Origin of the sequence: Alcanivorax sp., from assembly GCF_019431375.1 — a bacterium.
In the GTDB taxonomy this organism is placed as follows: Bacteria; Pseudomonadota; Gammaproteobacteria; order Pseudomonadales; family Alcanivoracaceae; genus Alcanivorax; species Alcanivorax jadensis_A.
Genome location: NZ_CP080267.1, coordinates 3,877,006 through 3,934,529, shown reverse-complemented (window position 1 = coordinate 3,934,529; position 57,524 = coordinate 3,877,006). Strand labels below are relative to the sequence as shown.

Sequence of the window (57,524 nt, the reverse complement as noted above, 5' to 3'; positions counted from 1 at the left end):
TCGCAACGCAGCTTGCGCCGCTCCAGGGTGACCAGCCGGGCCTCGAACTCCACCGGTGTATTGATGGGCGTACCCGCCAGATAGCGAATATTGAGGGTACCGGTCATGCCGATCTGTTTCACGAAATCCTGGGTTTTGGCCATCAGCATATCCAGTGCCAGGGACAGCACACCACCATGTACCCGCCCGGGTGGTCCCTGAAAGGCCAGGCCAAAGGTGGCGCGGCCACGGACCCGGTCCCCATCCAGCCACAATTCCAGCGGTGGTGACATGGCGGAGGCCTTGCCGGTAAGGATTTCGAAATCCACCAGATCGGTGACATCATCGGCGGAGCCTTCTCCGGCCAGCAGCCTTTCCAGAATGCCGTTATAGTCCCGCTGGCCATACTGGGCCAGATCGTTGCGCAGCTGGCGGATGTGTTCAATATATTCGTGAAGCTTGTCGTCCGGCGCATCCAGACGCAGAACCTGCTCGGTCAACCCGACCAGTTCCTGGCCCAGCTGCCGGTGCAGTCGCGCCCGGGGCGAAGGTTCCGGTGTTTCCGCCACGAGAATGTCGCGGAAGTGATAACGTCGCTCGCTCATGACTACCCCAGACTCTTCGGTGTCAGCCAGATGCCTTCCGCGCTGACCGTCTGGGTGTCACCGTGCCAGATGCCGCCTTCCACAAAGATCTTGCGGCCTTCCTGGCCGGTGATCCGGGCCCGGCAATGGATGGTATCTTCGATGGGAGTGGCCGCCAGGTAGCGAATATTCAGGGTACCGGTTACACCCAACCGGAACGCCGCATGCAGGGCCCGGGACAGGGCCGCGTCCAACAGCCAGGCGATCACACCACCGTGCACCCGCCCTGGTGGCCCCTGATATTGCAGCCCCAGACGCAGGGCCCCTTCGATACCGTTCTGATCTTCCTGCAGCCACTCCACCTGGGGGGCAATGGGGTTGGAAGGCCCACCCACCGGGTCGTAGTCCATCATGTGAAAAATATCCTCGGTGGTGGCCGAGCCAGTAAACAGCTTGCGATTGGCCGCGCGGGTATCGCGCCGCTCCGGCTCCCCCACCGTTGCCACCAGCGCTTCCAGCTGATCCGCCCAGCCACTGAGCGTGTCGAGATCGCCCTCGGCCCGAATCAGCCGCTCCGCCAGAGTCTGCATGGCCGCACTGATACGACGTCGCTCAACAAAATCCGCCGGCACAGGCTCGTTGCTGTAGGCCTTTTGCAATTCGAAAGGCCCGAAGGTTTTTTCTGACACAGGAACACCAGTAGGTAGTGAATAGTTAATAGCAAAATCTAAACAAGCGTTTGATTCTGAGGGGAGCCGCTATTCAGCTCAAGCTCATAAAAGGACATAAAAAAGGCGGAAATAGCCAAGCCATTTCCGCCTTTCTTTTCAGCTTTTGATCCCAGCTGTTAACTGTTCACTATTAACTGTTAACTGCCTTTACCCCACCCACTTCCGTGCATTGGCAAACATCCGCAGCCAGGGGCCGTTTTCGTGGCCGCGCCAGTCGTCCGGAATCCAGCTGTTCTGCAGCACACGGAACACCCGCTCCGGGTGCGGCATCATGATGGTGACGCGCCCGTCGGTAGTGGTGAAACCGGTAACGCCCTGGGGCGAACCGTTGGGGTTCGCCGGATACTGTTCCGCCGGGTTGCCCTGGCCATCCACATAGCGCAGTGCCACCAGACGCTGCTCGATGTTGCGATTCAGGGCGTCATCACCCAGCTCTACACGGCCTTCGCCATGGGCGACCGCAATGGGAATGCGGGTACCGGCCATGTCCTTGAGCAGGATGGACGGGGAATCCTGGATTTCCACCAGGGAAGTGCGCGCCTCGAACTGCTCGGACAGGTTGCGCACAAAGCGCGGCCAGTGCTCGGCACCGGGGATCAGGTCCTTCAGGTGGGACAGCATCTGACAGCCGTTACACACGCCAAGCGCAAAGGTATCTTCGCGGAAGAAGAAACGATTGAAGGCTTCGCGCAGTTCCGGGTTGTAGAGCACGGTCTTGGCCCAGCCACCGCCGGCTCCCAGCACATCCCCGTAGGAGAAACCGCCACAGGCCACCAGGCCCTTGAAGTCATCCAGTTGTACCCGCCCGGCCAACAGGTCGCTCATGTGCACGTCGATGGCGGAGAAGCCAACTCGGTCGAACGCCGCTGCCATTTCGGTCTGGCCGTTGACGCCCTGCTCGCGCAGGATCGCCATCTTCGGCTTGGCGCCACTGTTAATGTAAGGCGCCGCCGGGTTCTCGGTCATGTCAAAGGTCAGGCGCACATTCAGGCCCGGATTATTGTTGTCCGGGATGGCCTCGAATTCCTGACGGGCGCAATCCGGGTTATCACGCAGGGACTGGATCTGGTAGCTGGTTTCCGCCCAGATGCGCTGCAATTCCCGGCGCGGGGTTTCCAGCAGGATGCCACCACCCAGACGCAGGCGAATCACATCGTCGCCGTCCGGCTGACCCAGGTGGTGAACGCACTGGCTGAGACCGGCTTCAGCGTAACGGGCCAGGATCTCCTGCCGGTGGGCCGGGCTGATCTGCAGCACCGCGCCCAGTTCTTCGGCAAACAATGCCGCCACCGCTTCCGGGTTATCACCGGCGATATGATCCAGGGTGATATCCAGGCCGGTGCGACCGGCAAAGGCCATTTCCACCAGGGTAGTAAACAGGCCGCCGTCGGAACGGTCGTGGTAGGCCAGCAGTTTGCGCTCGGCCAGCAGCTGCTGGGTGACCTCGAAGAAGGCGATCAGATCCTTGGCATCATCCAGGTCCGGCGGCACATCGCCCACCTTGCCGAACACCTGGGCCAGGGCGGAGCCCGCCAGGCGGTTCTGGCCACGGCCCAGATCCACCAGCAGCAGTTCACTGTCGACCCCGGTTTTCAGTTCCGGGGTCACGGTCAGATCAATGTCGGTAACACCGGAAAACGCGGAGATCACCAGGGACAGGGGCGCGGTAACGCTCTTGTCGATGCCCTTTTCGTTCCACACGGTGCGCATGGACAGGGAATCCTTGCCCACCGGAATGGCGATGCCCAGCTGCGGGCACAATTCCATGCCCACCGTTTTCACGGTATCGAACAGGGCCTGGTCCTCGCCCGGGTGACCGGCGGCGGCCATCCAGTTGGCGGACAGACGAATCTGGCCCAGGTCACCGATATGGGCGCTGGCAATGTTGGTGATGGATTCGGCCACGGCCATGCGACCGGAAGCCGCTGCGTCCACCAGGGCTACCGGGGTGCGTTCCCCCATGGCCATGGCTTCGCCCGTGCTTACATTGTCCTGATTGGGGTTGAAACCGGTGGCGGTCACCGCACAGTCGGCCACCGGCACCTGCCAGGGACCCACCATCTGGTCGCGATGAACCAGACCGGTGATGGATCGATCGCCGATGGTGATCAGGAAGCTTTTCGACGCCACCGTGGGCAGGCGCAGCACACGCTCGCCGGCTTCTTTCAGGTCGATGCCGTCGGTGGTGAAGGTCTGGCGCAGGAAATCTTCCCGGTCAAAGCTGCGCTGCATTTTCGGCGGCTTGCCGAACAGCAGGTCCATGGGCAGATCCACTGGCGCCTTGCCGAAGTGTTCGTCGCTGACCGTCAGATGCTCTTCACTGGTGGCTTCACCCAGCACCGCGTAGGGCGTGCGCTCGCGCTGACAGATGGCATCGAAGCGCTCGATATCCTCCGGCATCACTGCCAGCACGTAACGCTCCTGGGCTTCGTTACACCAGATCTCCACCGGGCTCATGCCGGGCTCGGAGCTGGGGATTTCACGCAGTTCCAGTTTCGCGCCCATGTCATGGTCGTGCACCAGTTCCGGCAGGGCGTTGGACAGGCCGCCGGCGCCCACATCATGGATGGAAACGATGGGGTTGTTGTCGCCTTCCGCCCAGCAGCGATCGATGACTTCCTGCACCCGGCGCTCGATTTCCGGGTTGTCCCGCTGCACGGAGGCAAAATCCAGGGTTTCGTCGGACTCACCGGAGGCCATGGAGCTGGCTGCGCCGCCGCCCAGGCCGATGAGCATGGCCGGGCCACCCAGCACGATGATCTTGGCGCCGGCGGGAATCGGGTTCTTTTCCACATGGCCGTCTCGGATATTGCCCAGGCCACCGGCGATCATGATCGGCTTGTGGTAACCACGCACTTCGTCGCCATTCACGCCCGGCGCCTGGATTTCCAGGGTGCGGAAGTAACCACACAGGTTGGGGCGACCGAATTCGTTATTGAAGGCAGCAGCACCGATGGGGCCTTCGATCATGATGTCCAGCGCCGAGGCAATGCGCCCGGGCTTGCCATAGGGCGTTTCCCAGGGCTGCTCGAAACCGGGGATATTCAGGTTGGACACGGAGAAGCCGTTCAGGCCCGCCTTGGGTTTGGAACCACGGCCGGTGGCGCCCTCGTCACGAATCTCACCGCCAGACCCAGTGGCCGCGCCCGGGTGGGGCGCGATGGCGGTGGGGTGGTTGTGGGTTTCCACCTTCATCAGCAGATGCACCGGCTCGTTGACGAACTGGTACTCGGCACTGCCTGGTGCCGGGAAGAAGCGATCCGCCACCGGCCCGGCCACGACTGAAGCGTTGTCCTTGTAGGCACTCAACACGCCTTCCGGGGCATGGTTATAGGTGTTGCGGATCATGCCGAACAGGCTCAGATCCTGGTCTTCGCCGTCGATGGTCCAGTCCGCGTTGAAGATCTTGTGGCGGCAGTGCTCCGAGTTGGCCTGGGCGAACATCATCAGTTCCGCATCGGAGGGGTTACGGCCCAGCGCCGTGAAACGCTCCACCAGGTAGTCGATTTCATCCTCGGCCAGGGCCAGGCCGAGCTCGCTGTTCGCCGTTTCCAGCGCTTCACGACCACCACCGATCACATCCACCGTAGTCAGCTCGCGGGGGGAGTGATGTGAGAACAGGGCCTCGGCCTCTTCCAGCTCCGCCAGCACCACTTCCACCATGCGATCGTGCAGGGCCGGCGCCAAGGCGGACCGGCTTTCTTCACAGGCAGCCTCGCCGGCCAGCCGGTATTCGATGCCCCGCTCTACCCGCTCCACCTGGGTAAGGCCGGCGTTATGGCAAATGTCCGTGGCCTTGGACGACCAGGGCGAAATGGTGCCCGGGCGCGGCACCACCACAAAGCGCTGCCCGTCCACGTCGTCCTCTTCCAGGCTGGGGCCGTACTGCAACAGCCCTTCCAGCACCTGTTGCTGCTCATTGCTGAGGGGCGACTTGATCGCCACAAAATGCACATAACGGGCAGAGATCGCAGAAATACCCGTCAGGGACTCCAGCAGTTTTTCCTTACGAAATGCGGACAGGGCCGGGCTTCCGGAGAGGATCAGCATAGTGCGCCTTATATGATTACCAGTGGGGGTAGAGGTGGTGCTTTAAATTCAGGGCCGCAATGATACGGGATTTGCCCGCCGCTCGCAGCCTCCTGAAACAGCCAATTTCACCCTTGTCAGCCCTGTCCTACGCCATGGGGTAATCGCCTACGCCACCCGTCCTATAAGCAATTTAATGCTCTTTTCCGGACTTGTCGCATTTGTGCATAAAACGCTCAATTGTTCGACAAAGCTTTACATAACAGCCATTTGCCACTGATAGAGTTGCGCCACTTTTACGTGATATAGATCACAGGCAGGGGATGGAACAATCCCTAACCGGTCGGCGGTAAGCAGTATCGACCTGTCTGGATAACCTGACAGAGGTACACCAAGGATGACGGTTTTCTTTCGACATACTAAGCATCTCCTGGCCTCGCTGGCCCTGTTCAGCGTTATTGGCATGATGCTCGCCATGCGTCCCGCCCCTACCTCCATCGAACGGGTAATGACCCGCGGTGAGCTGGTGGTCATGACCCGTCCGTCCAACACTACCTATTACCGGGACCAGCACGGTTACACCGGCATGGAATACGAACTGGCCAAGGGCTTTGCCGACAGCCTGGGCGTAGAGCTGCGCATGCTGGAATCCGACGACCCCTCCTATATCCGTTACGCCATTCGCAAAGGCACCGCTGACATGGCTGCGGCCGGCCTGGTGGCCACTGCGGAGCGCAGCGAGAGCCTGCACTTCACCACCGACTATCAGAAAGTGGATTCCCTGGTGGTGCGCCGTCTGGACACCCCGCGTATCCGTGACCTTGCCGACCTGGCCGGCAAGCAAGTTGCCGTGTCCGCCGGGTCCAGCCATGCGGAACTGCTGGTAAAGGCACAACTGGAAAATCCGGGCCTGGAATTCCAGGAAGTGGAAGACGCCAGTCCGGAACAGCTGCTGGCCCTGGTGGAAGACGGCCAGGTGGATTACACCCTGATTCACTCCAACAGCTACACCCTACAGCGCGCCCTGTGGCCGGAGCTGATTGCCGACTACACCGCCGCCACCGATATGCCGCTGGCCTGGGCATTCAGTCCCAAGGATGACCAGAGCCTGTACCTGGCCGCCCAGCGCTACCTGACCCAGGCCAAGGCCAATGGCACCACGGCCAAGCTGGAAGACCGTTTCTACGGTCATGTGGAACAGTTCAACCTGTATGCGGCGCGCAGCTTCATGCGCCATCTGGAAGAACGTTTGCCCCGCTACGAGGAGCTGTTCCGTCAGGCGGAAGACAACAGCGGTTTCGACTGGCGCCTGCTGGCCGCCCTGGCCTACCAGGAATCCCTGTGGGATCCCGGCGCCATCTCCCCCACCGGGGTGAAGGGCCTGATGATGCTCACCAACGACACCGCGCGCCAGATGGGTATCAGTGATCGCACCGACCCGGCCCAGAGCATCCTGGCCGGCGCCGACTACCTGCGCCATACCCACGAACGCATCCCGGCGCGCATTCCGGAGCCTAGCCGCACCTGGATGGCCCTGGCCGCCTACAACGTGGGCTTTGGTCACCTGGAAGACGCCCGTGTGCTGACCCAGAATCAGGGTGGCAACCCGGACAACTGGCAGGATGTGAAACAGCGCCTGCCGATGCTGGCCAACCCGGCCTACGCCGGCCAGCTGCGCTACGGCAATGCCCGCGGCGGCCAGGCAGTGATCTACGTGCGTCACATCCGCCGCTACTACGACCTGCTGGTATGGGCGGAAAACAGCCGTCGCCGTGACGGCACCCTGATCGCGCTGAATTAAAAGACAGTCACGAGAGGTGCGTAACGAGTAGCGAAACCCTGTCACGGTTTACTCCTCGAAACTCGCAACTCGCGACTTTGTCTCAGAACAAGCCTGGCTGCTTCACCTGCCGCGCCAACGCCAACGGCGCCAGCCCCGGCAAACGCTCCGCCAGCATGCCATGCCACAATGCCGTCAGCGCCAGCGCATCGCCATTGTCGGGCATGTGAATAAACAGGTAAGGACGCTCCCCCGCCGCTATCCAGTTCGCCACCCGTTCCACCCAGGGCGCAAGAAACGCCCGGTTGGCCTGCAGATCCGGATGCCCCACATAACGGACCACCGGCGCCGCCTTGACCGGCAGCACATGCACCGGCAACCGGGGCTTCTTGCGCTGAGCATCTTGTGTCGCCTCATCCTGCGCACTCGCGGCAAACAAGGCCCGGCTATCAAAACAGACACGGGCCAGATTACGCTCGCGCAGGCCGCGATTTAGCGCCCTTTCCGACTCGCCCTTGGCGAAGAAATCCCGGTGACGCACTTCCACCGTGCAATCGAACGGTGCCGGCAGCGCCTCCACAAATCGCCACAAGTCCTCCAGTCGCTCCGGCCCAAAGGCTGCGGGAAGCTGTAGCAAGAATGGCCCGAGCACATCTGCCAGCGGAGCCAGCACATCCAGAAATGCCCGCGCCTGCCCACCAACCCCCTGCAGCAGACAGTCATGAGTGATCTGCCGGGGAAACTTGAACAGAAACCGGAAATCCTCAGGCACCTGGGCCCGCCATTGTTCACATTGCTTGCGTGACGGGGTGGCGTAGAAGGAGGTATTGCCCTCGACACTATTGAAGACCCGACTATAGCGTTCCAGAGAACTCTCGCCGGCAGGCAGACGACCATTCCAGGCGGGGTGCTGCCACTGCGGGCAGCCAAGAAAATACGGCAGCGTCATGGGCAAACCCCGCCATAGAAGCCCTGCTCCTCAAGACAAAGACGCACCTTTTCCAGCAACGCGTTGCTGAGCTGGCGATAGTCCGGGTAAGGGGTTAGTAGCAAGCGGCGCTCCGTGTCCACGGAAACCCCAGGAGCACCGGCCAGCGAACAGGCATTGTGCTGCAAGCCGGCAAAACGCTGCAGATTGTCCCTGCCGCCAATCCAGTGCCAGCATTCCTCGTCGGACAGTGCCGGCACAAAACAGAGTGCGGAGTTCTGGAACAGACATTCATCCCGAAAATGCCGCCAGTCCTCCGCCACCGGGCTGGCCACCTTGGCGAGCAGGTTCACGATCTTGCGCCAGTGGTTGGAATTAGCCGCCACCAGTTCAGTAGCGTCAGGGCGTTGCTGTAACCGGGCAAGACCGTTCGGCCGATGTGGCAAGTAAAGAATCAGGGTCGGGCGGGCAGCCCCGAGATAATCAATGTCAGGCATCCCAACGCTCTCGTCGGCTCCAGAGTGTCGGTATTCTACCGGGCGGCGCGGAAAAGGGGCCAAAACGAAAAAAGGGTCTGCCACATCACTGCGACAAACCCTTTTCTCTGAATCTTGGTAGAACCGGGCGGATTCGAACCGCCGACCTCCGCCATGTCAAGGCGGCGCTCTAACCAACTGAGCTACGGTTCTATGGCGATCCCCAGGGTGATGCTCCAAAAGAGCGACGTGCCTGAAGAGGGTGGCAATTCTATGCAGCTTGGCCGCGCAGGGCAAGGGGCAATTTATTTGCGCCGACGCGACCCCCAGGCCGTTTCGATCTGCCGGGCACGGGTGATGGATTCCTCCACCAGTTCAGACTGGTGCTCGGCAAACTCGCGAATGATTTCCAGGGCCGAGCGAACATCACGCCGGAAGATGGTTTCCACCAGCGCCTTGAAGAACGACAGGCATTCCTTCACTTCGTCGGCTTCCAGGTGCAGAGCCATGAAGTAGGCCCGCTGCATGGCCGGCTGCATATTGATGAGGATATCTTCCACAAACACATTGCGGGCAAACGGATAGGCGTGCTCAAGGAACTGGAAGCTGAGTACAAAGAAAGTATCCAGATCGCGCTCTTCCGCTGCCACTTGCAGACCATGAACCAGCTCGATAAAGGCATCCAGATCCTCTTCGCGCACCACCTTGATGGCCTTGCGAATCACCAGCCCAAGCAACACCTGCATCACCTCGTAGAGGCTGCGTACATGGGCTTCAGACATTTCCTTCACCACCGCGCCCCGGCGCGGCAGGATATCGATCAGCTGGCGGCGCTGCAGGATCAGCAGTGCCTCGCGCACGGAGCCACGACTCACATCCAGTTCGCCAGCGACACGCAGCTCCTGAATGCGATCGCCGGCCAGCATGTCACCATGGATGATCTGCTTGGCCAGGTGCTGGGCTATCTGTTCGGAAAGGCTTTCTTTGGCTTTGAAGCTCACAGGCACTCCTTGAAGGGATCTGGTCAGCACTCAACAACCTTCGCCGCACCTGCCGGCAAGCCGTTTGGCTTCCATACAGGCGCTACACTGCTATGCTTGTTGAACAATCCCGAAATTCTTGTCCGACTATAGTACAAGGTTGACGAACGACCAATAGCTGACAACTAATTGCCTACAATGGCCAGCCATCGGGCGATCTTCAGAGGCCCTCGGATGTGTCCATGCTCTCAGTTTTAGCCGGGCACTCTGGATTTCACAGCCATTACTGGCCAGTATGAAAAGAAAAGGTGCCCTGGTGTTGTTAGGGCACGACGATAAAGAATCACCAGGTACACAGGATGTCCCCAGACCTGATTACACAATTACCCCGCGTGGATGCACTTTTTGATTACTATGCGGAGCGCTTTGGCAAGCAACAGACCCCCTACCGTAACCACGTCTACCGGCTCATCAATCTGGTAGCCGCACAAAGATCACTGGATGATCAGGAACGGGAAGCGCTGGAGATTGCCGCCTTCTTCCACGATGCCGGCATCTGGCTGGCTGGCACGTTTGACTACCTGCAGCCCTCCGCCCGTCTGGCAGAACACTACCTGGAAGAACAGCAACTGGGCCATCACCGTGCCCTGGTTCGCGCCATGATCCTGAACCACCACAAGATCAGCCGCTATCACGACGACCGGAACAATCTGGTGGAGGTGTTCCGACGCGCCGACTGGATCGATGTGAGCCTGGGCGTCATGCGTTTCGGCCTCCCCATGGCCCGGGTCCGGCTGATAAAACGGGCCTTCCCCAACGCCGGTTTCCACCGCCTGCTGCTCAAGCTCAGTGGCCAGCAACTGCTCAGCCAACCCTGGCGGCCATTGCCCATGCTGCGACGCTGATACCCACGAATTACTGTGCGCTGCATGCGCTGTAATGTGGATACGCGACAAATGTCCCGGCAAACCCGTTTGCTGCCACTATTTTGACCACAAAAAGTTACTCACAGCATCTGTGGATAACTTTGTGCATAGACTGTCAGGAACCGCCGCCAGCGCTGATGTTCTCTGCCCTTCCCCCAGAATGATGAAAAAATGGCCGTTTTATTAAAACCTTATAAAACAACAACTTAAAATCATTTACCGCAAATCAACAAGTTAGCCAAGAACATTCACACAAGGCATGAAAAACGGTTAAACGCTGTGCAAAACTTCTGCTCTCAATCGGGGCAAACAGCAAAATGCAAGCGTCCAATGCCGACTTTATTCAGCCGGCACAGCCACTTGCACAGAGAAAGGGAAAGGATGGGTATGAAGATCAGCGGCGCAGACTGAAGCTGATGCCCAGCACAACTACCGGCTCCACATCCAGGTCGTTATTGTCCCGCTCTTCTTCGCTATCGCAGCGAAACGCCGCTTTGTACTCGTCGCAGTCCAGCGCTTCGATGGCCCCCACCGCCGCACTGACGGTCCAGCGAGAATAGGGCTTCACCCATTGGTGACCGAGTTCCACGCCGACACCAAGACGCTCATAGTGACGTTCGCCGCCCAAATCTCCCGCCATCAGGCCGGTGTAGAAGCCATTCTCGGACATCAGGCCGCGCTCCATTTTATGGCGCCAACCAGCCACCCAGCGGGGCTCATCAGTGTCCAGGCCACCGGAATCCAGGTACAGGGCAGGCATGGCGTAAAAGCTGTTGTGCTCGGTGGCCCACTCCAGGTTCAACCCGGCCAGACCATTGAGATAGCCAAGACCGATAAGCAGATCGTCTGCCACAGCCGGCAAAGGCATGAGCATAAGGAAGGACAGTAGCCAGCGATGCATGGCGAACTCCGGTTATTGTTGTTATTCAGCCAGGGCTTTTCACGCCTGGTCAGGCCGCAAGCGGGCCGGGGAGCCTGTATTTTTCACAACCCCTCCGCGGATTACAAGCATGGAGAACCCCCGGCCAAGCGTCAGCGGAGCCAGGGGGCTCTGTTACAGCGGAATCTTGTCGATACTGTCGGCGGTGGTATCGATGGCGCCATCTACTTTTTCTAGCGCTTCATCGGCGGCATTGCCGGCCACCGGAATAATAGACAGTACCGCACCCACCACGGAGCCGGCAGCACCGACCAGTCGCATCGGGGTTGTTGCCAGCTTGGTCAGAAAACAGCCACTCAGGGTGGCAGTCAACAGGCCCACCACCGCCAGACGCATTACGGATTTCATAGTTACTCCTTATTATTCTTGAGAGTGTTATTCTCTTGTACCGAGACGACGTGAATCAGTATTGAAACTGCATCCCCAGTCGACGTCCCACTTCTTCATAGGCTTCCACCACGCCACCCAGGCCCTGGCGGAAACGGTCCTTGTCCAGTTTCTCGCGGGTGTCCTTGTCCCACAGCCGGCAGCCGTCCGGGCTGAATTCATCGCCCAGCAGTACCTCACCATTAAACACGCCGAATTCCAGTTTGTAATCCACCAACAGCATGCCGCCATCCAGGAACAGCTGTTTGAGCACCTCATTGACCTGGAAGGTCAGGGTCTTCATTTGCGCCACCTGCTCGTCGGTGGCCCAGCCAAAGCTGCGGATGTGGTAATCGTTGACCATGGGATCACCCAGATCATCGTTCTTAAGAAAGAATTCGAAGGTCGGCGGATTCAGCTCCAGCCCTTCTTCCACACCCAGGCGACGGCAGATGGAACCGGCGGCAATGTTGCGCACCACACACTCCACCGGAATCATGTCCAGCTTCTTCACCAGCGACTCCACTGGCGACAGCATCTTCTCGAAATGGCAGGGGATCCCCGCTGCCTTGAGCTTTTCCATGATGGCGGCATTGAACTGGTTGTTCACCGCTCCCTTACGCGCCAGCGCCTCTTTTTTCTTGCCATCAAAGGCCGAGGTGTCATCGCGGAACAGCATGATCAGTTTGTCCGCGTCATCAGTGGTGTACACAGACTTGGCTTTGCCGGCGTACAACTCGTCGCGTTTTTCCATGGAAAGGCCTTTACTCGGGTCAGTATTAATGTACTTGCAGCCAGCCAAACCCTTCCGTCTGGCTGGCAACGCCAATTCGTTCTCGCCCACGGGTCACCACCCGCTCAACGGCATCCAGTGCATGCCGGGACGTGTTGTTCTGTTCACTCAGGTGCGACAACACCAGATGCTGCAGGCGGTCCACATTGGCCTGGCGCAGCAGCGCCGCCGCCTGATCATTGCTCAGATGCCCCAACATACCACCCACGCGGCGTTTCAACGACGGCGGATAGGGGCCATGGACCAGCATCTGCGCATCATGGTTGCATTCCAGCACCAGCGCATCGCAATCCTGGTAGGCCTCAACCACATGGGGAGTAATCGCTCCCAGGTCGGTGAGCACACCCAGTGTCCGGCCCTGCCAGCTAAAGCGGTACTGGCACGGCTCCCGCGCATCATGGGGCACCAGTACCGGCAGAATCTGCAACGCCCCAATAGCAAAAGTGCGCCCGGGCCGCACTTCCTGCCAGTTGGCGCCGCTCAGGCTGGTGCGCTTGCCTTGCACAGCGCTGGCGGTGCCGAAGGAGCTATACACTGGGCAACCGGTCTTGCGGGCCAGCGCCCCGGCACTGCGGATATGATCGCCGTGCTCATGGGTCACCAGAATGGCGCTCAGCTGATCCGCTGCCAGCCCCAACCGGGCCAAGCGCTGCTCGGTTTCCTTGACGGTAAACCCGCAGTCGATCAACACCAGGGTATCGTCCGCTTCCACCAGGGTGGCGTTGCCCTTGCTGCCACTGCCCAGGGATGCCAGCTTCATAGACTTAATTCAGTTCTTCAAAAATGCGTTCGAGAATAGCCTGCCCCGGGGTCTTTTCCACCAGCGCGGAGCCTTCCTCATTCAACACTGCCACCTGGATACCATTGGTGGTATGGCTCAGTTTCAGCTGGGCGGTCTTGGCACCAAGGGTATAGCGCGCAGGGACTTTCAGGTAATAAATGCCCACTTCACGGTCCCGATCGCTTATCTTCAGATCCGTGTTAGCCAGAGCCTCTCCCACGTATTCCCAGGCCCAGGCAAAGCGGGTAGACATCATGATAATCGGGTAACCGTTGCCATCACGGGCCAGTATCGCTTTGGAAGACGCATCCTTGGGAGCCGGCTGCTGTGACTCCTCATCGTCAGCACTGCCCAGCACCACCAGCTGTGGCGGCTTGGGCACGGTAAAGCGTTTTTCGTCTTCACCACGGCCCACCAGGCGTTCTTCCTGGCGGGGCACAGAATAAAGCGGCTGCTCGCCGATGAATACGCCATCTTCCGGGACCTGAATAGGCTCCAGCACTTGCGCATTGCGGTAATTCAGGCTGCTGTCCGGTAACCAGCTACAACCGGATGCTGCGGATACCACCAGGGCGAGCATTAACGCCGCTTTCTTCATTTAACCTCCAGCAGGCCGCATTGGCGCATGGTCTCACGCAACCGCGGCTGAGCCGCTTCTGACAGCGGCACCAGCGGCAGGCGGATACCAAGGTCAATCAGGCCCATTTCATACAGTGCCCATTTCACCGGGATCGGATTGGCTTCAATAAACAGATCACGATGAAGGGGCTCAAGTTCCGCATTCAGTGCTCGGGCCTGATCCGCGTCACCCGCCAGGGCGGCTTCGCACATGGCGGCCATCTTGGCTGGCGCCACGTTGGCAGTTACCGAGATATCACCGTGGCCACCGGCCAGGATGAAATCCATGGCGGTAGCGTCATCGCCGGAATAGAGCATGAAATCATCGCCGCAACGCTCACGGATTTCCCGGGCCCGCTCCAGATTGCCGGTAGCTTCCTTGATGCCGATGATGTTGGGCACCTTGCTCAGCCGCTCCACGGTTTCCGGCAACAGATCACAGGCGGTACGGCCGGGCACATTGTAGAGAATTTGCGGAATATCCACCGCCCGGGCCACCGCCAGATAATGCTGGTAGAGGCCCTCCTGGGGCGGTTTGTTGTAGTAAGGCGTTACCAACAGGCAGGCATCGGCGCCGTCACGCTTGGCGTCACGGGTCAGGCGGATGGCTTCTTCAGTGTTGTTGGCGCCGGTACCGGCGATCACCGGGATACGGCCCTTGGCCACGGCCACCACCTCACGGATCACACTGTCGTGCTCTTCAAAACCCAGGGTGGCGGATTCGCCCGTGGTGCCCACCGCCACGATGGCGTGGGTGCCCTGCTCCACATGCCAGTCCACCAGGGCGCGCAAGCGCTCCCAGTCCACTGCTCCGTCTGAGCGCATGGGGGTTACCAGCGCTACAATGCTGCCACGGATCATGCCTGTCTCCTGTTTTGCGCCAATGGGGCGCAATCGCGATTATTCCGGTGCACCGGACCCTGTCGTCGGGTGAAGGGCGCTATGGTAAACCTCGAAAACGCTGGACGCCAGATGCCGGGCCTCTGCACCCGTGCAGAAAAAACCTGCAACCTCTAAACTCTCACCAAACAATACGGCAATGCCTGCGGAGCGCATCATGGAACAACTCATCGTTATCTCGGCCCTGGGTTCAGACCGCCCGGGCATTGTGGAATCCCTGTCCCGGGCAGTACTGGAACACAATGGCAATATCCTCGACTCTCGCATGACCGTGCTGGGTGGCGAGTTTGCCGTGCTGATGCTGGTGTCCGGCAGTGACGCCACCCTGGATCAGCTGGAAGCGGACCGGGACAATCTGGCCAGCGAACTGGACCTGCTGATCACCCTCAAGCGTACCCGTCCCCGCGACCTGCAGGCCCGCGCCCTGCCCTACGAGGTGGAAGTGGTGGCCATGGACAATCCGGGCATCGTCCACGAAATCGCCAATTTCTTTTCCCGACGCAGCATCAACATCGATGACCTGCACACCGGTACCTATGCCGCGCCCCATACCGGCACCCGCATGTTCAGCCTTCACCTGGTACTGAGCATGAACGCAGAACAATCGGTGGCCGAATTGCGTGACGCCTTCCTGGATTTCTGCGAAGCACGCAATCTGGACGCCACCATGACCCCGAAACGCTAGGGAACCACTGAGCGTTTCACTCATACGGCAAAACCATCCACACCATGAAAGAGAAGCGGACCCGATATGGCACATCCCAAAATTGGTAATCTGGCCCCCAACTTCAAACTACCCGATCAGGACGGCAACCTGGTTGAATTGAAATCCTTCAAGGGCAAGAACCCGGTGGTAATTTTCTTCTACCCCAAGGCACTCACCCCGGGTTGTACCACCCAGGCCTGTGGCATTCGCGATACCAAAGCCGAGCTGGAAAAACGTGGCGTGATCGTTTTCGGCATCAGCCCGGACCCGGTGGCACGCCTGCCCAAGTTTATCGACAAGCATGACCTGAACTTCACCCTGCTATCCGACGAGGATCACGCCATCGCAGAAAAATACGGTTGCTGGGGCATGAAAAAGTTCATGGGCAAGGAGTTCATGGGACTCATCCGCACTACCTTTATTGTCGGCAAGGACGGCAAGTTGGCAAAGGTGATGGACAAGTTCAAAACCAAGAGCCATCACGAAGATCTGCTGGCGGAGCTGGACGAACTGGGTATCTAGGAAACCCCTAAAAAAGGGGCGCAAAGGCGCCCCTGATCTAATCCGGTCATGGGGCCACCTGCTCCTTCCCCTCCGCATCAGGGTAATCCGCTTGCCTGGGCCAGGCATTGATCACCGCCTTGATCAGGGTCGCCAGGGGAATGGCAAAGAAGACACCCCACAGGCCCCACAGGCCACCGAACAGCAGGATGGCAGTAATGATCGCCACCGGGTGCAGGTTCACCGCCTCGGAGAACAATAGCGGCACCAGAATATTGCCATCAATAAACTGGATGACACCGTAAATCACCATCACCAGAGCAAAGTCCCCACTCCAGCCAAACTGTACATAGGCAGCTACAGCCACCGGCAGTGTCACCACGGTAGCACCGATGTAGGGCACCACCACGGACAGCCCCACCAGCACCGCCAACAGTACGGTGTAGTGCATGCCCAGCAACAGGAACGCGATGAAGGTGACGCTGCCCACCAACAATATCTCGATGGCCTTGCCGCGCACATAGTTGGCAATCTGGTCATCCATTTCATGCCAGACATGATCAAGAATCCGGCGACGCCGTGGCAAGAAGCGCATCATCCAGCTGGTAATCGCTTCCCTATCCTTGAGGAAAAAGAACACCAGCAACGGCAACAACACCAGAAAGACCATTACCTCCACCAGGTTGGGGATGGACGCCAGCGACAGTGTCAGCACCCCCTGACCGGCTTCTGCCACCTGTCGCTGGATTACCGCAACGATGGAATTGACCTGCTCCATGGAGATCACTTCCGGGTAATGTTCCGGCAACTGCCTCAGCCAGCTTTCTCCGTTCTTGAGCAAATGGGGTAACTGGTCCTGCACCAGTAGCAAGGTCTGGCGCCAGACCATGGGCAGCAATACCACCAGGGTGGCGATCAGCAAACCCAGGAACAGGGTGAACACCAGGTTTACTGCCAGCAGACGCCGCATGCCCTTGCGCTCCAGCCCGGCCACCAGTCCCTGCATCAGGTAGGCAATCACAATGGCGGCCAGCACCGGCGCCAGCATGCCACCGAAAAACAGGATCACCAGTCCGGCGGCCAGCAATACCACCAGCAGATACACCGCCTCCTCGTCGGAGAAGTACTTTTCGGACCAGTTCTTGAGGATACGTAACATCAGCTCTCCTGTTCGCCGCGGCGAATCACAAAGGCATAGTGGCCCTTATTTTCGTCCATGCGAACCAGCTCGTGGCAGGATTGTCTCAAATAGGCAGGAATGTCGTCGGCGGAAGCGGCGTCGGTGGCGATGACCTCCAGTAGTTGCCCCGGTTTCAGATGCCTCAGCGCCTGCCGGGTCTTCAGCAATGGCATGGGACATTGCAGGCTGGAGGCATCAATCTGCAGGTCGATAGGCTGATCGCTCATACGGGCGCTTCATTCGTCTCTAGTCTACCGGCATTATAGTCACAACCCGGCTATGGAATAAGGGCCGGCCTGTGTCGGCCAGCACAAATAATCACGGGAGCACCTACTTGAAGTTTTTGCTACGCACGCTCTTATTGATGAGTTGTTGCACCCTGGCAGCCACCAGCGCCAACGACGACTTGCCGGTTCTCGGTGACCCTACTGCCGCGCTTATGTCCGCCGACCAGGAATACCGGCTGGGCAGGAGCTGGCTGCGCGGCCTGCGTGGGCAGACCTCAATCATGTCCGATCCGCTGGTACAGGAGTATGTGGAAAGCCTGGTCTACCGCCTTGCCTCCTACAGCGATCTGAAAGAGCCCAATCTGGAAATCGTGGTCATCAACAGCCGCCAGATTAACGCCTTTGCGGTACCCGGCGGGGTGATCGGTCTTAACGCCGGGCTGTTCCTCAATGCCCGCGACGAAGACGAAGTAGGCGGCGTGGTGGCCCACGAAATTGCCCACGTGAGCCAGCGGCATTTCGCCCGCCGTTACCTGGATTCCAAGAAGATGAATACCGCGGTACTGGCCGCCATGCTCGCCAGTCTGGCGGTGGCCATTGCCGGCGATGGCGAAGCGGGTATGGCCGGCATCGCCGCCACCCAGGCCGGAGCCATCCAGGCGCAACTGGCCTATTCCCGCCAGAACGAACGGGAAGCGGACCGGGTGGGCATGCAGACTCTGGCCGCCGCCGGTATGGACCCGGATGCCATGCCACGGTTCTTTGAGCGTATGCACAATAACCAGCGCTTTGCCGGCGACCCTCCCGAATTTCTGCTCACTCACCCGGTGACCGAAAGTCGTATCGCCGACAGCCGCTCCCGGGCACGTTCCCTGCCCTCACCACGAATGAATTCCTCATTACATTTTCTTCTGGTGCAGGCCCGACTCCAAGCTGCCTTTATTCAGGGCGACAATCACGCCATCGACCACTTCCAGCGATACAGCAACGAACGTAATGCCCTGGCCTTGCAGGCAGCCCGTTACGGGCTGGCACTGAGTTATCTGCGTGCCGACCGCTTTGACCAGGCCAGAAAAATCATGCAAGCGCTGGCCGAGGAACACCCGGACCAGCTGTGGTTCCGGCTAGGGCTGGTGGAGGTGGCACTGGACGAAGGGGATTATGCTCGAGCCATCAGCCAGGCTGAGCGAGTACTGGATCTGTCTCCGGACAATTACCCCGCGTCCATTCTGATGAGCAAGGCATTGTTGCGAAGTGAACAACCGGCCAAGGCGCTTCCGGTACTCAAGCCTTTGCTCAGCCAGCGTCCCAACAACCCCTATATCTGGGATCTGGCTGCCGACGCCTATGGCAATAGCGGCGACAAGGTCCGAGCCCTGCATGCACGAGCTGAGAGCCAGTTCCTGCGTGGCAGAGACCAGCAGGCCATGCAACAGATGCAATACGCCCTGCGTGATGCCGAGAATGATTTTGCCCTTTACAGCAAGCTGACTGGCCGACTGCAAACCATGAAGGCGCTATCAGAAGAAGAATTCTGAGACGTCGGAGCATTTGACCGCCCCGTTGGAGCCTTGCTTGCAAGGCGAAGGATTCTATCAGCCCCGGTGCCCTCTGGAATCTTCGCTTTGCACGCAAAGCTCCAACGAAGCGAACACAGGCCAGGTCCAACAAAAAAAGGCGGCACACGGTGCCGCCTTATTTCATTGTCATACCCTTACGACTTCAGCGACTTGCCAAAGTCCAGCATGCGGTTAAGCGGCACCATGGCTTTTTCCGCCAGGTCCGGGTCCACAAAGATTTCCTGGCCCATGCCATTGTCGTCTTCCAGCACCGCCAGCATGTTCTGCAAACCGTTCATAGCCATCCACGGACAGTGGGCACAGCTGCGACAGGTGGCACCGGAACCGGCAGTGGGCGCTTCCAGGAACGTTTTTCCCGGCGCCAGTTGCTGCATCTTGTAGAAGATGCCCTTGTCGGTGGCGACGATGAAGGTATCGTTATCCATCTCGCAGGCAGCCTTGATCAGCTGCGAGGTGGAGCCCACCACATCCGCCATTTCCACCACCGGCGCCGGTGACTCCGGATGTACCAGAATGGCAGCGTCCGGGTAGGCCGCTTTCAGATCCTGCAGGCCCTTGGCCTTGAATTCCTCGTGCACGATACAGGCGCCGTCCCAGCACAGTACATCGGCACCGGCCTTGTCCCGCACATAGCTGCCCAGGTGCTTGTCCGGGGCCCAGAGAATCTTTTCGCCGTTGCGGTCCAGATGCTCGATCAGCTCCACCGCAATGGAAGAGGTCACCACCCAATCGGCCCGGGCCTTCACCGCCGCCGAGGTATTGGCATACACCACCACGGTGCGGTCCGGATGCTGATCGCAGAAATCGGCAAACTCGTCTTCCGGACAACCGATATCCAGGGAGCAGGTCGCTTCCAGGGTGGGCATGAAAACGCGTTTTTCCGGGCTGAGAATCTTGGCGGTCTCGCCCATGAACTTGACCCCGGCCACAATCAGGGTGGATGCCGGGTGTTCCTTGCCAAAGCGGGCCATTTCCAGGGAATCGGACACGCAGCCGCCGGTTTCTTCCGCCAAAGACTGGATTTCAGGATCGGTGTAATAGTGGGCCACCAGTACCGCGTCGCGCTGGCGTAACAATTCCTTAATGCGCTGACGGTAGGATGCACGTTGCTCCTCGCTGAGGGAGTCTTCGTGTTCCACCTTGGCCAGGTGGGCCTGTACCAGTGCTTGTGCCTCTGCTGTCATTGGCTTCACCGCCCGGGGTTTCCCCCTGATATCAATAACTTAGGTAACAACCAGGAAATCAGGGCGGGCATAATACCACAACGCGGCGCCGAAACGGCGCCACACAAATACCCTTGATAGTTAAAATGCGCCCGGACGGGCGGCTTTTCAAGATGCCGGGCGATAGTCGGGGCCGGCTGCCACCAGATGCACAGTACTGATGGCACGTTCCAGGAAGGCACCCTCGCAATAACAGAGGTAGTAATCCCACATACGGATAAAGCGCTCGTCAAAGCCCAACTCCCTGACTTTTGGCAAGGCCGCCAGGAAGCGTTCGCGCCAGTGGTGCAAGGTCAGGGCGTAATCGTGGCCGATGTCATGGAGTTCCGTGGCGACCATGCGGGTATGGTCTGCCAGGTGCTGGCACATCACCGAGACGCTGGGCAGGAAACCGCCGGGGAAAATGTAGCGCTTGATGAAATCCACCTGCTTCAAGGCGTGTTCATAGCGCTGATCCGGTACCGTGATGGCCTGCAAGACCATCTTGCCATCCGCTTTCAACCTCTCGCCAAGCACCTGGAAATAGCCGGGCAGGAACTCCGCCCCCACCGCTTCGATCATTTCTACGGACACCACCCGATCATACTGGCCGGTGAGCTCGCGATAATCCTCTTCCAGCACCGTCACCCTGTCTTCGAGACCTTCCTCCACGACACGCTCCCGGGCATGGCGAGCCTGTTCCCGGGAAATAGTGGTGGTGGTGACCTGTACACCATGATGCTTGGCCGCATGAATGGCGAGACCGCCCCAGCCAGTGCCGATTTCCAGCAGGGTCATGCCCGGGGCCAGTGACAAATACTGGCAGATCTTTTCCAGCTTGTAATCAGAGGCCTCTTCCAGCGACGCATCCGGGCGGGGAAACACCGCGCTGGAATACATCATGCTGCGATCCAGAAAAAGGCTAAAGAAATCATTGCCCAGATCGTAGTGGGCAGAGATGTTGCGACGGGATCCCTGCAGGGAATTACGGTTGTAGCGATGCAATACCTTCAGGGCCGGCTTTGACAACAATGCCATGCCACCTTCCAGGGCTTTCATGGCGTCTACGTTGGCAGCAAAGTAACGAATGACTGCCACCAGGTCCGGGCTATCCCAGCCTTTTTCCATGTAAGCTTCTGCCGCGCCCAGGGCACCGCCACTCATCATCATGGTATAGGTGCGCCAATCACGCAGGCGAATGATCGCTGCATCACCATGTGAAGAATTGCCGCCGATAATGACCCGATTGCCATCGGGTTCATGAATACGGAGAGCGCCGTGAGGCAGCGCATTAAGTCGCGCCAGCACCAGTTTGCGAGCCACTGTCTGTGGCCAGCTAATAGTCACACTGTGCGCCAGTCGATTTGTTGTGGCTTTTTCGCCAGACAGCATGCGGTCAATCTCCGTACCGATTGTTACTGTTTTTGCCGGGGTGAGTATGAAATCTCGCCCCTTTGCGCCATAGCCGGAATGCCTGCCAGTAAATGGCACGCAACGTGGCCAGTCCCTGAGCGCCAAACCGGAAGACCACCGTTCTCATTGTGCGACTGCTGGCTTCCTGCAAATTCAGCTGTAAACCTGCCACGAAAACGACTTGATCTTCCTTTCTGTCTTCCAAGACTAGGCGCAAACCGGGTAAAGCCACGTGAAGATCCCAATGATAGTCCAACGCCATGGGCAGAAACGGGGACACATGGAAAGCCTTTGGGTGACTGACCTGCCAGCCCCCTTGTTCGTTTTTTTGCAGGTTCAGTGGATAGAAATGACGCTCACGCCAGGGAGTGTTTTGTACTTCTGCCAACATGCTATCCGGCTGATCGCTGTCTTCGGGAAAATGCAGATACAGCACCAGCGGATTGAACAACGTCCCCAGGGTGCGCCACTGGCCCAGCATCACCACCCTGCCCCCGGACCATTCCAGACCCAGTGCTGCCGCCTTCTCACGGACCTTGCCTTCCAGGTTATCCTGTCTGGCGTCCACAAAATCACTGTCACGGAACACCACCGGCCGCCAGCGACGACCCCAGCCAGGATGCTTTGCCAACATGGCATCCACCTCCGCCAGATCACACCAGACCAACCACAGCGGGTAGTGGAACCCATGGCGGAATGGCACCAGGCGCTGGTGCCATACCTTGCCCCTTGCTATCGCCTGGGTAATCACGGGGCAGACTCCGGGGACAATGCCCGCACCACATCCAGGGCCGACACCACACCATCCTCATGGAAGCCATTGCGACACCAGGCACCGGCATACCAGGTGCGTCGTTCACCATTGCCCGTCAGCAGGGTTTCCCGTGCCGCCACTGTGTCTGGAGTGAACAGAGGATGGGCAAAGTGATAACGGGCGATGATTTTCTCCGGGTCAATTCTGTCCGTGGCGTTGAGTGTCACGCAGAAAGTTTCCGGCGCCTGAATACCCTGCAGAATATTCATGTCATAGGTCACCTGTACGCGCTCCTGATCATCATCGAACAACAGCGCATTCCAGCTCGACCAGACTCTCTGCTGCCTGGGCAACAGACGGATATCTGTATGTAGCACCACCTCGTTATCCTGATAACCGAGCCGTGACAGACAATCGCCTTCGCGGCTGTCCGGGTCGGCAAGCAAGGCCAGGGCCTGATCGCTGTGGCAGGCAAGAATCACCTGATCAAACGCTTGCTGCTCGCCGTTCACCGTGAGGGTGACACCCTGCTCATGGCGGCGTACTGCACTGACCGCTGAACGGGTATGAAAACGGGCTGAACACTGCTCCACCAGAGGAGCCACATATTGGTTGGAGCCCCCGGGCACCACATACCACTGGGGCCGGTTGGTCAGCGACAGCAAGCCATGATTCTGAAAAAAGCGGATAAAGAATTTCGCCGGAAACACTTCCATCTGCTCCAGGGAACAGGACCAGATGGCCCCGCCCATGGCGAGAATATAATCGCGGCAGAAACGCTCCCCGTAACCGTGACGGCGCAGGTATTCCCCCAGGGGCATTTCCCCCGCTTCACTGTCCAACAAGCCGGGCGCATGGCGATTGAAACGCAGAATATCGCCGATAAAACGCCAGTGAGACGGACTCAGCAGGTTGCGCTTCTGGGCAAAAATACCGCCCAGGCCGTCACCGCAATACTCCAGCCCGTTGCGCTGGTCACTAACCGCAAAACCCATGGCGGTGGGCTTACCCTGCAGGCCCAGTTCATCCAGCAGGCGCAGATAGTTGGGGTAGGTGCGATCATTGAAAACGATAAAGCCCACATCGATGGCGTAATCACCGTGCTCACGGCTCACCGGTACGGTGCAGGTGTGGCCACCGAGATAGTCGTTAGCCTCGAAGACGTCCACCCGATGATGTCGGGACAGATACCAGGCGGCGGTGAGGCCACTGATACCGGCGCCGACGATGGCAATACGCTGACTCATGCCTGTTCCTTTTTGCTGATGGGACTGTGGTTGCTGTGGTCGTACTGGGCCTTGGCGGCCTTGAACGCCTCGGTGACCCGCTCGCGCACACCGGCATGGGGTACCACCGGGGGCGGATAGTCGGGCGCCAGTAAAGGTTGTTTCCAGGGTTCGTGGACGGTCTTGTTATCCAGCTCGCGCAATTCCGGCACCCAGCGGGCGATAAACTGCCCCTGGGCATCGAATCGCTGGCTTTGGCGCACGGGATTGAAGACCCGGAAATACGGCACCGCATCGGTACCGGAAGAGGCACTCCACTGCCAGCCACCATTGTTGGCAGCAAAGTCCCCGTCGATCAGGTGCTGCATGAAGAAGCGCTCCCCCAGCCGCCAGTCCAGCCACAGATGCTTGCTGAGGAACATGGCCGTGACCATGCGCAGACGGTTGTGCATCCAGCCGGTGGCCACCAGCTGGCGCATGGCCGCATCCACCAGCGGGTAGCCGGTGCGCCCTTCGCACCAGGCCTGGAACAGGGACGGGTCCCGGGACCACTGCAGCAGCTCGGTTTCCGGCCGGAACGCCCCACCGCGACTGACCCGGGGAAAACGGGCCATGATCTGGCGATAGAAATCCCGCCAGGCCAGCTCGCCAATCCAGCAGGCGGCCCCGTCCCGGGCTCCCGCATCGGCCATGGCCAGCGTGGCCACCCGATAACAGCTGGCCGGCGACAGGGTCCCGGCAGACAGGGCCGCGGACAGGGCACTGGTAGCAGGCTCGGCGGGAAAATCCCGGTGCTTGCGGTAACCGGCCAGGTGATGCTCGGCAAAGTGGTCCAGCTGTTCCAGTGCCGCGGCCTCCCCGGGTTGCCAGTGGCGGGTCAGGCTGTCGGGTATGGTCAGTGTCTTCAGCGCCGCTTCCACCGCGGCCTTGCCCACAAAGCGCCCCTTGCCGTGGCCATCTACCGACAACGCCGGCACCGGCTGAAAGTGGCTGTCGAGCCACACATCCCAGCGTTTCTTGTAGGCACTGAAAACCGTATAGGGGGTACCCTTGCCGGTGTTCAGAGTGCGCGGTGGGACCAGCACGCTGTCATCAAAGCCAGTGATGGCCACCCCCTGCGGCTCCAGCGCCCGAGCCACAGCCCTGTCCCGATCCAATTCGTTCAGCGGATACTCGCGGCTGCAGAAAATGCGCTCAATATCGTGCTCCCTGACAAAATCCGCGAGCATTGCTGGCACGGCGGCGAAATCACCAGCATCCAGCACATGCAGGTCCACGCCCCGCTCCGCCAGGGCATCACCCAGTTCCAGCAGACTTTGCAGCACATACCAGCGACGCAACGGTGCCACTTCGTGGGTGTCCCACTGCTGCTCGCATAGGCAATACACGGCCATTACCGGTTCATCCCGCTCCAGCGCCTGCTGCAGGGCACGATGCGAATGGACTCGCAGATCGTTGCGATACCAGACCAGATTCATGGCTTGCCTCCGTTGTCATCTACCGTTGCCACACTGGCCGCTCGATCTATCTCTTCCAATGCCAGCAATTGTTCCGCCACCGCCTGACGGTCCCCTGTCAGTCGGGTGACGCCAGCCGGCGGCGCGTCCACCACCCTGCCCCAGCAGGCGGCAGGCCAGGGCAACGACGGTTGCGACCAGAGACGCTGGCGCTGACTGGCGCTGGGCCAGTGATCGATCACCCAGAGCACGCCACAGGGCTGCCGGTCGGCCAGCAGCGCTGCCAGGGCATCCATGTCCACGTCCCGCTGCAGGCACCACAGGGGCCGCTGCAGCACCATGGCCAGCTCCAGGGCCGGCAGGGCATCGCCCACCGGCACCAGCAACCAGCCAAATTCACGGCGCCTGGGGGACAGGGACAGGGCCCGCGCCGACCATTTCTGGGTCAGCACCGCTTCCAGCAGGGCCAGATGGGCAGACAGGGAGGCACTGCCGACAAGCTGCTCACGCAGGGGGGCGGTGAGTTCACGGATTACCTGACCATGGCTGTAGTCCGCCAGAAGGCGGTTGATCAGTTGCTCCAGACGGCGCACGTTCATGGCCTCCAGAGCCCGCAGGGCATCTTGCCGCGCCTGGGCCCAGGGCATGCCGCTATCAGCTGCCAGCAGCGGCTCCTGCTCTCCTGACAGCAAGGATGCCACCTGGCTGATGGGCACACCCTTTTCCACCCAGTGAACAATGCGCCGAATCTGTTCCACCTCGGCGGTGCGGTAGCGACGATGCCCCTTGGCGGTACGCTGCGGCTTCAGCAAACCATAGCGACGTTCCCAGGCACGCAGGGTCACCGGGTTGACGCCACACTGTTCACTGACCTGCTGAATGGTCAGCACATCGTTCATACCCGGTTCCTCAGCCCCAGGTCATCCGGATAGGGAGACAGGTAGCCCTGCTTTTCCAGGTACGGCTGCGGCACCTTGCGCATACCGCCGCGCAGCAGGGTCATGGGCACGATCAGCGGCACCTCCTCGCGCAGATAGGCCTCGATCTGTTCGTTGATCAGGGCCCGGTCGGTGTCGCTGAGCCCCTCGCGCAGAAAGCCCGCCAGATGCTGCAGGGTATTCACGTGGGCGCCGCGGGATACCCGCTTCTTCATGGCGGCCATCAGACCGTGAATGTATTCCTCGGCGATCTCTTCCAGCGGCCGGGTTTTCAGATCACTGAGCAGCGGGCCCAGCTGGCGGTAGGTTTTCTGGCAGTGGGCCAGCAGCTGGAATTTGTGCCGGCTGTGAAAGTCGATCAACCGCTGCGCCGTCAGCCCCTGCTCGCGGAGCTGGCACCAGTCATCGTAGAGGAACACCCGCTCGATAAAGTTTTCCCGCAGGGTGTCGTCATTGAGTCTCCCCTCTTCTTCCAGGGGCATAAGCGGATAGTGGGTCTGCAGCGCTGCGGCAAAGAGGCCGCTGGCCTCACGGTGTTGTACATGACCATCATCGTTATAGACGCGAATTCGCTCCATACCGCAACTGGGGGACTTGGCCATCAGGATATAGCCGCGCAGCGGCGCCAGGGAGGGCATAGCCCGGTCGATGAAATCCTGCATCAGGTCGGTATGGTCACGAAGACCGTCGGTGGTGATCAACCGAAGCGCGCCGCCTTGCTCGGTGAGATGCATGGCCTTGCGAGGCGCACTGAGCCCAGCCCCCATTTCCGGGCACAGGGAACGAAACTCGAAATAGCGGGACAAAACGCCCGTGCAGTAGCGGGAATGCTTGTGCCCCTTGTCGTGGCGCACTTCCAGACCCAGCAAACAGGCGCTGATGCCAACCGGAATTTTTACGGAGCTGATCATGTGCCACCTCATACCTGTACAAAGAATTATATTTGTACAAGTTTAGGCCGGAGTACAGTCAACACGCCGTGAAGCCTGTGATGATCTTGTCTTGCGGTACCACAACCCGTAGGTGCAATCCGGGGCGGGGCTATCTATACTGCCCGAAAAACTGACCAAATGGACAGTATTATGCGTATTCTTGTGTGCGGCGGCCGGGATTTTTCCGACCAGGCATTACTAACCCGTAGCCTGGAACGGCTATTGCGGGACAATACCTTCAGCCTGCTGATCCACGGCAATGCCAGTGGCGCCGATCGTCTGGCCAGCCAGTGGGCCCATGACAGCGGTGTGGACCAGGTCAGCTATCCGGCCAACTGGGTCGCCCACGGTCGTGCGGCCGGTCCCATGCGCAACCGTCGCATGCTCCATCATGGTCGGCCCCAGGCAGTTGTGGCCTTCCCCGGCGGTCGCGGCACCGCCAATATGATTCAACTGGCTGAGGATGCCGGCCTGCCCGTCTGGCAGCCGGCCCTGGATGGCGAAGACGGCCTGCCCACGGCCCAGGGGCTGGTGGCCCGCTGAAGGCCAGAAATCTGTTTCACCACAGAGGGCACAGAGTTCACTGAGGAAAGTGCATAACCTCGGTGTCCTCTGTGACCTCTGTGGTGAAAATCGGGTTTTGCCGAGACCAAGACGTGTCGACGGGAGAACAAAAGAAGGGAATCGGGACAGGGCTGAAACGAAAAAGGGCCCGCCGTAGGCGAGCCCTTTTAAATTTGGTGGGTCGTGCTGGATTCGAACCAGCGACCAATTGGTTAAAAGCCAACTGCTCTACCAACTGAGCTAACGACCCGCTCCCGAAGGAGGCGCAAATAATACGGATTTATTTCCGGGTGACAAGGGGAAAACCGATTTTTTTTCCCCTTTACTGATAGTTTGTTGGATCTTTGACCAATGCCTCGTCAAAGCCCTGCTTGCGCAGACGGCAGCTGTCGCATTTGCCACAGGCATTGCCATTCTCGTCAGCCTGGTAGCAGGACACCGTCAGACCATAATCCAGGCCCAGGGCAGTCCCCTGTTGGATGATCTGCGCCTTGCTCAAGTGCATCAGCGGAGTCTCCACGGTAATCGGGCTGCCTTCCACGCCGGCCTTGGTGGCCAGGTTGGCCATGGTCTGGAATGCTTCAATAAAAGCCGGACGACAATCCGGATACCCGGAATAATCCACCGCGTTGACGCCGATGTAGATGGCTTGCGCCTCTACCACTTCCGCCAGGCCCAGGGCCAGAGACAGAAAAACGGTATTGCGGGCGGGCACATAGGTGACCGGAATACCATCCCCCCCCTCTTCCGGTACAGCAATGGAATGGTCGGTGAGCGCGGAGCCGCCGATATTGCCCATTCCCAGCTCAATCACCCGGTGGCTGAGTGCGCCCAGGGCAGCGGAGACCCGCTCGGCCGCATCCAGCTCGGAACGGGTGCGTTGCCCGTAGTCGAAGGCGATGGTATGGCACTGATAGCCCTGATCCCGTGCGATGGCCAGGCAGGTGGCCGAATCCAGGCCACCGGACAGCAATACCACGGCTTTTTTCATTGATGGCTCTCCTTCAACCTGTTCACTAGCGCCCGCGGGCGTCATTCCAGAGTAGTTTGTGCAGTTGCAGCTGGAATCGCACCGGCAGCCGGTCTGCCACGATCCAGTCCGCGAGGTCCCCGGGCGCCAGCTGCCCCTGCACCGGGGAAAACAACACGTCGCTGACACGCTGGTGCAGCTGGTGCTGGTCCAGCATGAAGCGGGCCCAGTCGTAATCCTTGCGGTCGGCCAGCACGAACTTGACCTGATGGTGGGGCTGGAGCAGGGGAATGTTCTCCAGCCGATTGTTGTGCTGCTCGCCGGAGCCAGGGGCTTTCAGGTCCATGACCACGGAGACTCGCGGGTCCACGCCAGCAATATCCATGGCACCACCGGTTTCCAGGCTGACATCAAAACCCTGATCACACAGGGCGGTCAGCAACGGCAGGCAGTTGGGTTGGGCCAGGGGCTCGCCGCCGGTGACGGTCACGTAGTGGGCCTGGTAACCGGCCACCTGCTCAAGAATCGTCTCGAGAGACCATTTCTCTCCACCGGAAAAAGCGTACTCGGTATCGCACCACACGCAACGCTGCGGGCAGCCGGTCAGGCGAACGAATACCGTGGGCCGGCCCACGGTTCGTGCCTCGCCCTGGAGGGAATAGAAAATTTCGGTCAGACGGAGGTCCACAACATCTCCTGAGCACCCGGGAGGGGGAAATGCGGCGGATTCTATCACCTTTGCCGGCGTCTGTGCCGCCGGCAAAAGACGGATAGAGGGGTATTACTTATTCAGCTGCTCAAGCAGCGTCTTCGCCTGGCTGGCTTCAGAGCTGTCAGGATACTGCTTGATCAGCTTGTGCAGGTTGACCTTGGCCTGGGAGACCTGCTCATCGCGGGCCTGCATTACCGCCAAGGTATAAAGGCTGGTAGGCGCCTTGCTGTGCTCCGGGTAGTCATCCACCACCGCCTGGAACTGGGCCTGGGCCTTCTCCGGCTTCGGGGTCTTCAGGTTGCTGTAGACCTTGCCCAGCCAGAAGTGGGCGTGGGCACGAAACTGCCCGTTGGGGAAATCGTTCAGGTAACCCTCGAAGGCTTCTGCCGCCGCATCAAAGTCACGCTTGATTAGCTTGTCCTTGGCGGCACTGTAGGCGTCACGGTCTGCTTCGGGGTCATTATCGGCCGCACTGGCGGCACTGTCGTCCGGCTGCTCGGTCTTACCCTGTTCAGCCAGCGTATTGATTCGGGTATCCAGGTCCAGATAACGCTCACGTTCGGCGTCCTTCATGACCCGTAATTCATGACGTAATTCTTCAATCTGACCCTGTAAATCCTGGATCTGCTCTTCAAACTGTTGTTGCTGCTGCATCAGTAGCAACAAACCATCCTGACTCACCGGAGCTGCTGCGCTGCTGCCAGCGGAACGGGCCTGGGCCAGGCTTCTCTCTTCAACGGCCAGCGGCCCAGTGTTCTGTGCTTGCGCACAGAACACCAGGGAGCCGAGCACTACGCCTGCAAGCAGGCGCGTTCTCTTTACTGCTTTCATGCCTTACGGACGGCCGGCAGTGTAGTTGATTTCCACACGACGGTTTTTGGCCCAGTCCATTTCGCTGTGACCGAATGCCGCCGGCTTCTCTTCACCGTAGGAAACGATTTCCAGCTGGGAAGAAGACACGCCCTGAACACGCAGGAACTTCTCTACCGCCTTGGAACGACGCTCGGACAGAGCCACGTTGTATTCGCGGGTACCGCGCTCGTCAGCGTGACCTTCCAGGCGCACTTTGGCGTTGGAGTTGTTCTTCAGGTAATTGGCGTGGGCACGCAGGGTTTCGAAAGCAGCCGCCGGAACGGTGTTGCTGTCGAATGCGAAGTAGATCACCCGGCTGTCGGTGGTGCCATCGTAGTTGGACGGATGGTTGTAGAAGTTGTCAGCTGTCAGCGGAATGCTGCTGGTGTCCGGCTTGGCCGGAGTAGACGGCTCAACCGGAGTGACCGGAGAGGTGTCGGTCTGCTGGGACATATCGTCGGTAGCAGAGCTGTCATCTTCTGTCGGGGTGCTGGAACAGGCTGCCAGGGCAGCTGCCAACATCAGGGCAAACAGCGGGTTAAGAAATGAACGCATGCGAAAAGCTCCTATAATTTCCTAGTATTGGACTCCGAGAATCACTCAGAGGAACGGCGACCAGGCCGGTTCTCTGACTTCCCCTTCCTTCGACGGCAGCTTCACTTTGACTCTGCCATCGATGGATACGGCTTCCAGAACCCCCGTCCCCCGATCTTGCGTCCCGTAAATTACCATACTTCCATTGGGCGCAACACTGGGCGATTCATCCATGTCTGTACGGGTCACAATATTGAATGTGCCCCGCTGGAGGTCCTGCACCCCGACGTTAAAATTTCCATTTCGCCGGTGTACATAAACAAGATAACGGCCGTCGGGTGTGACATCCGGGCGGGCATTATACGCACCCTGGAACGACACTCGCCGGACCGACTTATCATTTATGTTCAGTTTGTAAATCTGTGGCCCGCCGGAACGGCTGGAAGTGAACACCAGGTGCTCCCCATCCGGCAGCCAGCGAGGCTCCGTATCAATACCATAATGCTGGGTCAGTCGTGTTAACTGCTTGGTGGCGATATCCAGCATGTAAATCTCCGGGTTGCCGTCCCGCGACAGAGTCAGAGCCAGCTTCTGACCATCCGGCGACCAATCCGGTGCGCCGTTGATACCCCTGAAACTGGACACCTTTTCCCGGTTGGTGGTTGCCAGGTCATGGGTATAGATGCCCGGCATGCCATCATCCTCGAAGGAAACATAAGCAACTTTCCTGCCATCCGGAGACCAGGTTGGGCTCATGATCGGCTCTTTACTGCGCAGGATAGTGGTAACCCGGTGCCCGTCGGCGTCGGCATATTGCAGCTGGTAAGGGTTCTTGTCACTACGATTATGCGTGACATAGAGAATTTTGGTGGAAAACGCACCAGGGATACCGGTGAGTTGCTCATAGATCCGGTCACTGATGGCATGGGCCACGTCCCGGAGCTGGGATACCGGCGGCCGATAGGTTTCCGACATCAGCTTCACTTGCCGGTTCACATCGAACAGGGCATAGCTGACCTCATAGCCTCCACTTTCCTGGGCTTTCATACTGCCGGTGATGATGTATTCCACCCCCAGCACCCGGAAGTCCCGGTAGATGACTTCGTTTTCGTTGCGCGGCCGGCTGAGCATATCTTCCGCCGGCAACGGCTTGAACTGGCCACTGCGATGCAGATCCGCCTGCACAATCTGTGACACATCCTCGGGCGCATTCTGCGCCCCCTCAAAGGGCACGACGGCGATGGGAACCGCATCAACACGGCCTTCGGTTACCCGTATCAGCAATTCCGCCCGGGCCATCGCAGCGCCGAACACCAGGATGGCCGCCAAGCCGATCCGCCACATTTTCTTTGCCCAAAACTCTGACTTCATTGTGCAACTCCAGGATCAAATTCGATCACCAGTGAGCGAAACTGTTTATCAAACAGGGGGCCATCTGGCACCGGTAAGGGGCTTGCCAACTTGACCGCATTCATGACCGATTCATCAAAATCCGGGTAGCCGCTGCTTTTTACCACCGACACGTTGATGACCTCACCGCCAGGAATCATCTGTATACGAACCCGCGTCTTGATGTCATCCCGGTTCCGGTAATTCCCGGGAATGCGCCAACGCTGTCCCACCTGAGCGGAAATGGCATCGGTAAAACTGGCCACCTCCACATCCGACTGATCTGCATTGCTGGACGCTTCCTGCGACTCCTGCGGTGATGGCTCCGTCGGCTTTGCCATTTCCAGCTCTTCCTCGGCCAGCATTTCCTCCAGACTCGGTTCCGCAATCTCGGGGATGACCGGTTTGGGATCCGGCTTGGGCTCCGGTTTCGGTGCCGGCTTTTTCGCGGGCTCCGGTTTCGGCTTGGGTTTGGGTTTAGGCTCAGGCTTGGGTTCGGGCTTCGGCTTGGGCTCCGGTTTGGGTTTCGGCTTTGGCTTGGGTTTCGGTTCCGGTTTCGGCGCGGGCTTTTGCTCCGGCTTCGGCTTGCTCACCGGCGCCTTCTTCTGTTTCGACGTCTCCACCATGGTTGCTTTCACATGGGGAGGAATCACCGGCGCCTTGTGCAATGACGGATCCGTACTCCAACTGAACACCAGCAGCCCAAACACCAGCAGGTGAATGAGGACGGTAAAAAGCAGCGCGGCGCCACGATCACTCATTGCTGCCCTGCGGTTCCGTAACCAGACCCAGTTGGGTAATACCGGCTCCCTGCAAGGCAGCCATCAACTGGACCACCTTGGCATAGGCCACCTGGCTGTCCCCTTCCACCAGAAACAGGGTGGACGGTTTCTGCTTGTGAATACGCAACGCATGCCCCTGTACCGTTTCCAGGCTGGCAGACTTGCGGCTGTCGCTGCCCACATCAATGTAGTAGCTGCCGTCAGCGGTCACCGAAATGATCACCGGCTCATCCTTGTTGGTATCAATGGGCTCACTGTTGCTGTCGGGCAGGTCCACATTGATACCCTGGGTCATCATTGGCGCCGTGGCCATGAAAATCACCAGCAACACCAGCATCACATCGATGTAGGGCACCACGTTCATCTCGGCAACGAGCTTGCGCGGCACCCTTATCTTCACGCCGCTCATGGCTTACCCCTCGCGTCCGTGAACCTGACGGTGAAGCACCGAGGAGAACTCCTCGGCGAACATTTCGTTTTCAGTGAGCAAGGCATCGCTCTGCGCAGAGAAACGGTTGTAGGCCATCACTGCCGGAATCGCCGCAAACAAGCCGATGGCCGTGGCAATCAACGCCTCCGCAATGCCCGGCGCCACCACGCTGAGAGTCGCCTGCTTGACGTTGGCCAGGGCCATGAAGGAATTCATGATGCCCCACACTGTGCCGAACAGACCCACATAAGGACTGGTGGAACCTACCGTTGCAAGAAAAGGAAGGTGCTTGGTCAAGCGGGTCTGTTCACGCTGCAGGGCCACACGCATGGCCCGCTGGCTGCCATCCATCACGGCCTCGGCGCCACGGGTGCTCTTGGAGAGCCGCACAAACTCCTGGAAGCCGGCGCGAAAGATGGACTCCGGCCCCGCATCCACGTCCGGATCCTTACGGCTCTGGTTGTACAGTGAGGCCAAATCGTCGCTGGACCAGAATTTCTCTTCGAAGGCACGTCCCGCCTTGTGAGCCCGCCCCATTACCCGGAAACGGCTGACAATCATGTACCAGGACGTCAACGACGCCACTATCAACAGCACCATGACCAGCTGCACCACAATGGTGGCGTTACTGATCAGACTGACGACAGACATACTCGATGCCTCAACCATTGAGCCCTTCTCCTTCGCTGGCGGCTTTGAATTTGTTGTACAGGCCCGCCGGTATCCCGGTGGGCCTGAGAGTATCAGCACGGACGCAGGCCACCTTTATCTCCGCCTGACACAGCAGCGTGTCGCCTCGGCGTACCTGCTGGTCGAAAAACAACGTGGCCTTGCCCAGCTGCTTGAGCCGGGCGGTTACTGCCAGCGCATCGTCGATGCGGGCCGGCTGATGGTATTGCACATTGGCCGAATGGACCACGAACTGGAAGTTCTCATCCGCCAACACATAATGCTGATAGCCCAGGGTGCGCATAAATTCAGTGCGCGCCCTTTCCATGAATTTCAGGTAATTCACGTAATAGACGATGCCACCGGCATCGGTGTCCTCGATGTAGACGCGTACCGGCAGGGTAAATTCCCCGTTTCGCGGCTTTTTTTCAATCATTAAACAAATCACCGTCTTTTCGCGGCCGCTGCAGGCCGAAATGACGCCAGGCATGGTTGGTGGTGGCACGTCCCCGCGGGGTACGTTGAATAAAACCCTGCTGGATCAGATAAGGCTCCACCACCTCTTCCAGGGTGCCGGCATCTTCATTAAGGGCGGCTGCCAGGGACTCGAGCCCCACCGGGCCACCATCAAATTTATGCATGATCATGTCGAGCAGACGCCGGTCGGTGCCGTCAAGGCCGCAGCTATCCACTTCCAGCATATCCAGCGCCCGCTGGGCCATGGCTTCGGTAATCCGCCCTTCGCCCTTCACTTCCGCGTAGTCACGCACCCGGCGCAACAAGCGGTTGGCGATACGGGGAGTACCGCGAGCGCGGCGCGCCACTTCCAGAGCGCCGGCATCATCAATGGGAATGGCAAGAATGTCGCAGGCACGAATCACAATCCCGGAGAGATCCTCCACCGAGTAGAATTCCAGCCGCTGAACAATACCGAAGCGGTCACGCAAGGGCGCAGTAAGCAGGCCTGCCCGTGTGGTAGCCCCCACCAGGGTGAAGGGAGGCAAATCCAGCTTGATGGAGCGGGCCGCCGGCCCCTCGCCGATCATGATATCAAGCTGGTAGTCCTCCATGGCCGGATAGAGGATTTCCTCCACCACCGGTGACAGGCGGTGGATTTCATCCACGAACAGCACATCGCCCTCTTCCAGGTTGGTGAGGATGGCGGCCAGATCACCGGCTTTTTCCAGCACCGGCCCGGAGGTGGACTTGAGTTCGCAGCCCATTTCCCGGGCAATGATGTGTGCCAGGGTAGTCTTGCCCAGGCCGGGGGGGCCAAAAATCAGGGTATGGTCGAGGGCTTCATTACGGCCACGGGCGGCATCAATGAAGATTTCCATCCGCTCGCGGACTTTTGGCTGGCCTTTGTAGTCAGCCAGACTGGCCGGACGGATCGCCCGGTCGTACTGTTCTTCATGGCTGCCTACCGCAGCCGGGGAAATCAAACGATCGTTTTCCATGTTGGCTCAGGACGCAAGTTGCAAGTTGCAAGTTTCAACGCGATCAGGTGCCGTGCCAAACAAAAAAGGTCTTTGCCCGCGTTTTACTGCCGATTTCGCTATGCAAGCATAGCTTCCTACAAAAAGAAAAACCTTTCTTTGCTGCAACACCATTTGCGACCCATAGCGTGTATTCGCGCCCTCTGAAACGAAGTCGCCAGACCCAATCCGCTCGCGTTGCATCTTGAAACTTGCCTCTTGCAACCCCAATCAGCGCGCCAGGCTTTTCAGCGCCTGCCGGATTAGTTGCTCGCTGCTGGCACCCTCTTCCGCCACCTTGCCAACGGCAGCGGCGGCATCCTTGTTGCGATAACCCAGTGCCTCCAGGGCGGCAATGGCGTCAGAACGGGCATCGTCAGGCTGTGCCAGTGACACCTGACCCGGCAGGGAGATGGGACCACCATCAATCTTGTCGAGCCGGTCCCGCATTTCGATGACCAGTCGTTCGGCGGTTTTCTTGCCGATACCCGGCACCTTCACCAGCGAGGTGGTGTCCTGATCGTGAATGCACTGGGCCAGGCGGTCTGCCTCGATACCGGAAAGAATCGCCAGGGCCATTTTCGGGCCGACGCCGTTGACCTTAATTAGCGCCCGAAACAGCTCGCGCTCATAGCGATCCGCAAAGCCATACAATAACTGGGCATCTTCACGCACCACGAAATGGGTATGCAGGGTCAGCGGCTCGCCTGTCTCCGGCAGGCCGTAAAACACTGTCATGGGGGCTTCCACTTCGTAGCCCACCCCGTTCACATCCAACAGCAGCACCGGGGGGCGCTTCTCGAGCAGGGTTCCGCGCAGTTGTCCTATCATTGCTGTGTTATCACCGTCTTTTACCGTATTCGTCCATTTCTTACCGCCGTGGCGCCGCCCATGCGAGCCAGGGACACGCGCATGTGGGCATGACACAGGGCAATGGCCAGAGCGTCGGCCGCGTCTTCCTGGGGCCGTTTTTCCAGGCCGAGCAGGTATTTGACCATTTCCGCCACCTGCCCCTTTTCGGCGCCACCTCGCCCTACCACCGCCTGCTTTACCTGACGGGCAGAGTATTCAAACACCGGCAGGGAGGCCTGCATCACTGCCGCAATGGCAGCCCCCCTGGCCTGACCCAGTTTCAGGGCGGAATCCGCGTTGCGAGCCATGAACACCTTTTCAATACTCACTTCCGCCGGACCGTATTCCAGCACCACCTGATGGATACCGGTGAAGATCTCGCCCAGGCGAGGGGGGATTTCCTTGTGGGTCGTGGCAATGGTGCCAAAAGCCACCGCCCGGCTGCGGTTACCCACCTGCTCCACCAACCCGTAGCCGGTGCGCCGGGAGCCGGGGTCGATCCCCAGTAGTAATGCCATAAGCCACTGACCCGAAGATAAAAAGCTGGCTCAGTTGTACCTGACCGCTGTCCATATGTCCAGTTGAAGCAGCTTCTAGCTTCTAGCTTCTAGCTTCTAGCTTCTAGCTTCTAGCAGGATTGTGGCCCGGCCCGAAGGATGCGCAAGCCAAATAGCAAAAAACCCCGACTCTGCGGGGTTTTTGCTTTCCTCGAAGCTAGCAGCTCACAGCTAGTAGCTATTCCTCTTCTTCCGCCGGCCAGCTGGCGTTGGTGTAGACGTTCTGCACGTCGTCCAGATCTTCCAGCATGTCGATCATCTTCTGCACGGTTTCCGCGGTGTCCGCATCCATCTCCGCTTCCGTGGAGGGGTGCATGGTCACTTCCGCGTCGGCGAATTCCAGACCGGCTTCGCGCAGGGCATCGATCACGTCACCGAACTGCTTGTCCGGGGTGGTGATGACCAGGAAGCTGCCGTCATCGTTTTCTTCCACGTCCTCGGCACCGGCTTCCAGGGCCACTTCCATCAGCCGTTCTTCGTCCACCCCGGGCTCGAAAAAGATCTCACCACGCTTGCTGAACAGGAAGGCCACGGAGCCGCTGGTGCCCAGGTTACCGGCAAACTTGGAGAATGCATGACGCACCTCGGCTACGGTTCTGTTCACGTTGTCGGTCATGGTTTCCACCAGTACCGCCACGCCACCCTTGCCGTAGCCTTCGTAGGTGATCTCTTCCATGTTGCCATCGTCATCACCGCCGGCACCGCGCTTGATGGCCCGGTCGATGGTGTCGCGGGTCATGTTCTGACCCAGCGCCTTGTCCACCGCTGCCCGCAGGCGCGGGTTGTCCGCCGGTTCACCGCCGCCCATTCTGGCCGCCACGGTGATTTCGCGAATCAGTTTGGTAAAGATCTTACCGCGCTTGGCATCCTGGGCCGCCTTGCGATGCTTGATGTTGGCCCATTTACTATGTCCTGCCATGGTGTCTCCCGTAGTTGCTACGAACAGACCGGCGCGAGCAGGTCGCGCCGCCGGTTGTTATTGAATTAGCTGTCTTCCTTGCGAACCTGCACACCCACTTCACGCAGCTGCTTGCTGTCCACCGGTGACGGTGCATTGGTCATCATGCAGGAGGCGGTCTGGGTTTTCGGGAAGGCGATCACGTCGCGGATAGAGTCACAGCCGGTCATCAGCATAACCATGCGATCCAGACCGAAGGCCAGGCCACCATGTGGCGGCGCGCCATATTTCAGGCCATCAAGCAGGAAGCCGAACTTTTCGTCAGCCTCTTCCTCGGAAATGCCCAGCGCCTCGAACACGGTGCGTTGCATGGCCGGGTTGTGGATACGGATGGAACCGCCACCCAGCTCGGTGCCGTTGAGCACCATGTCATAGGCACGGGACAGCGCCCCTTCCGGGTTGCTCTTCAGCTCTTCCGGGCTGCAGCTGGGCATGGTGAAGGGGTGATGCAGCGCGTAGTACTGGCCGTCATCCTCTTCAAACATGGGGAAGTCCACCACCCACAACGGCGCCCAGTCGCCCTCGACCAGGTTCAGGTCGTGACCCACCTTCACGCGCAGCGCACCCAGCGCTTCGTTGACAATCTTGGCCTTGTCAGCACCGAAGAAGATCAGGTCGCCGGTCTCGGCGCCGGTGCGCTCAAGAATGCCCTGGATGGCGTCTTCGGTTAGGAATTTAAGGATCGGCGACTGCAAACCCTCAGCACCGGCAGCCAGATCGTTGACCTTGATATAGGCCAGACCCTTGGCACCGTAGATGCTGACAAACTTGGTATAGCCGTCGATATCCTTGCGCGACAGGCTGCAACCCCCCGGTACTTTCATGGCCGCCACACGCCCTTTCGGATCGTTGGCCGGGCCGGAGAACACCTTGAAGTCCACACCGGCCAGCAGGTCAGCGATGTCGATCAGTTCCAGCGGGATACGCAGGTCCGGCTTGTCGGAACCAAAACGCTGCATGGCTTCCGAGAACGGCATGCGCGGAAAGTCCGGCAGCTCCACATCGAGCAGTTCCTTGAACACCGAGCGCACCATGCGCTCGGTGATGCCCATGATGTCCTCTTCCTCCACGAAGGAGGCTTCCAGGTCGATCTGGGTGAATTCCGGCTGACGATCGGCGCGCAGATCCTCGTCGCGGAAGCACTTGGCGATCTGGTAGTAACGATCGAAGCCGGCCACCATCAGCAGCTGCTTGAACAGCTGCGGCGACTGCGGCAGCGCGAAGAAACTGCCGGGGTGGGTACGGCTGGGCACCAGGTAATCCCGGGCGCCTTCCGGGGTTGCCCGAGTCAGAATGGGGGTTTCCACATCCATGAACCCTTCGCCTTCCAGGAAGGCGCGGACCACGTGGGTCAGGCGCGAACGGAACTGGAAGTTGCGCAGCACTTCCGGGCGACGCAGGTCCATATAACGGTACTTGAGACGCACCTCTTCACCGGCGCCGCCATGCGCATCCAGCTCGAACGGCGGGGTTTGTGCCTCATTGAGGATGGTCAGTTCCTTGCCCAGCACTTCGATATCGCCGGTGGACATCTTGCTGTTGCGCACCGCTTCATCGCGCATGCGCACCAGCCCGGTCAGGCGCACTACGTACTCGCTGCGAACCTTGTCGGCCAGCGCAAAGGCTTCCACGGTGTCCGGATCGAACACCACCTGCACCAGACCATTACGGTCGCGCAGGTCCAGGAAAATCACCCCACCGTGGTCACGGCGGCGACTGACCCAACCGCAAAGCTCAACTGTTTCTCCATCGTGGGAGGCTCGCAAATCACCGCAATAATGGCTTCGCATGCTTAACTTCCGCTTGTATTTCTGAGGGCGCTACCCGGAGCCGACCGCATCTGTCGGCAGCGCTGGTCCCCGGGTCGCTGAAAAAGGCGCCACAGTATAGCGATTCCACCGCCTGCGAGCCATGCCGGGGGGCGATTCCCTGCCAAACAGGCCACATCCGCCCTTTTTTTGTTGAAAGTCCGTAAAAAATAGTGGTTTGACGGCTTGTGCAGTGAAAATTCATGGCATATAACAGATGCGAACCAATTCAGTGGCCCTCTGAGTTTGCGCAGTCCAGGGGCGTACCTGACAGGGAAGCAAGACCGGTTCCCCGCCGTTCGGCGGAGACACACATTCTCAGGAAGACACAAAACAAGGGGTAAGTAATCCATGGCTGCAAAGAAAAAGACAGCTGCCAAAGCCACCAGCGCTACTGCGGCTCGCAAGGTTAAAACCATCACCGAACCGATGAACAAGACCCAGATCGTTAACCAGATCAGCGATACCACCGGCCTGACCAAGAAAGACGTCAACGCCGTATTCGATGAGCTGGCCGACATCATGGAAGGTCATCTGAAGAAACGCGGTGCTGGTCAGTTCACCCTGCCGGGCCTGATGAAGATCGTCACCCAGAAAAAACCCGCCACCAAAGCACGCAAGGGCATTAACCCGTTTACTGGCGAAGAAACCACTTTCGCCGCCAAGCCGGCCCGCACCATGGTAAAAGTGCGTCCGCTGAAAAAGCTCAAGGACATGGCATCCTGATGCCACTTGCCACCGCCGGGTTTCGGCCCGGCGGTTGACCTTCTCTCTCCTCCTCCTCTGGCCCCTGGCCATCCCAGCCTCTATAATCCGCGCCCACTGATAGCACGCTGACTGACCCTGGTTGTTTTCTGGCCAACCACAGCCACCCCGAGGCGCCAGCATTCAGCCCCTGTAAAAAATCAAGGAGCGCGCCCATGGCAGAGCGTAAAGACAAGAAAAAGGTGATCGGCGAGCCGATGACCGATGAACAGATCAAGGTTTTCCTGGATTTCTCCAGCGAAGAAGGGGTGAACGCCGACTTCCACGTGCTCGAGAAAGCCTACCGGGCCCTGCGGGCCGAAGATTTCGGGCGTTTCATCGGGTTCTTCCTGGAACAGGGCCGGGATCTCAATGCCCGGGACCCCCAAGGCCGTACCCTGCTGGCTCATATCGACAGCCACCCGAAGTGCAGCGACTACGCCCAGTTGCTGCGTGATGCCGGCGGCACCCGCTAGGATTTACCCCGCGCCGCCTGACCTTCTGTCGGGCGGCAACCTTCCAGATACATTTCCCAAGAAAAATACATACCCTCAGGAACTTGTCCACCGTCCAAGCCCATGGCATTGTTAATGCCATTACAAGGGCTATCGGGGCCCGGCGACCATGTCGCCTCTAAAAACGGGGTATAGGGAAAGCCAGAAACGGCTTTTCTGTCGTTATTGTAGCATCTGTCTGCAGCAGGCATTTCGCGACAATAATGGCCACAAGTTGTATTTCATACCCTGATAAAACACACAACAACAACAAGAGCTGTAAACCATCATGACAGCATATCCTCAACGGTTCTGGCATTCCCTGTGTCTGATCGCGCTTTGTGCATTGAGCTTGCAACTCCATGCGGCACGCGACGACGACTACGATGACGAAATGGACGAAGTGACCGCAGAAGAACTGCAAATGCAGGAAATCCCGGTGGATGAGCGCATCTTCCAGGAAAAGTGGAACGAAGTCCCCTACAAGAAAAGCTACTTCACCTACACCGACGCTCAAATCCGCGAGAAGTGGGATTATTTGATGCGCGGCCTGAAAGTGCCTTATCCCTCCGCGGACTACATGCGTACCCAGTTCAAGAAATACCCGTTCATGTCAGAAGACATCCAGAACTGGGATGGCAAGGATTACGATGGTCTGGAACGCCGCTACCTGGCGGTCTGGAGAATGTTCTTTGCCGGCGATTTCCAGCAAGCCCGCGAAGAAGGCCTGAAGCTGGGCGCCATCGGCAAGATTCCCTCTCTGTTCTCACAGCTCATGTACGCCATCTATCTGGCTGATCGTCAGAGCACCAAGTACATGATGCTTCAGGATGTGGCCAACCAGGCCCAGGAATACTTCGACGACATGAAGGAAGCGGAGGATGACCCAGAGGTAGCCCCGATTGTGGCGACTGTGAAACTGGGTTACGCCTATGCCATTGCCCGGATCGCCGAAGAATCTCCGGTACCCATCGTGGTGGCACGCCGCTATATCGGCAAGATCAAGAGCAGTGCCGAGGAAGTGGTTGAGGTGATGCCAGAGCAGCCGCTGGCACATGCTTTCCGTGCCGGCGTCGATGCCGGCATCATGCGTCGGGTAGGCAAGTTTACCGGTCGCATGACGTATGGGGCACGCACCACCACCGTGGAAGAATCCTTCGCCGAGGCCATGGAGATGGCTGGCGATATTCCCATCGTCAACTACGAATACGCCAATGCGTTGATTTACATGAACCGCAAGCGCGACCTCAACGAGGCAATCAGCTACCTGGAAAAGGCCATGAAGATCCGCCCGGAGTTCTCCATGGACGCACTGGACGTAATGTATTCCTACAAGCGCCTGCAGGAAGTACGGCTGTATGCCCTGAACTTCCGCAGCTTCCGAAAGTTTGAAAAGCTGCGCCGCAAGTTCAGCAAGCAGACCGACCGCAATCTGACCAGTATCATCAGCGATCCGCTGAGCATGGACATGCTCAATAACCCGGAAAAGTATGTACTGCCCGAGCGCGGCTGATGTCACTGTATGAAGACAAGCTGTTCCCGGTATTACTGGACTGGGCAACCCGTCCGGTTTACCGGGACCGCGAGCGAATCGTCGGTCAGGCCCTCGGACGCGTTCTGGAACTGGGTGTCGGCACCGGCAGCAACTTTCCTTTCTACAGCGATGCGGCCACCGAAATCCACGGCATCGAGCCGGCCCAGGCACTACTGGAACTGGCACGGGAAGCGGCCAGCCAATGCCCGCACCCGGACCGGTTTGTGCTCCGCACCGGTGACGCCCAACAACTGCCCTACCCGGACCAACACTTCGATACGGTGGTTGCCTGCCTGGTGTTCTGCACTATTCCCGACCCGGAGCGGGCGGCAGCAGAAGCCTTCCGGGTACTCAAACCCGGGGGCACTCTACTGGCGCTGGAACATGTGCTCAGTGATCGACGCTGGGTGCAGCACCTGCAAAAAGGCATGAACCCGGCCTGGAAGCACCTGGCCTGCGGCTGCCAGCTCACCCGTGACACTGCCCGCATCTTCCGCCAGGCCGGTTTCCGCCTGCACAAGGCCAGCCACCGCCGCCACCCGAAACTGCCCGCCTTTGCCGGGGAGTTGCTTGACGGGGCGCTGCTGCGGCCTTGAAATCAGCTGCGAGCTTCAAGCTGCAACACGGGATGGCATAGAGCCAACCGATAGACCAATACCTTCGCGCTTAACCCATGGCGATATAGAAAAATACGGGCGCGGCGTCGGCTCGCTTCGGCTAGCACCTCCCTGATTCGCGTTGTAGCTTCAAGCTTGTAGCTGCCTAACCGGGACAATCTGCCGCACCCACCCACCCAGCTTTGCCTTTACAATACCCCCATGGATACCCGCCCCCCCCTGTTGAACTGGCGTCTGCGCCTGATCTGGCTGCGCAGTCTGCTGGTGTTGATCATTACCCTTGCTCTTATGGTGCTGCAAAGCCAGGGGCATAGTGGCTATCGCCTGAATGAACTGGGCTGGCTGGCGGCCCTGCTGCTACCCAGCCTGATCACTCTTCTCTCCCACCGGGTGGTTCGCCAACGCCATGCCCCGTTGCTGACGCTGGAACTGACCCTGGATACGATCCTGTTCACCGGCCTGATCCAGGGTTTTGGCGGTGCCGGCAATCCCCTGTCATTCTACCTGCTGGTACCCGCACTGCTGGCCTCGCTGACCCTGCCGCTGAAAAACGGGATACTGGTAGCCGTACTGGCTCTGGGCGGCTATATGGTATCCATGAGCTGGTATCAGATGCCCGCCATGGACAGCCCGCTGCACGCACTAAGCCACCAGCTCAGCGGCCTTCACGGCATCGGCATGGCCGCCGTTTTTATTGCCCTGCTTATCATGCTGACCCTGTTGGGTCAGGTGATTCAGCGCCTGATGCGCCAACAGCAGCGCCAGCAGGAGCAGGCCATTGATCTGGCCGGTCGCCGCGAGCACATGTACCAGATTGCTGCCACCCTGGCCGACCAGGCCCATGAACTGAATACGCCACTCGGCACCCTGGTGATGCTGGCAGACAACATTCTGCATGCGCCCCAACTCCCCGACACGCTTCGCGATGAAGTCACCCAGATGGAAAAACTGGCAAGAAATGTGGCGCAGCGCCTGAAGCAGGGCAACAACACCTTGCTGCCGGAATCCCTGCCTTTCAGTGAGCTGCTGAGCAAATTGCAACAACACCTTCGGCATCTGGCACCCACCCTGTCCATCACCCATCAACTGGATGCAGACCCTACAGTGGCCAACCCGGAAGGCTGGTTTCGGGTACTTTGCAATCTGGGTTATAACGCCATGGATGCCGGGGCCACCCGATTGGCGATTACCTTGAGTGAGCGGGGGCAGGACTACCGTTTACAGGTCAGCGATGACGGCCCCGCCCATGCGGCATCGGCCCGGGAAGGAATGGGCATCGGCCTGACCCTGGTCAGCACCACGCTGGAACAGATGGGTGCACAGCTGGAAATGGAATCAGGAGCCCGCTGGACCCAGGCACGCATCGACTGGCCACGGGAGTCCTCAAGATGAGTGAACGCCAACTGCTGCTGGTGGAAGACGATGAACAGCTGGCCCGGCAGACCGCCCGCGCTCTGGAACACCGAGGCAATAAAGTAGCCGTCGGCCACAATGCGGAACAGGCCCTGGCCCTGCTCGCTCACCTGACCAGCCTGGAAGGAGCGATCCTCGACCAGAACCTGGGCAACGACAACGGCCTGGATCTAATCGCCCCCATCCTCGAACATTTCCCGCATTGCAGCGTCATCCTGCTCACCGGCTATGGCAGTATTACTGCCGCAGTGGCCGCCACCCACCGCGGTGCCCGCAACTATCTCACCAAACCCGCCAGCCCTGATGACATCCTGCGGGCACTGGATGCCGACCCAACCAACCCGACCCTGCCGTTACCCGCCACACCACCCTCCCTGCAACGGCTGGAGTGGGAGCATATCCAGCGCACCCTGGATGCCCACGATGGCAACATCTCCCGTGCCGCCGACGCCCTGGGCATCCATCGACGTACCCTGCAACGACGCCTGAAAAAACGCCCCACCGCCAGTGACTACCAGCGCGACAAGCACTTTCGCAAAGACTGACTGTCACAACTTGCCTTACACTGTGGAATGACCGCACGTTACCGTACCGGGTAAAAAAAGAGCCAATCGCCCGGTTGCCGGAAACAACAGAAGGGATGCAGGACTTGAGGTTACATCAGCAGACAACATGGCTGGCCACACTACTGCTGATGCTACTCGCCATCCCGGTTTTCGCTGATGATGCCCCGCAACTGCGCCTCACCGGCGATGCCAGCGAGGCGGTAAGCCGTAACATCCGTGCCCTGGTGGACCTGTCGCGCTACCCCTGCGAGCCGCCCACGGCCCAATATGGTTTGATCCGCCGGCAGATTCTCGCCGACAGCCAGCAAGCGTTGCAGGCCATGGGCTACTACGAAAGCACCCTGTCCTTGAACACGGACCATGAAGACGGCTGTGTCAGGGTAACTGTGGATGTGCAAACCGGCCCCGCCGTCATCCTGCAACGCGCCGACATTCGCATTACCGGCGATGCTGCCAACGATGACGCCTTCAACCAGCTGGTGGCGAATGCCCAACTGGCCATCGGCAAACGCTTGCAGCACGACCAATACTCCACCCTGAAAAAAAATCTGCAGCAGCACCTGATCAGCCGTGGCTACGTGCAGGGAAAACTGACCCAACATAAACTCAGCGTAGACACCCGCAAACGTCAGGCAATCATGACATTGCATGTGGACAGCGGCCCCCGCTACGACTTCGGTGCCGTCACCCTTACCGGCAGTGAATTGAGAGACAAGCTGGTCAATGCCTATGTGAGCTTTTCCCAGGGTGAGCCCTTCAACAGCAAACAGCTGCTGGAAACCCAACAGGCCTTTCTCGGTGCCGGCTATTTCAGCGCCGTGCGCGTGCAGAAAGGCACCCCGGATGACAGCACCCGCACCATTCCTGTCAGCATCAACCTGACGGACAAAAATCGATGGTCACTGCTTGCCGGTGTCGGTGCCAGCACCGATACCGGGCCACGGGTGCGTCTGGGGGTGGAAAATCGTCGGGTTAACCGGGCCGGCCACCGCTTTCGGGCGGAAACGGAGGTGTCCCAGGTGCAGCAAGGCGCCGGTGCCAGCTATCAGATCCCGCTGAAAGATCCCCAGCGCGAACGGCTGGATTTCCACAGCAGCTACGTGAATGAGGCCACCGACAGCAAAGACAACGAGCGCTGGACCACCGGTGCCGATTATATCGTTGAGCTACAAAATCGCTGGGTCACCACCACCTCGCTGACCTACCTGCGCGAGACTTACGAGATCGCCGAGGAAGTGGATCAGGCCGAGTTGATCATTCCCGGCTTCCAGCTCAGCCGCGTCAAGGCCAACGACCCCATCTACCCCTCCTTCGGCTGGCGCTTGAGCAGCAAGGTCCGTTTTGCCAACCGCAACCTGTCTTCCACCGCATCCTTCCTGCAACTTACCGGCAACGCCAAGATTCTATTCCCTTTGCTCGGCGGGCGGGTGCTGGTGCGCGGTGACCTGGGTTACACGGAAGTGACCAATGTGCGAGAACTACCCGCTTCTATCCGTTTCTTTGCCGGCGGTGATTCCAGTGTTCGCGGCTTCGCCTACGAATCCCTGGGCCCACAGGCCGACAATGATGAGGTCATCGGTGGTCGCCATCTGGCCACCGGCAGCCTGGAGTACGATCATCCGATCACCGAGAAATGGCACCTGGCGGTATTCACCGATGGCGGCAATGCGTTCAATGACATCAATGATTTCGAGATCCGGCGTAGCGCCGGTTTCGGCATCCGCTGGCGCTCCCCACTTGGACCGATTCGCCTGGATTTGGCTCGGGCCGTGGACGAACACCGCGACTGGCGTTTGCACCTGAGCATGGGGCCAGACCTGTGATCCGGCGAGCCCTCAAGCGTCTCAGCATCGGTCTGCTCGGGCTGTTGTTCAGCCTGATACTGATTGTGGTGCTGACCACCTGGCTGCTGCTGGGCACCGCCACCGGCAACCGCTGGCTGCTCAGTCAGGTCAGCGAGCTGATCCCCGGTGAGCTGCAGGTGGAGAACTGGCGAGGCAGTCTGTTGGACCGGGTCACCATTACCGGGATGCGCTATCAGCTGGACGATCTGTCAGTGAGCCTGGACCAACTGGAAGCAGAACTGGTGCCCGCCTCTCTCACCCGTGGATGGCTGGAATTCACCTCTTTATCGCTGGGTAATCTGAGCCTGTCCCTGCCCCCCGGTCAGGAAACTGACGACTCACCCGCAGCCAGCCTGCCGGGCAGCCTGGCACTCCCCCTGGGTGTGCGCATCGACACCCTGACCCTGGCCTCACTGCGGGTTAACGGCAACCAGGTGGTCAGTGAACTGGATGCCCGGCAACTGGCAGCCTGGCGCCGCTTTCAACTGGCCAGCCTGACCACCCGCACGGTGGCCGACATCAGCGTGGAAGCCACCGCCCAGGGCAGCCTTGCCGCCCCCATCGAGATTCAGGGGCAGGCCCGCTGGCAGATGCCGCTGGCACAGAACGATACCGTTACCGCGGATCACTTGGCGGGCCAGCTGGAGCTCAGTGGTCACCTGTCAGCCCTGCAACTACGTCACCAACTGGACGCCCCCCTGCAGATTCACAGTCAGGGCCAATGGCGGCTCGGGGAGCCGCAACGGCCACTAGCCCTGGAGCATCAGTGGCCGGCCCAGCCGTTACCTCTGACGCTGCCACAACCCCTGTCACTGGGTGGCGGCACGCTGACCACTCGGGGTCCGCTGGCAGCTCTGGAAATAGTCGGCCAAAGCAGTCTGACCAGCGGCGACAAGACCGTGAACCTGTCCCTGAAAAGCCAACTGATCGACGGCGGCCTGGCAGTGCAGCAGATACAGCTTGATGATGGCGAGCAGCAACTGGAAGGCCACGGTGAACTGCTGTTCAGCCCCTTGGCCTGGGATCTGACCGTCAAAGGCAAACTGGACACCGGCCTGCTACATCCACGATTCCCCGGCCAGCTCAGCGTGCAGGGTAACAGCCGGGGCCGCTACACTGGCGAACAGTGGACCCTGTCGCCCAGCCGGGTCCAACTGGAAGGCCGGGTGCGCCAGCAGCCTCTGACTGCCAACGCCACCCTGGAAAGCCACCAGCAACGCCTGCAACTGGACAGCGATGTTCACTGGGGTGACAACCGCCTGCGCGGGCGAGGCGCTCTTCTGCCCAACTGGTCACTGGACACCACCGTGGACCTGAAGCGACTGGACCAGCTTTACCCGGATCTGCAGGGTCAGCTCAGTGGTCAGCTGCAAGTTCGCGGCCCAATGGCCACTCCCAATCTGACCGGCAACCTGAACGGTCAGCAGCTCGGCTGGCAGGATTGGTCACTGGCCTCCCTGCAAACCCGGTTCCGCGCACTCGGGTTGGGCCAGCAGACCATGTCGCTGGAACTGGACAGCGAGACGCTTCGCCAAGGCGACATGGAGCAGCTCGCCGCCGCCCATCTCAGCCTCAACGGCACCCTGGCCAACCACACCGCAATGGCCCGTTTCCGACGCGACGAGGTCAGCCTGGAAACAAGCCTGCAAGGCACGTTAAAGGGGCTCAAGGATACGCCTCAGTGGCAAGGCACCGTGTCTGAAACCGGCCTGATGCATCAGCAACTGGGCCGCTGGCAGCAGGCCGAAGACACGGCAGTGCAGCTTTCCGCCACGGCCCAGTCCATCACCCCTTTCTGTCTTGAGCAGACACAGAGCCGACTCTGCCTGAAAGGCAGACGCGCCGCCGACAACCAGATCGACGTCAACGCCTCACTCAGCGCGCTGCCGCTGGCTCTGGCCGGCGCGCTACTGGGCCCGGACTTTGCCGTGCAGGGCAGCGTGGATGGCGAAGCGACTCTGCAAGGCTCGCTGGACAATCCAAATGGCCATTACCAGCTGCAAACCCGGAATGCCCGGATTGCCATGCGCACCGCCGACGATCCCCAGGAGCTTGCAATCGAGCAACTCTCTGTTCAGGGAACACTGCAACAACGGCGTCTGGCAAGCGAGCTGACGCTGGTGTCGGACCTGGCCAGCGCCCAAGCCACCGTGGAGCACGGCCTGGATGCGGAATCCCCCCTGGCAGGTCAGGTGGCATTACAGATCTCCAGCCTGGCGCCCCTGACCCTGTTCACCACCGATCTGCGTGAAATCAGCGGCCAGGTTCGTGGTGATTTCGCACTGGATGGCACCCTTCGTCAGCCCCTGATGAACGGCAGCATCCGGCTGGAAAACGGCCGCGCCCTGATCCCCGCCCTGGGGGTCGCCGTTACCGATCTGGAAATGGACGTGCAGGGTTCACCCCGTGGACAGCTGGATGTGAATGGGTCTGCCACCCTGGGCGAAGGCACAATGACCCTGACCGGCACCCTGGACCCGAGGGAATGGCCGGCCTCGGTGAATCTGTCGTTGAATGGCCAACGGCTACTGGTGGCAGACAGACCCGACGCACGGGTACTGCTCAACCCCACACTGGTGCTTAAGGGGAACCTGGATGAACTGAAACTGGGTGGCAAGCTCACTGTCCCGGAAGCGGAAATCCGCCCCACTGAACTTCCCGAGGGCGCCGTCACTGTCAGCAAGGATCAAATACTGGTCCATCAAGAAGGCGAGAAAAGCAGCGGCCTGCCGCTGGGCATTGATGTCACCGTCAACCTGGGAGACAAGGTGCACTTCCAAGGCTTTGGCCTGGACGCCATGCTTGGCGGCACCCTGCAAGTGGAACAGCAACCGCAACAACCGCCGCAACTCAATGGTGAACTGGTGATCCGTGAAGGTCGCTACCGGGCTTATGGCCAGAACCTGGCCATCAGTGACGGCCAGCTGATTTTCCAGGGCCCGCCGGACAACCCGGGCCTGGATATTCGTGCCATCCGCAAGGTACCCAGTGAAAACGTGGTGGTTGGCGTGCAGCTCAGCGGCACTCTGCAGGAACCGGAAGCCAGCCTGTTCTCCGAGCCGGGCATGGAGCAGAGCCAGGCCATGTCCTACCTGCTCACCGGCCGGCCACTGGAGCGGGGATCGAAAGGCGACAACAACCAGATTGCCCAGGCCCTGGCACTATACGGACTGGAAAAGGGCAGCGGCGTCACCGAAAAACTCGGCGACACACTGGGCGTGGATGAAATCAGTGTGGGCAGTGACTGGGAAACCGACGATGCCGCCCTGATGCTGGGCAAACAGCTCTCCGACCGGCTGTACCTGACCTACGCGGTGGGGTTGTTCGACGCGGTTTCCACGGTCATGCTGCGCTACACCCTGACCCGGCAACTCCACCTGGAAGCCCGCTCCAGCACCCGCGCCAACAGCCTGGATCTGATCTGGGAGAAGGAGCTGCAATGAAGAGAGCGAGTTGTAGGAAAGTCGCTGAGGGCGAACCGACCCTTGGCGTAGGAGCTATGCTTGCCCCCAGGACGTCTGCGACATGCGAACCGAGCGTAGCGAGGCGACAGAGATCAACGTCTATCCGCCATGATTTCTGCAGCGACCTGTCGAGCTCAGAGATTCCTGATCGCCCTCCGGGCGATTTCCACGCAAGCGCGGTTCGCCATGCAAGCATAGCTCCTACAACGGCTTCGTAGAAATGACGACGTCCATGGAATTTCCCAGTAGCTAGATCGGCAGCGCATAGGTTCCGGTCACGTGAGCAACCATCTCGTCACTGCCCTCGCTGAACAGCTGCACTTCCAGCACGGCCGAACGCCGCCCCAACCGCAGAATGACGGCGTCGGCGATCAGGTCCTTCTGTGCCGGGCGGGACAGGAAATTGATATTGAGATTCTGGGTCACCGCCATTTCCACACGACCCAGCTCACCAAGAATCGCCGCATACATGGCAGCATCGGCCAGCCCCATCATGGTCGGACCGGACAGGGTACCGCCGGGCCGAATCGTGGAGGGCCGGAAAGGACTGCGCATCCGGGCACGACGATCCCCCACCGCTTCGACCCGTAACCCCTCCTCGGACGCCGCCGGCAGCCCCTGGTAGATCACGTCCTGTACTTCCTGTGCATTCAACATATGGCTCGCCATCTCATCCTGGATAGCAGTGAGGATACGAAAGCGGGCGTAACAATCCCAGCGCCAATCATGATGGCTGGTGACGAAGCGCCTTTGCCCCTAAAATGGCCGGCTTCAGCAATAACCGGCGAAAGACTGTCTCCTATGCGCACTTCCCAGTACCTGCTTGCCACCGTAAAAGAAACACCGGCGGATGCCGTTGTCATCAGCCATCAGCTCATGCTGCGTGCCGGCATGGTCCGCAAGCTGGCTTCCGGCCTGTACAACTGGCTACCCACCGGCCTGCGCGTGCTGCGCAAGGTGGAGAACATTGTCCGCGAGGAAATGGACCGGGCCGGTGCCCAGGAAGTGCTGATGCCGGTGGTCCAGCCCATGGAGCTGTGGGAAGAGTCCGGCCGGGCCCCGGCCTACGGTCCGGAGCTGCTGCGCATTACCGATCGCCATAACAATCCTTTCTGCCTGGGCCCCACCCATGAGGAAGTGATTACCGATCTGGTTCGCAACGAGCTGCACAGCTACAAGCAGCTGCCGGCCAACTTCTACCAGATCCAGACCAAGTTCCGTGACGAAATCCGCCCGCGCTTCGGCATCATGCGCTCGCGGGAATTCATCATGAAGGATGCTTACTCCTTCCACACCGACACAGAATCCCTGGCAGCCACCTACCAGATCATGCACCAGGCCTACTGCGCCATCTTTGATCGCCTGGGCCTGGACTACCGTCCGGTGGAAGCGGATACCGGCGCCATCGGCGGCGCCGCCAGCCACGAGTTCCACGTGCTGGCCGATTCCGGTGAAGATGACATCGCCTTCTCTGACAGCTCCGATTTCGCCGCCAATGTGGAGCTGGCAGAAGCTCTGGCCCCCGCTATCGAGCGCCCGGCCCCCGGGGCGGCCATGGAAAAGGTGGATACCCCCAACGCCAAAACCATCGAAGAGCTGGTCGCACAGTTCGATCTGCCCATCGAGAAAACCGTCAAGACACTGGTGGTGAAAGGTGCGGAAGAAGGTCAGCTGGTGGCCCTGCTGGTTCGTGGTGACCACGAGCTGAACGATATCAAGGCGGAAAAACTGGACGCCGTGGCCACGCCGATGGAGTTCGCCAGCGAAGAGGAAATCCGTAGGGTCGTCGGTGCCGGTCCAGGCTCTCTGGGCCCGGTGGGCCTGCCGATTCCGGTTGTCATCGACCGCAGTGTGGCAGTGATGAGTGACTTCGGCGCCGGCGCCAATGAAGACGGCAAGCACTACTTCAACATCAACTGGGAGCGCGACGTGGCGCTGCCGGAAGTGGCCGACCTGCGTAACGTGGTGGAGGGCGACCCCAGCCCGGACGGCAAGGGCACCCTGACCATCAAGCGCGGCATCGAAGTGGGCCACATCTTCCAGCTGGGCACCAAGTACTCCGAAGCGCTGGGCGCCAAGGTGCTGGATGAGAACGGCAAATCCGTAGTCATGCCCATGGGCTGCTACGGCATCGGCGTCACCCGGGTAGTGGCTGCGGCCATTGAGCAGAACCATGACGACCGCGGCATTATCTGGCCGGCAGCCATTGCCCCCTTCCAGGTGGCCCTGGTGCCGGTGAACATCAAGAAGAGCCCCCGCGAGCGCGAATTGGCTGAAAAACTCTACGCGGAACTGACCAACGCCGGCATCGAAGTGCTGTTCGACGACCGCGAGAAAGAGCGCCTGGGCGTGAAACTGGCCGACAGCGAACTGCTCGGCATCCCCCACCGCATCGTCATCGCCGAACGGGGCATGGACAATGGCGTGCTCGAATATAAAGGGCGTGCGGATGCGGAGAATACCGAGGTGGCTGTGGATGAGGTTCTAGCGTTCCTGAAAGGGAAGCTGGACTGAGTTAACCGTTAATAGTGAACAGTTAACAGCGACGCGCTCCAGCGTCTTGTGACTGGAAACGCAAGAGGCCGCGTCCAAATCATGGACGCGGCCTCTTTGCTTTCAGAACAGACAACACTGTTCCGCGCCGCTGTTAACTATTAACTGTTCACTATTAACTAGATTTTGATGGAGCGCTTCACCGCCATCACCTGACTCATGGTGTTGTCCCCATGGGACGTCAGCTGCCACAACGGCAGACCGCGGTTATCCTTCTCCGGTGACTTGGTAATCAGGCCAAGGGCGCGCAGGTGAATCTTGATCTGATTGAAGGAATGGGCCGCCAGCACCACGTTGCGTACCGCGTGGGCGCGAGGGAAATCCTGCTGTACATCGGCCAGGGCCTTGCGACCGATAAAATCTTCCAGGGTTTTCTGCATCACCGGTTCCGACGCCGGGTTGATCATCAACGGGGCCACACAGGAAAACGCCTGATCCCAGCTGATCCGGGTGGTGACCATGGCCAGCTTGCAGTCGCCACCTTCATAGACATTGCAGGAGTAATCCAGTGCTACCAGATCGCCACCCCGGGACAGGGTCTTCAGTGGCGGCCTTGCCTGACTCAAGCTGTCTTCCCGCTCTTTTTCCAGCATTTCGATACGGGCCTTGAGGGCCTCGACTTCAGCCCCGCCACCGCCCAGGCCGGCCTGATCCGCCCGCACCCAGCCATCGGCACGATGCTCACGCATCAGATTGGGGATCACCTTGTGGGCCAGCTCTGCCAGACCATTTTCCGTAGTCCAGCGGAAACAGGCCACTTTCTCTTCCAGCAGGCGTACAAAGTCGTCCCGGCGCACCTGACCATCACGGGTGGACTCCTGCTGGTCAGTGCGCAGCATGGCCGGGTTATCGTGAATAAAAGCAACGATGGGTTTGCGCTTGGTGGCAGCAAAAATGTATTCGCGGTGCAACTCACTGAGCCCCATGGGTGACAGGGTGCCGTAGCGCCCGCCCACGATCAGGACGAAGTAGTCGCTGGTTTCGATCAGCTTCTGGATCACCGGCAGCAGGGTATTACCATCGGCGGCGGAACTGTCCAGGCCGGTGGGGATCATGCCGTGCTCGATCATCGGCAGCATCAATGCCTGGCGCGCCCCCTGCATATCGGGAAAGGTGGCACTGATAAAGACCTGGTAGCGTTTCGTCGCTGTCACCCTGGATACCTGTAGCGTCAGCCTGAGTCCGTAACTTCAGCGTGGATGCATGGCGCAAGCATTTGTTGTCACAGGAGATTTTCTGAAGAAGCGTCGCATCGGGAATGCGATCGACTGAAGAAAATTTTCTGTGGCGGCAAAGGCTTGCGTCAGGCGCCGCGATGGAACTACGGACTCAGGGTCAAGTTTTGGCCCTAACGGGCACGTTTTTGGCTGGCTATTAAACAGCCTGTGGCCCCGCATCACAAGCCAGGCCACCCCGGAAGGCCGTCCAATCGTGGGACATCTTTCCGGTTCATGCTAGCCTGAGCCCAGCCGTTGTGCCGGTTAACCGGCGGCGCCAGTGCCAATCACCAATATCGTAGCGCTTTTTGCAAGCTTACAGGAATGGGACGCCATGCAAACCATAGCCTTTTACAACCTGAAAGGTGGCGTGGGCAAGACCGCCTCGGCCGTGAATGTGGCCTGGCATGCCGCACGCTGGAAGCACCGTACCCTGCTCTGGGACCTGGATCCCCAGGGGGCCGCCAGCTTCTATCTGGGAGTGGATGACGGCGACGGCTACAAGGCCGGCAATCTGATCAAGGGCAAACAGCCCATCGGCCGGCTCAAGCGGGAAACCCGCTGGGCCAATCTGGATGCCATCCCCGCCGATATCTCCATGCGCAATGCGGACATCAAGCTGATGGAGAATGGCGGCGCCAAGAATCGCCTGAAACAGCTGATCGCCCCGCTGGGGGAAAGCTACGAACTGGTGATCCTGGATTGCCCCCCCACCCTGAGCCCGGTGGCAGAAAGCATCTTTGCGGCAGTGGACTACCTGTTTGTGCCGGTAATCCCCACCCATCTGTCCGTTCGCGCCTTTGAGCAGGTGCTGGACTGGCTGGACGGCAAGAACTACAAGAACCTCACCGTGGTGCCCTTTTTCAACATGGTGGACCGGCACCGGGACCTGCATGTGGAAATGCTGGTCAAGCGCCCCAAGAGCATGAAAGGCGGACTGAAGACCTGGATCCCCTACTCCACCCATGTTGAACAGATGGGAGACCACCGCGCCCCGGTCGGCGAATTCGCCCCCTACACCCCCTCCGCCCAGGCCTTCCGGGCAATGTGGTTCGAGATCGCAGGAAAACTGAAGCTTTAATTAATAGTTAATAATGAATAATTAATAGCTGCGCGAGACTGCCTGTCAGAGCCTGAAACACAAGAGGCCGCGCCCATGCTATGAGCCCGGCCTCTGCGATTGGAGCTGGCACTAGAGGGTGCCCGCGACGTTATTAATTATTCATTATTAACTATTAATTGCCTTCCCACGGGTTTGCCCGCCGCAAAATCGTATCCAGATCCAGCCCCCGCGGCAGGGTCCCATAGTTACGGTCCCCGTGCTCCCCCAGACGAGAGGCAATAAAGGCGTCTGCCACGGCGCTATTGCCTGCCGACACCAGCTGGCTGGCCTGCATGGTCAGGGACAAGCGATCGACGATATCCCGGGCCCGGTATTCGGCTTCCTCCATGTCAGCAAATTCCCGCTTGAGCGAAGTTACCGCCTTGTCCAGACGGGGATCGCTGCCGACTGTTTTCGCCAGCTCGGCGAACCACACATCCAGCACCGCCGGGGTCTTGGCCAGGGCCCGCAGCATGTCCAGGGCCTGCACATTACCGGAGCCTTCCCAGATGGCATTGATGGGCGCCTCGCGATACAGGCGCGCCATGATGAAGTCTTCGGTGACGCCGTTGCCCCCCAGGCACTCCATGGCCTCGTAGGCATGGAACGGGGTGCGCTTGCAGATCCAGTACTTGCCCGCTGGCAGGCCCAGCCGCAGCAGCAATTTCTCGTGCTCGTTGTCCGGGTCCAGGGTGGTGTTATCCAGCGCCTCGCCCATGCGCATGGTAATGGCCAGAGAACCCTCCACCTCCAGCTGCAGGTCCGCCAGCACATTACGCATCAACGGCTGGTCGATCAGGGTCTTGCCGAAGGCAGCACGGCCCATGGCATGGTTCACCGCCTGGGCCACTGCCTGGCGCTGACCGGAGGTGGAACCCACCATGCAATCGAAGCGGGTCATGGCCACCATCTCGATAATGGCCGGTACACCGCGGCCCTCGTCGCCGACCATCCAGCCCAGGGCGCCGCGCAGTTCAATCTCGGAGGAGGCATTGGAGACATTGCCCATCTTGTTCTTCAGCCGCTGCACCTGGATCGGGTTCTTGCTGCCGTCCGCGCGCCAGCGCGGTACCAGGAAACAGCTCAGGCCGCTGTCGGTCTGGGCCAGCACCAGGAAGGCATCGCACATGGGCGCAGAAGTGAACCACTTGTGGCCTACCAGCTCATAAGCTTCACCGGGGCCTTCGGCAGCAATCGGATATGCCCGGGTGGTGTTGGCGCGCACATCGGAGCCGCCCTGCTTTTCGGTCATGCCCATACCGATAGTCAGTGCCTGCTTTTCCGTATGCGGCACATTACGGGGGTCATAGGCATTGTTGAGAATCTTGGGCAGCCATTCCTTTGCCAGCGAGGGGGTCAGCTTGATGGAAGGTACCGAGGCAAAGGTCATGGTCAGCGGGCAGCCATGGCCGGCCTCCACCTGCCCCTGTAGATAGCTCTGCGCCGCCCGGGCCACATGGGCGCCCGGCTTCGGATCAGACCATGGAGCCGAATGAATGCCGGATTCCAGGCCCAGCGTCATCAGCCGATGGTAGGCCTCGTGGTACTTTACGAAGTCCACCCGATAGCCCTGACGATCGTGGGAAAAAAACTGCGGCTTGTGCTCATTGGCCAGAAAGCCCCACTCGATCACTTCGGCGCTGCCGGTTTTGGCGCCATGGGCGGACAGCTTGTCCTCCGCCCAGCCGGCCCCATGTCGGCGCACCGCCTCGCGCAGGGCAGTGTCATTGTCGTAGGCGTTGTAATTCTCCAGCGCCCGGGCCTGATTAAAGACCTCATGGGTCTGGGCCAACGGTTCCGGTTTCGCCTGTTGGTCCCGTTTGTGCAGAGTACCGTGCTTGGCATTCATTGCAGCTCTCCCGAAAAAATCATGCAGTCTGTTGCTGCTCAATAAGCTGGGCCTGCGCCGGGGATATCCCCACGGCACGCAGACAGAATTGGCTCAGGGATTTCGCCAGATTGGCTTTTGGCAGGGGATCGGACAACGGGCCCACCAGGGCTTCAGCAATGGCGCCCACCAGGGCCGCCGCGCTGATCGCCGTATCCTGAATCGGCAGCACGCCCTGCCTAACACCATCGCTGAGCAACTGCTGATAGAGCTCCGCGTAGCGCTGGCGATAGGCAAGACGCTCCGCGTCCACCGCCGGGTCCACCGGCTCGGCGATCAGCGACCAGGCCAGCCGGGGCGCCGCCTGGGCGCGCTGCACAAAGACCTGCAGCACATGGCTGAGCCGTTCGGAAAAGCTGCCGGTGTGCTCCATGGCCTGTGCCACTGCCGCGACTTCACGCTCGGTGGCCACGCGAAATACCTCCGCCGCCAACACTGCCTTGTTGTCGAAATAGCGATACAGGGTGCCCACGCCGACCCCGGCTTCCGCCGCCAGGGTCTGCATGGTCAGGTTGGCAAAGCCACCTTCACGCACCAGCTGCTCGGCACTGCGCAGCAGATGATCACGCTGGGCCGCCTTGCGCGCCTTCACATTGGCAGTTTCCCGGT

55 protein-coding genes and 2 tRNA genes (2 of these 57 only partly in view) are annotated in these 57,524 nt (G+C 59.8%); 16 read left to right on the top strand and 41 right to left on the bottom strand.

Annotated features, from left to right (window positions below):
- From KZ772_RS18385 to purL, 3 genes are all read right to left on the bottom strand, one after another.
- Positions 1-584 carry the 5' portion of a PaaI family thioesterase gene (locus KZ772_RS18385; RefSeq protein WP_290537853.1) on the bottom strand. 115 nt of this gene lie to the left of the window's left edge, so only the first 584 of its 699 coding nucleotides appear in the window; the start codon lies at positions 582-584; its stop codon lies beyond the left edge, outside the window.
- Positions 585-586: 2 nt separating this feature from the next.
- Positions 587-1,252, bottom strand: coding sequence for a PaaI family thioesterase (locus tag KZ772_RS18380; protein WP_290537852.1), 666 nt, complete (start codon positions 1,250-1,252; stop codon positions 587-589).
- Between the two features lie 189 nt (positions 1,253-1,441).
- A complete protein-coding gene (purL, locus tag KZ772_RS18375; RefSeq protein WP_290537851.1) occupies positions 1,442-5,344 on the bottom strand; it encodes a phosphoribosylformylglycinamidine synthase in 3,903 nt (1,300 codons plus the stop codon).
- A 376-nt stretch (positions 5,345-5,720) separates the two neighbouring features.
- Here purL and mltF point away from each other — a divergent pair, with 376 nt between their 5' ends.
- Positions 5,721-7,124: a membrane-bound lytic murein transglycosylase MltF gene (gene mltF / locus KZ772_RS18370; protein WP_290537850.1), complete on the top strand. Its 1,404-nt coding sequence runs from the start codon at positions 5,721-5,723 to the stop codon at positions 7,122-7,124.
- Between the two features lie 82 nt (positions 7,125-7,206).
- On the opposite strand, the gene KZ772_RS18365 is transcribed toward mltF, so the two are convergent.
- From KZ772_RS18365 to KZ772_RS18350, 4 genes are all read right to left on the bottom strand, one after another.
- Positions 7,207-8,052: a DUF72 domain-containing protein gene (locus KZ772_RS18365; RefSeq protein WP_290537849.1), complete on the bottom strand. Its 846-nt coding sequence runs from the start codon at positions 8,050-8,052 to the stop codon at positions 7,207-7,209.
- Entirely contained in the window at positions 8,049-8,528 is a 480-nt protein-coding gene (locus tag KZ772_RS18360) for a hypothetical protein (RefSeq protein WP_290537848.1), read from the bottom strand. The genes KZ772_RS18365 and KZ772_RS18360 overlap by 4 nt, the downstream gene beginning before the upstream one ends.
- Positions 8,529-8,643: 115 nt before the next feature.
- A tRNA-Val gene (locus KZ772_RS18355) sits at positions 8,644-8,720 on the bottom strand.
- Between the two features lie 92 nt (positions 8,721-8,812).
- On the bottom strand, positions 8,813-9,508 hold the full coding sequence (locus KZ772_RS18350) for a GntR family transcriptional regulator (protein WP_290537847.1): 696 nt from the start codon (positions 9,506-9,508) through the stop codon (positions 8,813-8,815).
- A 338-nt stretch (positions 9,509-9,846) separates the two neighbouring features.
- Between KZ772_RS18350 and KZ772_RS18345 the strand changes: the two genes are divergently transcribed.
- Entirely contained in the window at positions 9,847-10,392 is a 546-nt protein-coding gene (locus tag KZ772_RS18345; protein WP_290537846.1) for a hypothetical protein, read from the top strand.
- A 415-nt stretch (positions 10,393-10,807) separates the two neighbouring features.
- Here KZ772_RS18345 and KZ772_RS18340 read toward each other — a convergent pair whose 3' ends face one another.
- The 6 genes from KZ772_RS18340 to dapA form a co-directional block, all read right to left on the bottom strand.
- The gene (locus KZ772_RS18340; protein ID WP_290537845.1) at positions 10,808-11,314 is read right to left on the bottom strand and encodes a hypothetical protein; all 507 of its coding nucleotides are present in this window, start codon (positions 11,312-11,314) and stop codon (positions 10,808-10,810) included.
- A 153-nt stretch (positions 11,315-11,467) separates the two neighbouring features.
- Positions 11,468-11,701, bottom strand: coding sequence for a DUF6726 family protein (locus KZ772_RS18335; protein ID WP_290537844.1), 234 nt, complete (start codon positions 11,699-11,701; stop codon positions 11,468-11,470).
- Between the two features lie 55 nt (positions 11,702-11,756).
- Positions 11,757-12,473 (bottom strand): phosphoribosylaminoimidazolesuccinocarboxamide synthase, encoded by a 717-nt coding sequence (gene purC / locus KZ772_RS18330; RefSeq protein ID WP_290537843.1) that lies wholly within the window; start codon positions 12,471-12,473, stop codon positions 11,757-11,759.
- Between the two features lie 25 nt (positions 12,474-12,498).
- Positions 12,499-13,272, bottom strand: a complete 774-nt coding sequence (locus KZ772_RS18325; protein ID WP_290537842.1) for an MBL fold metallo-hydrolase — start codon at positions 13,270-13,272, stop codon at positions 12,499-12,501.
- Positions 13,273-13,276: 4 nt separating this feature from the next.
- A complete protein-coding gene (gene bamC, locus KZ772_RS18320; RefSeq protein WP_290537841.1) occupies positions 13,277-13,891 on the bottom strand; it encodes an outer membrane protein assembly factor BamC in 615 nt (204 codons plus the stop codon).
- The gene (gene dapA / locus KZ772_RS18315) at positions 13,888-14,772 is read right to left on the bottom strand and encodes a 4-hydroxy-tetrahydrodipicolinate synthase (protein ID WP_290537840.1); all 885 of its coding nucleotides are present in this window, start codon (positions 14,770-14,772) and stop codon (positions 13,888-13,890) included. The genes bamC and dapA overlap by 4 nt, the downstream gene beginning before the upstream one ends.
- 196 nt (positions 14,773-14,968) lie before the next feature.
- On the opposite strand from dapA, the gene KZ772_RS18310 reads away from it, so the two are divergent.
- On the top strand, positions 14,969-15,496 hold the full coding sequence (locus KZ772_RS18310; RefSeq protein ID WP_290537839.1) for an ACT domain-containing protein: 528 nt from the start codon (positions 14,969-14,971) through the stop codon (positions 15,494-15,496).
- A 66-nt stretch (positions 15,497-15,562) separates the two neighbouring features.
- A complete protein-coding gene (gene bcp, locus KZ772_RS18305; protein WP_290537838.1) occupies positions 15,563-16,039 on the top strand; it encodes a thioredoxin-dependent thiol peroxidase in 477 nt (158 codons plus the stop codon).
- Between the two features lie 46 nt (positions 16,040-16,085).
- On the opposite strand, the gene KZ772_RS18300 is transcribed toward bcp, so the two are convergent.
- Both KZ772_RS18300 and KZ772_RS18295 read right to left on the bottom strand, forming a co-directional pair.
- Positions 16,086-17,177: an AI-2E family transporter gene (locus KZ772_RS18300; RefSeq protein WP_290537837.1), complete on the bottom strand. Its 1,092-nt coding sequence runs from the start codon at positions 17,175-17,177 to the stop codon at positions 16,086-16,088.
- On the bottom strand, positions 17,177-17,425 hold the full coding sequence (locus KZ772_RS18295) for a sulfurtransferase TusA family protein (RefSeq protein ID WP_290508847.1): 249 nt from the start codon (positions 17,423-17,425) through the stop codon (positions 17,177-17,179). The genes KZ772_RS18300 and KZ772_RS18295 overlap by 1 nt, the downstream gene beginning before the upstream one ends.
- A gap of 107 nt (positions 17,426-17,532) precedes the next feature.
- Here KZ772_RS18295 and KZ772_RS18290 point away from each other — a divergent pair, with 107 nt between their 5' ends.
- The gene (locus KZ772_RS18290; protein ID WP_290537836.1) at positions 17,533-18,963 is read left to right on the top strand and encodes a M48 family metalloprotease; all 1,431 of its coding nucleotides are present in this window, start codon (positions 17,533-17,535) and stop codon (positions 18,961-18,963) included.
- Positions 18,964-19,139: 176 nt separating this feature from the next.
- Here KZ772_RS18290 and nadA read toward each other — a convergent pair whose 3' ends face one another.
- The 7 genes from nadA to KZ772_RS18255 all read right to left on the bottom strand — a co-directional run bounded on the left by nadA (position 19,140) and on the right by KZ772_RS18255 (position 26,906).
- On the bottom strand, positions 19,140-20,189 hold the full coding sequence (gene nadA / locus KZ772_RS18285; protein WP_290537835.1) for a quinolinate synthase NadA: 1,050 nt from the start codon (positions 20,187-20,189) through the stop codon (positions 19,140-19,142).
- A 147-nt stretch (positions 20,190-20,336) separates the two neighbouring features.
- Complete coding sequence (locus KZ772_RS18280) at positions 20,337-21,554, bottom strand: cyclopropane-fatty-acyl-phospholipid synthase family protein (protein ID WP_365870549.1); 1,218 nt, start codon at positions 21,552-21,554, stop codon at positions 20,337-20,339.
- Positions 21,555-21,603: 49 nt separating this feature from the next.
- Positions 21,604-22,371 carry a DUF1365 domain-containing protein gene (locus KZ772_RS18275; protein ID WP_290537833.1) on the bottom strand — a complete coding sequence of 256 codons (768 nt, stop codon included), beginning with the start codon at positions 22,369-22,371 and terminating at the stop codon, positions 21,604-21,606.
- Positions 22,368-23,621 (bottom strand): FAD-dependent oxidoreductase, encoded by a 1,254-nt coding sequence (locus tag KZ772_RS18270; RefSeq protein WP_290537832.1) that lies wholly within the window; start codon positions 23,619-23,621, stop codon positions 22,368-22,370. Before KZ772_RS18270 ends, KZ772_RS18275 begins: the two co-directional genes overlap by 4 nt.
- A complete protein-coding gene (locus KZ772_RS18265) occupies positions 23,618-25,078 on the bottom strand; it encodes a deoxyribodipyrimidine photo-lyase (RefSeq protein WP_290537831.1) in 1,461 nt (486 codons plus the stop codon). The genes KZ772_RS18270 and KZ772_RS18265 overlap by 4 nt, the downstream gene beginning before the upstream one ends.
- Positions 25,075-25,956: a MerR family transcriptional regulator gene (locus KZ772_RS18260; RefSeq protein WP_290537830.1), complete on the bottom strand. Its 882-nt coding sequence runs from the start codon at positions 25,954-25,956 to the stop codon at positions 25,075-25,077. Before KZ772_RS18260 ends, KZ772_RS18265 begins: the two co-directional genes overlap by 4 nt.
- A complete protein-coding gene (locus tag KZ772_RS18255; RefSeq protein ID WP_290537829.1) occupies positions 25,953-26,906 on the bottom strand; it encodes a DUF523 and DUF1722 domain-containing protein in 954 nt (317 codons plus the stop codon). The genes KZ772_RS18260 and KZ772_RS18255 overlap by 4 nt, the downstream gene beginning before the upstream one ends.
- A 171-nt stretch (positions 26,907-27,077) precedes the next feature.
- Here KZ772_RS18255 and KZ772_RS18250 point away from each other — a divergent pair, with 171 nt between their 5' ends.
- Positions 27,078-27,470 (top strand): DUF2493 domain-containing protein, encoded by a 393-nt coding sequence (locus KZ772_RS18250; protein ID WP_290537828.1) that lies wholly within the window; start codon positions 27,078-27,080, stop codon positions 27,468-27,470.
- A gap of 195 nt (positions 27,471-27,665) precedes the next feature.
- Here the strand turns inward: KZ772_RS18250 and KZ772_RS18245 are convergent.
- From KZ772_RS18245 to aspS, 15 genes are all read right to left on the bottom strand, one after another.
- Positions 27,666-27,741 (bottom strand) — tRNA-Lys (locus KZ772_RS18245).
- Between the two features lie 72 nt (positions 27,742-27,813).
- Positions 27,814-28,482 carry a 7-cyano-7-deazaguanine synthase QueC gene (queC, locus tag KZ772_RS18240; protein ID WP_290537827.1) on the bottom strand — a complete coding sequence of 223 codons (669 nt, stop codon included), beginning with the start codon at positions 28,480-28,482 and terminating at the stop codon, positions 27,814-27,816.
- Between the two features lie 25 nt (positions 28,483-28,507).
- A complete protein-coding gene (gene queE / locus KZ772_RS18235) occupies positions 28,508-29,149 on the bottom strand; it encodes a 7-carboxy-7-deazaguanine synthase QueE (protein WP_290537826.1) in 642 nt (213 codons plus the stop codon).
- A gap of 93 nt (positions 29,150-29,242) precedes the next feature.
- Complete coding sequence (ybgF, locus tag KZ772_RS18230; protein ID WP_290537825.1) at positions 29,243-30,004, bottom strand: tol-pal system protein YbgF; 762 nt, start codon at positions 30,002-30,004, stop codon at positions 29,243-29,245.
- 3 nt (positions 30,005-30,007) lie between these two features.
- Positions 30,008-30,580 carry a peptidoglycan-associated lipoprotein Pal gene (pal, locus tag KZ772_RS18225; protein ID WP_290537824.1) on the bottom strand — a complete coding sequence of 191 codons (573 nt, stop codon included), beginning with the start codon at positions 30,578-30,580 and terminating at the stop codon, positions 30,008-30,010.
- Between the two features lie 45 nt (positions 30,581-30,625).
- Positions 30,626-31,903 (bottom strand): Tol-Pal system beta propeller repeat protein TolB, encoded by a 1,278-nt coding sequence (tolB, locus tag KZ772_RS18220; RefSeq protein WP_290539499.1) that lies wholly within the window; start codon positions 31,901-31,903, stop codon positions 30,626-30,628.
- A gap of 23 nt (positions 31,904-31,926) precedes the next feature.
- The gene (locus KZ772_RS18215) at positions 31,927-32,709 is read right to left on the bottom strand and encodes a cell envelope integrity protein TolA (protein WP_290537823.1); all 783 of its coding nucleotides are present in this window, start codon (positions 32,707-32,709) and stop codon (positions 31,927-31,929) included.
- Positions 32,702-33,139 (bottom strand): protein TolR, encoded by a 438-nt coding sequence (tolR, locus tag KZ772_RS18210; protein WP_290537822.1) that lies wholly within the window; start codon positions 33,137-33,139, stop codon positions 32,702-32,704. The genes KZ772_RS18215 and tolR overlap by 8 nt, the downstream gene beginning before the upstream one ends.
- Before the next feature lie 3 nt (positions 33,140-33,142).
- On the bottom strand, positions 33,143-33,829 hold the full coding sequence (gene tolQ, locus KZ772_RS18205; RefSeq protein ID WP_290509021.1) for a protein TolQ: 687 nt from the start codon (positions 33,827-33,829) through the stop codon (positions 33,143-33,145).
- Positions 33,822-34,265 (bottom strand): tol-pal system-associated acyl-CoA thioesterase, encoded by a 444-nt coding sequence (gene ybgC, locus KZ772_RS18200; protein ID WP_290537821.1) that lies wholly within the window; start codon positions 34,263-34,265, stop codon positions 33,822-33,824. The genes tolQ and ybgC overlap by 8 nt, the downstream gene beginning before the upstream one ends.
- Positions 34,258-35,286, bottom strand: coding sequence for a Holliday junction branch migration DNA helicase RuvB (ruvB, locus tag KZ772_RS18195; protein ID WP_290537820.1), 1,029 nt, complete (start codon positions 35,284-35,286; stop codon positions 34,258-34,260). The genes ybgC and ruvB overlap by 8 nt, the downstream gene beginning before the upstream one ends.
- 249 nt (positions 35,287-35,535) lie before the next feature.
- Positions 35,536-36,135 (bottom strand): Holliday junction branch migration protein RuvA, encoded by a 600-nt coding sequence (ruvA, locus tag KZ772_RS18190; RefSeq protein WP_290537819.1) that lies wholly within the window; start codon positions 36,133-36,135, stop codon positions 35,536-35,538.
- Positions 36,136-36,155: 20 nt separating this feature from the next.
- Positions 36,156-36,674: a crossover junction endodeoxyribonuclease RuvC gene (ruvC, locus tag KZ772_RS18185; protein ID WP_290537818.1), complete on the bottom strand. Its 519-nt coding sequence runs from the start codon at positions 36,672-36,674 to the stop codon at positions 36,156-36,158.
- 217 nt (positions 36,675-36,891) lie between these two features.
- Positions 36,892-37,632: a YebC/PmpR family DNA-binding transcriptional regulator gene (locus KZ772_RS18180; RefSeq protein WP_290537817.1), complete on the bottom strand. Its 741-nt coding sequence runs from the start codon at positions 37,630-37,632 to the stop codon at positions 36,892-36,894.
- Positions 37,633-37,697: 65 nt separating this feature from the next.
- The gene (gene aspS, locus KZ772_RS18175) at positions 37,698-39,461 is read right to left on the bottom strand and encodes an aspartate--tRNA ligase (RefSeq protein ID WP_290537816.1); all 1,764 of its coding nucleotides are present in this window, start codon (positions 39,459-39,461) and stop codon (positions 37,698-37,700) included.
- Between the two features lie 369 nt (positions 39,462-39,830).
- On the opposite strand from aspS, the gene KZ772_RS18170 reads away from it, so the two are divergent.
- The 8 genes from KZ772_RS18170 (at position 39,831) to KZ772_RS18135 (ending at position 50,134) form a co-directional block, all read left to right on the top strand.
- The gene (locus KZ772_RS18170; RefSeq protein WP_035248851.1) at positions 39,831-40,205 is read left to right on the top strand and encodes an HU family DNA-binding protein; all 375 of its coding nucleotides are present in this window, start codon (positions 39,831-39,833) and stop codon (positions 40,203-40,205) included.
- Positions 40,206-40,399: 194 nt separating this feature from the next.
- Complete coding sequence (locus KZ772_RS18165) at positions 40,400-40,699, top strand: PA4642 family protein (RefSeq protein WP_290537815.1); 300 nt, start codon at positions 40,400-40,402, stop codon at positions 40,697-40,699.
- Positions 40,700-41,006: 307 nt separating this feature from the next.
- Positions 41,007-42,230 (top strand): hypothetical protein, encoded by a 1,224-nt coding sequence (locus KZ772_RS18160; protein WP_290537814.1) that lies wholly within the window; start codon positions 41,007-41,009, stop codon positions 42,228-42,230.
- Positions 42,230-42,847, top strand: coding sequence for a methyltransferase domain-containing protein (locus KZ772_RS18155; protein ID WP_290537813.1), 618 nt, complete (start codon positions 42,230-42,232; stop codon positions 42,845-42,847). The genes KZ772_RS18160 and KZ772_RS18155 overlap by 1 nt, the downstream gene beginning before the upstream one ends.
- 222 nt (positions 42,848-43,069) lie before the next feature.
- Positions 43,070-44,260, top strand: coding sequence for an ATP-binding protein (locus KZ772_RS18150; protein ID WP_290537812.1), 1,191 nt, complete (start codon positions 43,070-43,072; stop codon positions 44,258-44,260).
- The gene (locus KZ772_RS18145; protein WP_290537811.1) at positions 44,257-44,826 is read left to right on the top strand and encodes a response regulator; all 570 of its coding nucleotides are present in this window, start codon (positions 44,257-44,259) and stop codon (positions 44,824-44,826) included. Before KZ772_RS18150 ends, KZ772_RS18145 begins: the two co-directional genes overlap by 4 nt.
- Positions 44,827-44,930: 104 nt before the next feature.
- Positions 44,931-46,670, top strand: a complete 1,740-nt coding sequence (locus tag KZ772_RS18140; protein WP_290537810.1) for an autotransporter assembly complex family protein — start codon at positions 44,931-44,933, stop codon at positions 46,668-46,670.
- Positions 46,667-50,134, top strand: a complete 3,468-nt coding sequence (locus KZ772_RS18135; protein ID WP_290537809.1) for a translocation/assembly module TamB domain-containing protein — start codon at positions 46,667-46,669, stop codon at positions 50,132-50,134. Before KZ772_RS18140 ends, KZ772_RS18135 begins: the two co-directional genes overlap by 4 nt.
- Before the next feature lie 270 nt (positions 50,135-50,404).
- Here KZ772_RS18135 and KZ772_RS18130 read toward each other — a convergent pair whose 3' ends face one another.
- Positions 50,405-50,812 (bottom strand): PaaI family thioesterase, encoded by a 408-nt coding sequence (locus tag KZ772_RS18130; protein ID WP_290537808.1) that lies wholly within the window; start codon positions 50,810-50,812, stop codon positions 50,405-50,407.
- Between the two features lie 144 nt (positions 50,813-50,956).
- Here KZ772_RS18130 and KZ772_RS18125 point away from each other — a divergent pair, with 144 nt between their 5' ends.
- Positions 50,957-52,669 carry a proline--tRNA ligase gene (locus KZ772_RS18125; protein WP_290537807.1) on the top strand — a complete coding sequence of 571 codons (1,713 nt, stop codon included), beginning with the start codon at positions 50,957-50,959 and terminating at the stop codon, positions 52,667-52,669.
- Positions 52,670-52,827: 158 nt separating this feature from the next.
- Here the strand turns inward: KZ772_RS18125 and KZ772_RS18120 are convergent, their stop codons facing one another.
- Positions 52,828-53,862: a DUF4062 domain-containing protein gene (locus tag KZ772_RS18120; RefSeq protein ID WP_290537806.1), complete on the bottom strand. Its 1,035-nt coding sequence runs from the start codon at positions 53,860-53,862 to the stop codon at positions 52,828-52,830.
- 397 nt (positions 53,863-54,259) lie between these two features.
- Between KZ772_RS18120 and KZ772_RS18115 the strand changes: the two genes are divergently transcribed.
- Entirely contained in the window at positions 54,260-55,006 is a 747-nt protein-coding gene (locus tag KZ772_RS18115) for an AAA family ATPase (RefSeq protein ID WP_290537805.1), read from the top strand.
- Between the two features lie 154 nt (positions 55,007-55,160).
- On the opposite strand, the gene KZ772_RS18110 is transcribed toward KZ772_RS18115, so the two are convergent.
- The gene (locus KZ772_RS18110) at positions 55,161-56,876 is read right to left on the bottom strand and encodes an acyl-CoA dehydrogenase family protein (RefSeq protein WP_290537804.1); all 1,716 of its coding nucleotides are present in this window, start codon (positions 56,874-56,876) and stop codon (positions 55,161-55,163) included.
- A 19-nt stretch (positions 56,877-56,895) separates the two neighbouring features.
- A protein-coding gene (locus tag KZ772_RS18105; protein WP_290537803.1) for a TetR/AcrR family transcriptional regulator crosses the window boundary here: on the bottom strand, positions 56,896-57,524 show its 3' portion. 7 nt of this gene lie beyond the right edge of the window; the window shows 629 of its 636 coding nt (coding positions 8-636); the start codon falls outside the window, past its right edge; its stop codon occupies positions 56,896-56,898.

Coding starts and splice junctions, on each gene's coding strand:
- purC (WP_290537843.1), bottom strand. CDS start 12,473: ATGGAAAAACGCGACGAGTTGTACGCCGGCAAAGCCAAGTCTGTGTAC.
- KZ772_RS18170 (WP_035248851.1), top strand. CDS start 39,831: ATGGCTGCAAAGAAAAAGACAGCTGCCAAAGCCACCAGCGCTACTGCG.
- KZ772_RS18215 (WP_290537823.1), bottom strand. CDS start 32,709: ATGAGTGATCGTGGCGCCGCGCTGCTTTTTACCGTCCTCATTCACCTG.
- purL (WP_290537851.1), bottom strand. CDS start 5,344: ATGCTGATCCTCTCCGGAAGCCCGGCCCTGTCCGCATTTCGTAAGGAA.
- KZ772_RS18335 (WP_290537844.1), bottom strand. CDS start 11,701: ATGAAATCCGTAATGCGTCTGGCGGTGGTGGGCCTGTTGACTGCCACC.
- KZ772_RS18180 (WP_290537817.1), bottom strand. CDS start 37,632: ATGGCAGGACATAGTAAATGGGCCAACATCAAGCATCGCAAGGCGGCC.
- mltF (WP_290537850.1), top strand. CDS start 5,721: ATGACGGTTTTCTTTCGACATACTAAGCATCTCCTGGCCTCGCTGGCC.
- pal (WP_290537824.1), bottom strand. CDS start 30,580: ATGCGTTCATTTCTTAACCCGCTGTTTGCCCTGATGTTGGCAGCTGCC.
- bcp (WP_290537838.1), top strand. CDS start 15,563: ATGGCACATCCCAAAATTGGTAATCTGGCCCCCAACTTCAAACTACCC.
- KZ772_RS18260 (WP_290537830.1), bottom strand. CDS start 25,956: ATGAACGATGTGCTGACCATTCAGCAGGTCAGTGAACAGTGTGGCGTC.
- KZ772_RS18270 (WP_290537832.1), bottom strand. CDS start 23,621: ATGAGTCAGCGTATTGCCATCGTCGGCGCCGGTATCAGTGGCCTCACC.
- KZ772_RS18125 (WP_290537807.1), top strand. CDS start 50,957: ATGCGCACTTCCCAGTACCTGCTTGCCACCGTAAAAGAAACACCGGCG.
- dapA (WP_290537840.1), bottom strand. CDS start 14,772: ATGATCCGTGGCAGCATTGTAGCGCTGGTAACCCCCATGCGCTCAGAC.
- KZ772_RS18295 (WP_290508847.1), bottom strand. CDS start 17,425: ATGAGCGATCAGCCTATCGACCTGCAGATTGATGCCTCCAGCCTGCAA.
- KZ772_RS18110 (WP_290537804.1), bottom strand. CDS start 56,876: ATGAATGCCAAGCACGGTACTCTGCACAAACGGGACCAACAGGCGAAA.
- KZ772_RS18150 (WP_290537812.1), top strand. CDS start 43,070: ATGGATACCCGCCCCCCCCTGTTGAACTGGCGTCTGCGCCTGATCTGG.
- KZ772_RS18250 (WP_290537828.1), top strand. CDS start 27,078: ATGCGTATTCTTGTGTGCGGCGGCCGGGATTTTTCCGACCAGGCATTA.
- KZ772_RS18340 (WP_290537845.1), bottom strand. CDS start 11,314: ATGCATCGCTGGCTACTGTCCTTCCTTATGCTCATGCCTTTGCCGGCT.
- KZ772_RS18115 (WP_290537805.1), top strand. CDS start 54,260: ATGCAAACCATAGCCTTTTACAACCTGAAAGGTGGCGTGGGCAAGACC.
- tolB (WP_290539499.1), bottom strand. CDS start 31,903: ATGTGGCGGATCGGCTTGGCGGCCATCCTGGTGTTCGGCGCTGCGATG.
- KZ772_RS18155 (WP_290537813.1), top strand. CDS start 42,230: ATGTCACTGTATGAAGACAAGCTGTTCCCGGTATTACTGGACTGGGCA.
- KZ772_RS18310 (WP_290537839.1), top strand. CDS start 14,969: ATGGAACAACTCATCGTTATCTCGGCCCTGGGTTCAGACCGCCCGGGC.
- KZ772_RS18365 (WP_290537849.1), bottom strand. CDS start 8,052: ATGACGCTGCCGTATTTTCTTGGCTGCCCGCAGTGGCAGCACCCCGCC.
- tolR (WP_290537822.1), bottom strand. CDS start 33,139: ATGAGCGGCGTGAAGATAAGGGTGCCGCGCAAGCTCGTTGCCGAGATG.
- KZ772_RS18160 (WP_290537814.1), top strand. CDS start 41,007: ATGACAGCATATCCTCAACGGTTCTGGCATTCCCTGTGTCTGATCGCG.
- KZ772_RS18300 (WP_290537837.1), bottom strand. CDS start 17,177: ATGTTACGTATCCTCAAGAACTGGTCCGAAAAGTACTTCTCCGACGAG.
- nadA (WP_290537835.1), bottom strand. CDS start 20,189: ATGACAGCAGAGGCACAAGCACTGGTACAGGCCCACCTGGCCAAGGTG.
- KZ772_RS18345 (WP_290537846.1), top strand. CDS start 9,847: ATGTCCCCAGACCTGATTACACAATTACCCCGCGTGGATGCACTTTTT.
- KZ772_RS18130 (WP_290537808.1), bottom strand. CDS start 50,812: ATGTTGAATGCACAGGAAGTACAGGACGTGATCTACCAGGGGCTGCCG.
- queC (WP_290537827.1), bottom strand. CDS start 28,482: ATGAAAAAAGCCGTGGTATTGCTGTCCGGTGGCCTGGATTCGGCCACC.
- ruvC (WP_290537818.1), bottom strand. CDS start 36,674: ATGGCATTACTACTGGGGATCGACCCCGGCTCCCGGCGCACCGGCTAC.
- ruvB (WP_290537820.1), bottom strand. CDS start 35,286: ATGGAAAACGATCGTTTGATTTCCCCGGCTGCGGTAGGCAGCCATGAA.
- KZ772_RS18145 (WP_290537811.1), top strand. CDS start 44,257: ATGAGTGAACGCCAACTGCTGCTGGTGGAAGACGATGAACAGCTGGCC.
- KZ772_RS18165 (WP_290537815.1), top strand. CDS start 40,400: ATGGCAGAGCGTAAAGACAAGAAAAAGGTGATCGGCGAGCCGATGACC.
- KZ772_RS18360 (WP_290537848.1), bottom strand. CDS start 8,528: ATGCCTGACATTGATTATCTCGGGGCTGCCCGCCCGACCCTGATTCTT.
- ybgC (WP_290537821.1), bottom strand. CDS start 34,265: ATGATTGAAAAAAAGCCGCGAAACGGGGAATTTACCCTGCCGGTACGC.
- tolQ (WP_290509021.1), bottom strand. CDS start 33,829: ATGGTTGAGGCATCGAGTATGTCTGTCGTCAGTCTGATCAGTAACGCC.
- KZ772_RS18255 (WP_290537829.1), bottom strand. CDS start 26,906: ATGATCAGCTCCGTAAAAATTCCGGTTGGCATCAGCGCCTGTTTGCTG.
- KZ772_RS18325 (WP_290537842.1), bottom strand. CDS start 13,272: ATGAAGCTGGCATCCCTGGGCAGTGGCAGCAAGGGCAACGCCACCCTG.
- KZ772_RS18265 (WP_290537831.1), bottom strand. CDS start 25,078: ATGAATCTGGTCTGGTATCGCAACGATCTGCGAGTCCATTCGCATCGT.
- ybgF (WP_290537825.1), bottom strand. CDS start 30,004: ATGAAAGCAGTAAAGAGAACGCGCCTGCTTGCAGGCGTAGTGCTCGGC.
- aspS (WP_290537816.1), bottom strand. CDS start 39,461: ATGCGAAGCCATTATTGCGGTGATTTGCGAGCCTCCCACGATGGAGAA.
- bamC (WP_290537841.1), bottom strand. CDS start 13,891: ATGAAGAAAGCGGCGTTAATGCTCGCCCTGGTGGTATCCGCAGCATCC.
- ruvA (WP_290537819.1), bottom strand. CDS start 36,135: ATGATAGGACAACTGCGCGGAACCCTGCTCGAGAAGCGCCCCCCGGTG.